The sequence below is a fragment of the Pseudomonas sp. IPO3749 genome (assembly GCF_013386605.1).
Lineage (GTDB): Bacteria > Pseudomonadota > Gammaproteobacteria > Pseudomonadales > Pseudomonadaceae > Aquipseudomonas > Aquipseudomonas azotoformans_A.
Window position 1 is genome coordinate 1 of sequence record NZ_JACARN010000004.1, and the last position, 57,671, is coordinate 57,671.

Annotated in this window: 43 protein-coding genes (1 of these 43 running past the window's edge); 17 read left to right on the top strand and 26 right to left on the bottom strand. The window is 61.5% G+C overall.

Features of this window, described 5'->3' with window-relative positions:
* Positions 1-24: 24 nt before the first annotated feature.
* From HX812_RS01245 to HX812_RS01270, 6 genes are all read right to left on the bottom strand, one after another.
* The gene (locus HX812_RS01245; protein ID WP_038846019.1) at positions 25-1,371 is read right to left on the bottom strand and encodes an HD domain-containing phosphohydrolase; all 1,347 of its coding nucleotides are present in this window, start codon (positions 1,369-1,371) and stop codon (positions 25-27) included.
* A gap of 186 nt (positions 1,372-1,557) precedes the next feature.
* The gene (locus tag HX812_RS01250) at positions 1,558-1,863 is read right to left on the bottom strand and encodes a HigA family addiction module antitoxin (RefSeq protein ID WP_033896386.1); all 306 of its coding nucleotides are present in this window, start codon (positions 1,861-1,863) and stop codon (positions 1,558-1,560) included.
* 8 nt (positions 1,864-1,871) lie between these two features.
* The gene (locus HX812_RS01255) at positions 1,872-2,150 is read right to left on the bottom strand and encodes a type II toxin-antitoxin system RelE/ParE family toxin (protein WP_038846016.1); all 279 of its coding nucleotides are present in this window, start codon (positions 2,148-2,150) and stop codon (positions 1,872-1,874) included.
* A gap of 165 nt (positions 2,151-2,315) precedes the next feature.
* Positions 2,316-2,588 carry a type B 50S ribosomal protein L31 gene (locus HX812_RS01260; RefSeq protein ID WP_033896384.1) on the bottom strand — a complete coding sequence of 91 codons (273 nt, stop codon included), beginning with the start codon at positions 2,586-2,588 and terminating at the stop codon, positions 2,316-2,318.
* Positions 2,589-2,688: 100 nt separating this feature from the next.
* Positions 2,689-4,014, bottom strand: coding sequence for an APC family permease (locus HX812_RS01265; protein WP_038846014.1), 1,326 nt, complete (start codon positions 4,012-4,014; stop codon positions 2,689-2,691).
* A gap of 134 nt (positions 4,015-4,148) precedes the next feature.
* Positions 4,149-4,970, bottom strand: a complete 822-nt coding sequence (locus HX812_RS01270; RefSeq protein ID WP_038846013.1) for a carbon-nitrogen hydrolase family protein — start codon at positions 4,968-4,970, stop codon at positions 4,149-4,151.
* Between the two features lie 93 nt (positions 4,971-5,063).
* Here HX812_RS01270 and HX812_RS01275 point away from each other — a divergent pair, with 93 nt between their 5' ends.
* The 3 genes from HX812_RS01275 (at position 5,064) to HX812_RS01285 (ending at position 8,776) form a co-directional block, all read left to right on the top strand.
* Positions 5,064-5,825 carry a LuxR C-terminal-related transcriptional regulator gene (locus HX812_RS01275; protein WP_033896381.1) on the top strand — a complete coding sequence of 254 codons (762 nt, stop codon included), beginning with the start codon at positions 5,064-5,066 and terminating at the stop codon, positions 5,823-5,825.
* A gap of 28 nt (positions 5,826-5,853) precedes the next feature.
* The gene (locus tag HX812_RS01280; RefSeq protein WP_038846012.1) at positions 5,854-7,473 is read left to right on the top strand and encodes an FMN-binding glutamate synthase family protein; all 1,620 of its coding nucleotides are present in this window, start codon (positions 5,854-5,856) and stop codon (positions 7,471-7,473) included.
* Between the two features lie 172 nt (positions 7,474-7,645).
* The gene (locus tag HX812_RS01285) at positions 7,646-8,776 is read left to right on the top strand and encodes an OpgC family protein (RefSeq protein ID WP_038846011.1); all 1,131 of its coding nucleotides are present in this window, start codon (positions 7,646-7,648) and stop codon (positions 8,774-8,776) included.
* A 39-nt stretch (positions 8,777-8,815) separates the two neighbouring features.
* Here HX812_RS01285 and HX812_RS01290 read toward each other — a convergent pair whose 3' ends face one another.
* Positions 8,816-10,234 (bottom strand): amino acid permease, encoded by a 1,419-nt coding sequence (locus HX812_RS01290; RefSeq protein ID WP_038846010.1) that lies wholly within the window; start codon positions 10,232-10,234, stop codon positions 8,816-8,818.
* Between the two features lie 293 nt (positions 10,235-10,527).
* Between HX812_RS01290 and HX812_RS01295 the strand changes: the two genes are divergently transcribed.
* Positions 10,528-13,659: a transglycosylase domain-containing protein gene (locus HX812_RS01295; RefSeq protein ID WP_038846009.1), complete on the top strand. Its 3,132-nt coding sequence runs from the start codon at positions 10,528-10,530 to the stop codon at positions 13,657-13,659.
* Here the strand turns inward: HX812_RS01295 and HX812_RS01300 are convergent.
* On the bottom strand, positions 13,609-18,144 hold the full coding sequence (locus tag HX812_RS01300) for a hypothetical protein (RefSeq protein ID WP_038846008.1): 4,536 nt from the start codon (positions 18,142-18,144) through the stop codon (positions 13,609-13,611). The two genes, HX812_RS01295 and HX812_RS01300, sit on opposite strands and share 51 nt — an antisense overlap.
* Before the next feature lie 466 nt (positions 18,145-18,610).
* Between HX812_RS01300 and HX812_RS01305 the strand changes: the two genes are divergently transcribed.
* Positions 18,611-19,576: a tyrosinase family protein gene (locus tag HX812_RS01305; protein ID WP_080642385.1), complete on the top strand. Its 966-nt coding sequence runs from the start codon at positions 18,611-18,613 to the stop codon at positions 19,574-19,576.
* A gap of 63 nt (positions 19,577-19,639) precedes the next feature.
* Positions 19,640-24,454, top strand: a complete 4,815-nt coding sequence (locus tag HX812_RS01310) for an NEL-type E3 ubiquitin ligase domain-containing protein (protein WP_038846007.1) — start codon at positions 19,640-19,642, stop codon at positions 24,452-24,454.
* A gap of 197 nt (positions 24,455-24,651) precedes the next feature.
* On the opposite strand, the gene HX812_RS01315 is transcribed toward HX812_RS01310, so the two are convergent.
* From HX812_RS01315 to HX812_RS01335, 5 genes are all read right to left on the bottom strand, one after another.
* Complete coding sequence (locus HX812_RS01315) at positions 24,652-25,134, bottom strand: CS1 type fimbrial major subunit (RefSeq protein WP_038846020.1); 483 nt, start codon at positions 25,132-25,134, stop codon at positions 24,652-24,654.
* A 29-nt stretch (positions 25,135-25,163) separates the two neighbouring features.
* Positions 25,164-25,904: a pilus assembly protein gene (locus HX812_RS01320; RefSeq protein WP_038846006.1), complete on the bottom strand. Its 741-nt coding sequence runs from the start codon at positions 25,902-25,904 to the stop codon at positions 25,164-25,166.
* Positions 25,905-25,929: 25 nt separating this feature from the next.
* A complete protein-coding gene (locus HX812_RS01325; protein WP_235165441.1) occupies positions 25,930-27,165 on the bottom strand; it encodes a hypothetical protein in 1,236 nt (411 codons plus the stop codon).
* A 5-nt stretch (positions 27,166-27,170) separates the two neighbouring features.
* Entirely contained in the window at positions 27,171-29,693 is a 2,523-nt protein-coding gene (locus HX812_RS01330) for a CS1-pili formation C-terminal domain-containing protein (RefSeq protein ID WP_038846004.1), read from the bottom strand.
* A gap of 129 nt (positions 29,694-29,822) precedes the next feature.
* Positions 29,823-30,311: a CS1 type fimbrial major subunit gene (locus HX812_RS01335; protein WP_038846003.1), complete on the bottom strand. Its 489-nt coding sequence runs from the start codon at positions 30,309-30,311 to the stop codon at positions 29,823-29,825.
* A 478-nt stretch (positions 30,312-30,789) separates the two neighbouring features.
* On the opposite strand from HX812_RS01335, the gene HX812_RS01340 reads away from it, so the two are divergent.
* Positions 30,790-31,311, top strand: coding sequence for a PadR family transcriptional regulator (locus HX812_RS01340; RefSeq protein ID WP_038846001.1), 522 nt, complete (start codon positions 30,790-30,792; stop codon positions 31,309-31,311).
* On the top strand, positions 31,308-32,075 hold the full coding sequence (locus HX812_RS01345) for a siderophore-interacting protein (RefSeq protein ID WP_038846000.1): 768 nt from the start codon (positions 31,308-31,310) through the stop codon (positions 32,073-32,075). The genes HX812_RS01340 and HX812_RS01345 overlap by 4 nt, the downstream gene beginning before the upstream one ends.
* Here the strand turns inward: HX812_RS01345 and HX812_RS01350 are convergent, their stop codons facing one another.
* On the bottom strand, positions 32,076-32,699 hold the full coding sequence (locus HX812_RS01350; RefSeq protein WP_038845999.1) for a Pr6Pr family membrane protein: 624 nt from the start codon (positions 32,697-32,699) through the stop codon (positions 32,076-32,078).
* 4 nt (positions 32,700-32,703) lie between these two features.
* Entirely contained in the window at positions 32,704-32,937 is a 234-nt protein-coding gene (locus tag HX812_RS01355) for a VF530 family DNA-binding protein (RefSeq protein WP_016977534.1), read from the bottom strand.
* 141 nt (positions 32,938-33,078) lie between these two features.
* Between HX812_RS01355 and HX812_RS01360 the strand changes: the two genes are divergently transcribed.
* Together HX812_RS01360 and HX812_RS01365 are read left to right on the top strand one after the other, a co-directional pair.
* The gene (locus tag HX812_RS01360) at positions 33,079-35,097 is read left to right on the top strand and encodes a TonB-dependent receptor (protein ID WP_038845997.1); all 2,019 of its coding nucleotides are present in this window, start codon (positions 33,079-33,081) and stop codon (positions 35,095-35,097) included.
* Positions 35,098-35,446: 349 nt separating this feature from the next.
* The gene (locus HX812_RS01365) at positions 35,447-37,864 is read left to right on the top strand and encodes a glucose/quinate/shikimate family membrane-bound PQQ-dependent dehydrogenase (protein WP_038848384.1); all 2,418 of its coding nucleotides are present in this window, start codon (positions 35,447-35,449) and stop codon (positions 37,862-37,864) included.
* Between the two features lie 61 nt (positions 37,865-37,925).
* Here HX812_RS01365 and HX812_RS01370 read toward each other — a convergent pair whose 3' ends face one another.
* From HX812_RS01370 to HX812_RS01410, 9 genes are all read right to left on the bottom strand, one after another.
* The gene (locus tag HX812_RS01370; RefSeq protein WP_038848387.1) at positions 37,926-40,262 is read right to left on the bottom strand and encodes a bifunctional diguanylate cyclase/phosphodiesterase; all 2,337 of its coding nucleotides are present in this window, start codon (positions 40,260-40,262) and stop codon (positions 37,926-37,928) included.
* Positions 40,263-41,130: 868 nt separating this feature from the next.
* Positions 41,131-42,306, bottom strand: a complete 1,176-nt coding sequence (locus HX812_RS01375; RefSeq protein WP_038851299.1) for a PotD/PotF family extracellular solute-binding protein — start codon at positions 42,304-42,306, stop codon at positions 41,131-41,133.
* Positions 42,303-43,277: a GTP-binding protein gene (locus HX812_RS01380; protein WP_038851298.1), complete on the bottom strand. Its 975-nt coding sequence runs from the start codon at positions 43,275-43,277 to the stop codon at positions 42,303-42,305. Before HX812_RS01380 ends, HX812_RS01375 begins: the two co-directional genes overlap by 4 nt.
* A complete protein-coding gene (locus HX812_RS01385; protein WP_038851297.1) occupies positions 43,274-43,573 on the bottom strand; it encodes a hypothetical protein in 300 nt (99 codons plus the stop codon). Before HX812_RS01385 ends, HX812_RS01380 begins: the two co-directional genes overlap by 4 nt.
* A 13-nt stretch (positions 43,574-43,586) precedes the next feature.
* Positions 43,587-44,336 (bottom strand): SDR family NAD(P)-dependent oxidoreductase, encoded by a 750-nt coding sequence (locus HX812_RS01390; RefSeq protein ID WP_038851295.1) that lies wholly within the window; start codon positions 44,334-44,336, stop codon positions 43,587-43,589.
* 13 nt (positions 44,337-44,349) lie between these two features.
* Complete coding sequence (locus HX812_RS01395) at positions 44,350-45,111, bottom strand: SDR family NAD(P)-dependent oxidoreductase (RefSeq protein ID WP_038851294.1); 762 nt, start codon at positions 45,109-45,111, stop codon at positions 44,350-44,352.
* A gap of 10 nt (positions 45,112-45,121) precedes the next feature.
* Positions 45,122-46,462, bottom strand: coding sequence for an MFS transporter (locus HX812_RS01400; RefSeq protein ID WP_038851292.1), 1,341 nt, complete (start codon positions 46,460-46,462; stop codon positions 45,122-45,124).
* 24 nt (positions 46,463-46,486) lie between these two features.
* Positions 46,487-47,365, bottom strand: coding sequence for a polysaccharide deacetylase (locus HX812_RS01405; RefSeq protein ID WP_003234086.1), 879 nt, complete (start codon positions 47,363-47,365; stop codon positions 46,487-46,489).
* An 11-nt stretch (positions 47,366-47,376) separates the two neighbouring features.
* Complete coding sequence (locus HX812_RS01410) at positions 47,377-48,699, bottom strand: amidase (RefSeq protein WP_038851291.1); 1,323 nt, start codon at positions 48,697-48,699, stop codon at positions 47,377-47,379.
* 337 nt (positions 48,700-49,036) lie between these two features.
* Between HX812_RS01410 and HX812_RS01415 the strand changes: the two genes are divergently transcribed.
* The 7 genes from HX812_RS01415 (at position 49,037) to cmoB (ending at position 56,188) form a co-directional block, all read left to right on the top strand.
* The gene (locus HX812_RS01415; RefSeq protein ID WP_038851289.1) at positions 49,037-50,026 is read left to right on the top strand and encodes a GntR family transcriptional regulator; all 990 of its coding nucleotides are present in this window, start codon (positions 49,037-49,039) and stop codon (positions 50,024-50,026) included.
* A 92-nt stretch (positions 50,027-50,118) separates the two neighbouring features.
* Complete coding sequence (gene lon / locus HX812_RS01420) at positions 50,119-52,539, top strand: endopeptidase La (RefSeq protein WP_038851287.1); 2,421 nt, start codon at positions 50,119-50,121, stop codon at positions 52,537-52,539.
* 204 nt (positions 52,540-52,743) lie between these two features.
* The gene (locus HX812_RS01425) at positions 52,744-53,133 is read left to right on the top strand and encodes a protease inhibitor I42 family protein (protein WP_033902441.1); all 390 of its coding nucleotides are present in this window, start codon (positions 52,744-52,746) and stop codon (positions 53,131-53,133) included.
* Position 53,134: 1 nt separating this feature from the next.
* Positions 53,135-53,794, top strand: coding sequence for a lysoplasmalogenase (locus HX812_RS01430; protein WP_038851286.1), 660 nt, complete (start codon positions 53,135-53,137; stop codon positions 53,792-53,794).
* 151 nt (positions 53,795-53,945) lie between these two features.
* Positions 53,946-54,368 (top strand): hypothetical protein, encoded by a 423-nt coding sequence (locus tag HX812_RS01435; RefSeq protein ID WP_038851285.1) that lies wholly within the window; start codon positions 53,946-53,948, stop codon positions 54,366-54,368.
* Between the two features lie 123 nt (positions 54,369-54,491).
* Entirely contained in the window at positions 54,492-55,235 is a 744-nt protein-coding gene (gene cmoA / locus HX812_RS01440; RefSeq protein ID WP_038851283.1) for a carboxy-S-adenosyl-L-methionine synthase CmoA, read from the top strand.
* Positions 55,232-56,188 (top strand): tRNA 5-methoxyuridine(34)/uridine 5-oxyacetic acid(34) synthase CmoB, encoded by a 957-nt coding sequence (gene cmoB / locus HX812_RS01445; RefSeq protein WP_033902445.1) that lies wholly within the window; start codon positions 55,232-55,234, stop codon positions 56,186-56,188. The genes cmoA and cmoB overlap by 4 nt, the downstream gene beginning before the upstream one ends.
* A 3-nt stretch (positions 56,189-56,191) precedes the next feature.
* On the opposite strand, the gene tadA is transcribed toward cmoB, so the two are convergent.
* Together tadA and HX812_RS01455 are read right to left on the bottom strand one after the other, a co-directional pair.
* Positions 56,192-56,689 (bottom strand): tRNA adenosine(34) deaminase TadA, encoded by a 498-nt coding sequence (gene tadA / locus HX812_RS01450; protein ID WP_033902446.1) that lies wholly within the window; start codon positions 56,687-56,689, stop codon positions 56,192-56,194.
* Positions 56,689-57,671, bottom strand: the 3' portion of a protein-coding gene (locus HX812_RS01455) for a multicopper oxidase family protein (RefSeq protein WP_152514769.1). 394 nt of this gene lie beyond the right edge of the window; 983 of the gene's 1,377 nt are visible here — the last part of the coding sequence; its start codon lies beyond the right edge, outside the window; the stop codon is at positions 56,689-56,691. Before HX812_RS01455 ends, tadA begins: the two co-directional genes overlap by 1 nt.

Below are 57,671 nucleotides of genomic sequence, written 5' to 3' on the forward strand. Positions count from 1 at the left end.
CCCCCCCAAGATGTCGTCGCTATGCTATTTCAATAGCGACACTCCATCACTCATCTTGATAAATACGCTGTACCTGGCTCCTTCCATCGTTTCGAACGCGATCAACTTATCCACCAACGGCAAATTCAAGGCTTTGCCGGCATTGAGCAGCAACATGCCATTGTCGGCATTGAGGTTACGCGCCAGCACCATGCCCTCCGCAAGCTCGCGGGTACCGAGGACTTTGACGTTGGGGTCGCCCAAGGTCACGTCATTGAGATAGGTCGCGCAGACCAGCACAAAGTCTTCGACCATCACCGGGTCATACAGCCGGCCCGCGTACTTGCGGATGTACAGCAGCGCTTCGTCGCTGTTCATCTGCCGCTCCAGGATCAAGCCCTTTTGCAACTCGATGAAATCCACCGCCAGTTTCAACAGGCGCGAACCGGCGGGAATCGCTTCGCCTTTGAGGTGATCGGGGAAGCCGCTGCCATCCCAACGTTCTTGGTGATGGCGGATCAGGCGTGCGGCGTCTTTCATCGGTTCCAGGGTCATCAGCAGTGATTCGCTCTGGGTGGCGTAGGCGCGATAGCGTTCGCGGTCGCTGCTGTGCAGCAGGTCCGAGGGCGAGGCCATCATGCTGTCGCTCCAGCTCAGCTTGCCGATGTTGTAGAGCGCGGCGGCCATGGTCAGGTCGCGGTTGCTCGCCTCGTCCACGCCATGAGTCACACACCAGGTGCGCACCAACTCGATAATCTGCCGGTTGGTCTGTTTGGCACGAGGCAGGCGCAGGTTGGCCAACAGCGAGAACACTTCAGTGCCGGTGGCGTAGCTGTGCTTGAGTTCTTCGTAGGCCAGGTCGAGCATGTCGGCGGTCTGCTGCAACTCGCTGGTGCGCGAGGCCACGCGTTTTTCCAGGCTGGCGTTGAGCTGCTTGAGTTCATCGTTCTGCTGCTGGATCAGTTGTTCAAGGCGCAGGCGTTCGCGCTCGGAATGCTGATGGGCCAGGGATTGGCGCAAGGCCAGCAGCAATTCTTCGTCCTTCCAGGGTTTGCTCAGATAGCGGTAGATCTCGCCTTCGTTGATGGCTTTGACGATCAGGGTCAGGTCGGTTTCGCCGGTCAGCAGAATGCGTACGGTGTGAGGGTAGTGTTGGTGGATATGCGCCAGCAGCGAGGCGCCGTCCATGTCCGGCAGGCGCGCGGCGCTCATCACCAGGTCAACGGTTTGGCTGGCGAGAATGGCCAGGGCATCGGCAGCGCAGGTGGCGCTGTGCAGGTCGAAGGGTTCCAGCCGCAATAGTTGGGTGAGGCTATTGAGGACGTCCGGGTGGGCATCGATCAACAGCACCACGGCACGTTCGGCATCGGTAAAAGTGACTGACTCTCCCATGGGACACCTCGGATCGTCGGTGTGCGGTCCTTATGGTCGGGGTCTGCCTCCCTGGCGAATACTGACTTGCCTATTACTGAGTAGCTTAGTCGGTTTTTTGGGAAGTGATGGCCTTTCAGTATCATCCCTTTTCAACCGCCAATAAAAACCCGGCACTCTCGCCGGGTTTGAAGAAGTAGTGGAACATCAGGCGCAATGCGCAACTTTCTCCACTTCCTTGGATATCTGAGCGCCCTTGGCAATTTCCACCGTACGCAAATCATAAGCGGTCTGCAGGTTAAGCCAAAACTGCGCGGATGTTTCCAACGCGGCGGCCAAGCGAAGCGCCACATCAGCACTGATGCTACGGCGCATCAGCACAATGTCATTCACCGTGGGCGCGGAGACATGCAGCGCCCGCGCGAGGGCTGCAGCCGTAAGTCCCAACGGCTCCAAGTACTCTTCCTTGAGAATCTCTCCAGGGTGTACGGGACGCATGCCGTTTTTAAACATGATTCACCTCAGTGGTAATCCACAATTTCAACGTTTTGCGGACCGTTAGGCCCCCAAATGAAACAGATCCGGAATTGACCATTGATTCGGATGCTGTGCTGCCCCTCTCTGTCACCATACAGTGCTTCCAGCCTGTTTCCAGGTGGCGAGCGCAAGTCGGCAAGATCAATGGCCGCATCGAGCATGCTGAGCTTTCGTTCAATCACCGACACGATGGCAGACCAGCGCCGGGTTCGACCGGTTTCAAAAAGGGTTTTGGTATCCGCGCATTTGAAGCTTCTGATCATCGCTTAATGCTTAACGTTATTCGTTAACATCGAACTCTACACGGGTTCCCAGGATATTCAACGGGTCATTGAGCACGCTCAGGGATGTAGCGACAAACGGTCAGCACCGAAGCAAAAAAGCCGCTCCGGATTCCGGAGCGGCCTTCGAGGTGAAACCTGTAAACCTCACGCGTCAGCTTTTTTCGGGCTTGAACCGAACGAAGCGAAACGCTTGTTGAACCCGGCGATGCGGCCTTCGACCTGGGTCTTGCGCTGTTGGCCGGTGTAGATCGGGTGTGAGGCACTGGAAACGTCCAGTGGGATATACGGGTAAGTGTTGCCGTCGCTGTGTTTATGGGTGCGGTCGCTGTCGGCGGTGGAGCCGATCAGGAAGAACACGTCGGCGGCAGTGTCGTGGAACAGCACGGTGCGGTAGTCGGGATGGATACCAGCTTTCATAAGGCCTCCGGGGCGTCTGGGTGCATTTGATGTGTTATACAGTAACACAAATCATGCACCCAAACGAGAACCGATTGCAATAAGAATAGGCCCGTCGCTTCTATGCGGCTTCCTGGAAGTCCATCTCCGGTGGCTGCTGTGAGAACCCGCGAGTCAGCACGCCCAGGTAAACCAGGCCGATCGCCAACCACACCAGGCCCAGGTAGATCGCCAGATGATCGAGGCTGACCATCAACCACAGGTCCGCCAACAGGCCGATGAACGGGAAGACCAGAAACAGGATCAATTCACGCGCCCCCCGCTGCTTGGCGCCGATCCAGTAGTGGAAAATCACCGACAGGTTGACCAGGCTGAACGCCAGGAATGCACCGAAGTTGATGAACGAGGTGGAGGTGGTCACGTCCAGCTTCAACGCCAACAGGGCGACCACTGCACACAGCAGGATACTGTTGACCGGCGTACCGAAGCGCGCATGCAAAGCGCCGAAGAACGACTTGGGCAACACACCGTCGCGGCCCATGGCGAACAGCAAGCGCGAACCACTGGCCTGGGCCGACAGCCCCGAAGCGAACTGCCCGACAATCAGGCCGATCAGGAAGATCGACACGAACAGGTCGCCACCGATATTGCGCGCAATTTCATACGCCGCCGAATCCACATTGGCGAATTCGAACGACGGATGGGCAATCTGCACAAAGTAGGACACCGCCACGAAGATCAGGCCGCCAATCAAAGTGATCAACATGATCGCCCGTGGGATGGTGCGGCGTGGGTCGCGGGTTTCTTCGGTCAGCGTACTCACCGCGTCAAAGCCCAGGAACGAGTAGCAGGCGATGGCCGCGCCGCTCATGATCAACGGCATGTGCATCTGGCCGTTGAAGAAAGGGGCGATGGTCCACAGCGGCTTGCTTGCATCACCACCGATGTAATGAATGCACAGCGCCACAAAGGCAATCAACACCAGAAATTGCACCAGCATCAGCAACGCATTGATGCCATTGGCCAGCTTCAGACCGACGATGTTGATGGCGCTGGTGATGCCGATAAAGGCCAGCACCCAGATCCACTGCGGCACCGCCGGGAACGCCGAATTGAGGTACGCCGCACCGATCAGCCAGATAGCCATGGGCAAGAACAGGTAGTCGAGCAACACCGCCCAACCCGCGATAAAGCCCAGTTTGGGGCTGATGGCCTTGCGCACATAGCTGTAGGCGGAACCGGCCACCGGAAACGCCGAAGCCATGCGCCCGTAACTCATGGCGGTGAAAAACATCGCCACCAGGGCAGCCAGGTAAGCGGCGGGGACCATGCCCGCAGTGGATTGCGCCAGGATGCCGAAGGTGCCGAGCACGATGATCGGCGTCATATAGGCGATGCCAAACAGCACCACCGACCCTAACGACAGGGTGCGTTGCAAACGAGCCATGGGTGATTCTCCGCGCAATTATTAGATTTATGGCAGAACTGAAGTGGGTGAAGCGGAATCTGTTTTTATGGTTGTCACCTGTGGCGCGGGAGCAAGCTCCCTCGCCACAACGGCATCCGTGCCACACGATCGGGTCAGGGTTTTGGGATCAAAAGCTCCCGGGTCCCGTCTGCGCGTTCAATCACCTCACCCGGCAATTTCATGCGCTGGTCATCCAGGTAGCGGTAGTCCTTGCGTGCCGCCGCCAGTCGGTCGAGATCCAGCTCGACCGTGTATTGCCCTTCCTCACGCCCGGCTTCAAACAGCAGCGTGCCAAACGGGTCCACCAACGCACTGCCGCCAGCGAACACCAGGTCGCCATCGCCCGCTTCCACCCGGTTGACCATCAGCGCAAACGCCTGGTTTTCCTGGGCACGGGCCATGATCGCGGTGCGGTGGGTAGGCCCGTAGGGGTCCATGTTGCCGTTGGTGACAATCAGCAACTCGGCGCCCAATTGCGCCAGGGCGCGGGCAGTTTCAGGGAACTCGATGTCGTAGCAGATCAACAGGCCGACGCGCAGACCGTTCCACACACAAGTGGGGTAACGGTCGCCAGGATTGAACACACCGCGCTCCAACGGCCACAGGTGGGTCTTGCGGTACTTCAGGACGATGCCTTCGGGGGTGATCAGCAAGGTCGCGTTGTAGAACTGGCCGCCATCATTTTCAGCGATGCCGATGACCACGGCGACGTTGCGCGCGCGGGCGGCCTGGATAATCGCCTGCACAGTCGGGCCATCCAGCGGCTCGGCGATGGCCGCAACGGTCTCGGCCGTGGGGAAACCGGTCAGGTGGGTTTCCGGGAATACGATCAGTTGCGTATCGTCGGCGCAGGCAGCAATGGCCGCCAAGGCGCGCTCAAGGTTGTAAGCTGTATCGTTATCACGACCGGCCAACTGGGCAAATTCGACCTTCATGGGTATTCCTTGTTCTTTAGCTGTGCCGCAGTATGCGCAGCCTCAACCCACCAGGGAATCACGCGGCGGGGGTAACCCGATAGGGGTAGATCAATGACCATGTCGCTGCAAGACATCGCCTGGCACCGTGCGGTGGGGCAAATGATAGACGCGCTGGACCAGCCCAACTTCTGGACCCAGCTTGTCCGGTTGCTGGACCAATACGTGCCGTCCGACAGCTGGGTAGCCCTGCTGTTCAGCAGCGCGCACCGCCCGCTGGTGTTCGCCGAATGCCCAGGCGCCGACGGCACGCCGGACCACTTGTTCCAGGACTACCTCAACGGCCTGTACCTGCTCGACCCCTTCTACATCGCCAGTCGCGAACACGCGCGCACCGGGCTTTTGCGTCTGGCCGAAGTGGCGCCGGAACACTTTGAACTCACCGAGTACTACCAGCGCTACTTCCGCCTGAACGTGGTGGCCGACGAAATCCAATTCAATTGCCACCTGCCGGATGGGCGTACCCTGTGCCTGTCGCTGGGCTCGAAGCAGCGCTTTGACCCGCAGCAGATCGCCCTGCTATCGCTGATTCAACCCTGGGTCGTGAGCCTGCTGCGCCAACGCCTGCCCCATGAACTCAACCAGGTCAGCACCCCGCAGCCGATCCAGAATGATGACTGGGGCGCGCAACTCACTGCCCGCGAGCTGGATGTGGGCCGCTTGATGCTCAGCGGTTGCTCCAGCAAGGAAATCGCTCGTAAGCTGGAAATCTCTGTTGAAACCGTGAAAGTCCATAAGAAACACATCTACAGCAAGCTAGGGATCAAATCCCAGTCAGAGCTGTTCTCGATCTTTCTACAGGCGCAAAACGCCTAGCCGATGAGTCCGAACCAAGGAAAACCGTATGAGCCTGTCGTTATTAAGCCGTTACGCCTTCTTTGCCGTGTGCGTCATTTTCACCCTCGCCAGCCTCCCCTTTATCGAACATGAATGGCTGTGGCCGATCACCCTGGTCACGGGCGTGTTGAGCCTGATCGGTGTGTTCGACCTGCTGCAAAGCCCCCACGCCGTGCGCCGCAACTACCCGATCCTGGGCAATATCCGTTACCTGGTGGAAGCCATCCGCCCGGAAATCCGCCAGTACCTGCTGGAATCCGACAGCGACGCCCTGCCCTTCTCCCGCGCCCAGCGCTCGCTGGTGTATTCGCGCGCCAAGAATGAAACCGCCGACAAACCGTTCGGCACCCTGATCGACGTGTACCAGTCGGGCTTCGAATTCATCGGCCACTCCATGCGCCCGGCACCGCTCAGCGATCCCAGCGCATTTCGCGTGATGGTCGGCGGCCCGCAATGCACGCAGCCGTACTCGGCATCGGTGTTCAATATCTCGGCAATGAGCTTTGGCTCGTTGAGCGCCAACGCAATTCGCGCCCTCAATCAAGGCGCCAAGCTTGGCAACTTTGCCCATGACACCGGCGAAGGCAGCATCAGCCCCTACCACCGTGAAAACGGCGGCGACCTGACCTGGGAGCTGGGCAGTGGCTACTTCGGCTGCCGCACCAGCGACGGCCGCTTCGACCCGGAACGCTTCGCCGTGCAGGCGCAGAACCCGCAAGTGCGCATGATCGAAATCAAGATGAGCCAGGGCGCCAAGCCCGGCCATGGCGGGATTTTGCCCAAGCACAAAGTCACCCAGGAAATCGCCGACACCCGCGGCATCCTGATGGGCGAAGATTGCATCTCGCCGTCACGCCACAGTGCGTTCTCCACTCCGATTGAACTGATGCAGTTCATCGCGCAACTGCGCGAACTGTCCGGCGGCAAACCGGTGGGCTTCAAGTTTTGCCTGGGCCACCCGTGGGAATTCATGGGCATCGCCAAGGCCATGCTCGAAACCGGCATCCTCCCGGACTTTATCGTGGTGGACGGCAAGGAAGGGGGCACCGGCGCCGCACCGGTGGAGTTCACCGACCATATCGGCGTGCCGCTGCGTGAAGGCTTGCTGTTCGTGCACAACACCCTGGTGGGCCTGAACCTGCGCGACAAGATCAAGCTGGGTGCCAGCGGCAAGATCGTCAGCGCATTCGACATCGCCAGCGTGCTGGCCATCGGCGCCGATTGGGCCAACTCGGCGCGGGGCTTTATGTTTGCCATCGGCTGCATTCAGTCCCAGAGCTGCCACACCAACAAATGCCCGACCGGCGTGGCCACCCAGGATCCACTGCGCCAACGTGCGCTGGTGGTGCCAGACAAAGCCCAGCGCGTGTTCAACTTCCACCGCAACACTCTCAAGGCCCTCGCGGAAATGCTCGCGGCAGCGGGGCTGGATCATCCGTCGCAGTTGTCGGCCAAGCACTTGGTACGGCGCATGTCGGCGACCGAGATCAAGTTGTTCTCGCAGTTGCATGTGTTCCTCAAGCCAGGTGAGTTGCTGACCGGCGAGGTAAATGGCGAGTTCTATTCGCGCATGTGGCAGATGGCACGGGCGGATAGCTTCGAACCCCATGAAGTGGTCGCCGCCTGATACACGCCTTCCGAGCCTGCCTTTACCGGGCAGGCTTTCGAGACATTCAGTAATACCCAACCTTTGCAATTACTTACAAATACCGCCAACCTGCGCCCGCCCGACGTGCGGCGTACGACAACACGCGCATTCGCCTGTCATTACTAAACCTTTTGTTCAAGAGCCCGCTGCCATGCTGAACGGACGCGACCCGCGCATCGATTTTTTTCGGGGCCTGGCGTTGATCTTCATTTTCTGGGATCACGTCCCCCACAACCCCCTCGGCCAGATCACCCTGCGCAACATCGGTTTCAGCGATGCAGCGGAGGTGTTTGTGTTCCTCGCCGGTTACGCCGCCGTATTGGCCTACGGCAAGATCCTGCAACGCGATGGCTACTGGATTGCCACGCTAAAAATCCTGCGTCGCACCTGGGTGTTGTACGTGGTGCATATCTTCTTGCTGGCGATGCTGATGGGCATCGTGTTCTTCGCCAACAGCCATGTGGAAACCCGCGACCTGGTTGAAGAGATGGGCCTGACGCACTTCGTCACCCATCCGCAACAAGCCCTGACCGATGAATTGCTGCTGCGCTTCAAGCCCAATCTGATGGACCCGTTGCCGCTGTATATCGTGCTGCTGGCCGGCTTGCCGCTGGTGCTGCCCCTGATGCTGCGCAAGACCTGGATGGTCGTGCTCGGGTCGGCAACGATTTACCTGCTGGCACCCTGGATGGGCTGGAACCTGAGGGCCATTGCCGATGGCGTGTGGTACTTCAACCCGGTTACCTGGCAATTCTTGTTCGTGCTGGGCGGCGCGGCGGCGATTCATGCGGGGAAGACACGTCCCGTGGACACGCGCCCGCTCACGCGCCAACCCTTGTTCGTGACGGCGGCCCTGTACGCGGTGGCCGCGGGTATCCTGACGCTATCGTGGCGCTGGCCCGAGGTGCATGACGCGTGGATGCCCGCGCCGCTCAGCGACCTGCTCTACCCCATCAGCAAAACTGACCTGTCACCCGTACGCCTGCTGCATTTTCTCGCGTTGGCCTATGTGACGGCAAAGTTGCTGCCAGGCCGCGCATGGACCGAGAACTGGTTGGCGCAGCACACCTGTCGCATGGGCCGTTATTCGCTGGAAGTGTTTTGCCTCGGCGTGGTACTCGCGCCACTCGCGGACATGATCAACGCCTTGGCAGGCGATAGCTTCGCCATGCAAATACTGACGGCGATGGCCGGCGCGGCCTTGATGGTGATGCTGGCGATGTGGCTGGAATTCAACAAGCGACTGGATCAGTCGCTCAAATTGGCGACACGGACGCAATAGACCCAAGGGCCCGTTGCACGCAACGGGCCCTTCCAGGCATCAGGCCGAACGCGCCGAAGGCGAGGCCAGGTTGGTCGGTTGCAGCTTGAAGGCGTAGAACAACACCGTCAGCAATACCAGGAACGCCGGGCCCACATACAGCGCCACACGTGTGTCCGGGAAGTACGCCATCAGGCCCACCACCAGCACCAGGAACGCCAGGGCCAGGTACGAACTGACCGGGTACAGCCACATGCGGTACTTGAGGCCGGCCTGCTCGGCCGGGCTCAGCCCTTTGCGGAACTTGAGCTGGGCCAGCAGGATCATCAGCCAGGTCCAGATCGCACCGAAGGTGGCGATCGAGGTTACCCAGACAAATACCTGATCCGGCACCAGATAGTTGAGCAACACGCCCAGCAGCAACGCGAAGATCGACAGCAGCAGGGCCTTGCGTGGCACGCCGTTGCTGGAGGTGGTGCCGAAGGTGGCCGGGGCCTGGCCGTTCTGCGCCAGGCTGTAGAGCATGCGGCCGGTGCTGAAGATGCCGCCGTTGCAGGAAGACAGCGCCGCAGTGATCACCACGAAGTTGATGATGCCAGCGGCAGTCTTGATGCCCAGACGCTCGAAGGTCATTACGAACGGGCTGCCCTGGGTGCCGATTTCATTCCACGGGTAGATCGACAGGATCACGAACAGCGCGCCAACGTAGAACAGCAGGATGCGCCAGAACACCGAGCCGATCGCACTGGGGATGGTCTTCTGCGGGTTGCGCGCTTCACCGGCGGTGAGGCCGATCATCTCCACGCCCAGGTAGGCGAACATCACCATTTGCAACGACATCAGCACGCCCTGCACACCATTGGGCATGAAGCCGCCGTGGGCCCACAGGTTGGAAATGCCCAGCGCGACGCCGTCGTTGCCAAAGCCGAACGCGATGATGCCGACGCCGCCGATGACCATCGCAATAATCGTGACGATCTTGATCAGCGCAAACCAGAACTCGAATTCACCGAAGGCTTTCACCGCGATGAGGTTGATGGTGCCCATGCTGATCAGGGCGGCCAGGGCCCAGATCCAACGTGGCGTGTCGGGGAACCACACGCCCATGTACACCGCCACGGCGGTAATCTCCGCGACGCAGGTCACCAGCCACAGGAACCAGTAGTTCCAGCCGGTGAGAAAACCCGCCAACGGGCCGAGGTAATCCTGGGCGTAGCGGCTGAACGAACCGGCGACGGGGTTGTGTACCGCCATCTCGCCGAGGGCGCGCATGATCACCAGGATCGCCAGGCCGCCGATGATGTACGACAGCATGATCGCCGGGCCGGCCATTTCGATGGCCTTGGCCGAGCCGAGGAACAGGCCGACACCGATGCAGGCGCCGAGGGCCATGAGGCGAATGTGCCGTTCGCCGAGTTCGCGTTTGAGCGGGCCGCCTTGAGCGGTCTCGCCGTGGGGCAGTGGGTTGCCGACTGGCATAAGGGGTACAACCTCATTTTGTTATTGGAGTGTCCGCCGAGGGGCTGGCTCGACGGGGCATGCAGTATAAAAAGCCCGGCTCAGGGTCTTTCACCATAAAATTGGGTCAATTTAGTGGAAGACTCCGTAAAATATCAATTTTACAGGAGCATCTTACCTACCCAGAGCGACTAAACGTCGCAGCTCACCTCCTACCAACCGCTTGGAGGCGAATCACAATTTCCTCACAACCAGCCCCCAGCGACTAAGCTTCCAACAAGTCCGATCAATCTGCGTGCAGGGATCAATCGACTATGGGCGCACTGTGGCAAACCGACTCGACCCAGGCTGCGAAAGTACAAGGCAGTTCGGACCCAGCGCCTCTATCCAAAAATAAACGTGGGCCTCGCTACGGGCTCCGGTTGTTCGGGTTGATCGTGCTGCTCGCGTTGATTGCCTTGGGTTTTGCCGCCAGCAAAGAGATGCGCACCTCACGTTTGCAGGCGCAAGAACTGAGCCGCCTGGCCCGCGACCTCACCTACCAGGTCCAACCCGGCGCCAGTGATGCCATGGTTTATCCCGGCGCCGGTCCGTTCGACCGCCGCCTGGGCTACAGCGATCTTGATACCTTCCTGCCTCGCCTGCTCAAGCGCGGCTATGTCATCCAGGCCCAGGCGCGCTTCTCACCCGAGCTGATGGACTACACCGCCAAAGGCCTGTTCGTGCCCTATGCGGAAAAAATCCAGGCCGGGTTGTCCATCACCGACTGCCGTGCGGTACCGCTCTACCAGTACAACTACCCGCAACAGCTGTACGCCAGCTTTGGCGCGATCCCGCCGCTGGTGGTCAACAGCCTGTTGTTTATCGAGAACCGCGACCTGCTCGACCCCACCCAACCCCAGGCCAACCCAGCGGTGGACTGGCCGCGCTTTGCCAAGGCGGCCTGGTCACAAGTCGCCAAGCTGCTGCACCTGCCGGGCCAGAGTGCCGGCGGCAGTACCCTGGCCACCCAGCTGGAAAAATACCGTCACTCGCCGGATGGCCTGACCCTGTCGGGCGGGGAAAAACTGCGGCAGATGTTTTCTGCCGGCGTGCGCGCCTATCAAGACGGGCCGGACACACAGGTGGCGCGGCAAAACATCGCCCGTGATTACCTCAACAGCGTGCCACTGTCCGCCGTGCCCGGCCACGGTGAAGTGCATGGGCTGGCCGAAGGCCTGCGGGTGTGGTTCGGGGCCGACTTCAACCAGGTCAACCAGGCGTTGCTCGGCGACAACCTCGCCCACAAAGGCTTGGCCCTGCGCCAGGTGCTGGCGCTGATCATTGCCCAGCGCAGGCCCTCCCATTACCTGGCCAAAGGTCGCGAAGAACTGGCGCAATTGATCGACAGCCACCTGCGCCTGCTCGCGCAGAATGGTGTGTTCGATGCGCCGCTGTTGCAGGCCGCGCTGACGGCCAAGCTCACGTACCGCGACTGGCAGCAGCAACCCACCGTGCAACCGATTGAAACCAACAAGGGCATCAGCGTGGCCCGCAGCCGCCTGGCCGCGCTGCTGCAACGCCCGCTGTACGACCTGGACCGCCTCGATCTGTCGGCCACCACCACCTTGCAAGCCCAGTTACAGGGCCAGGTCAGCGACTACCTCAAGCAGCTCGCCGACCCCGATTACGCCCGCCAGATCGGCCTGCTCGGCGAACGCCTGCTCACCCCCTCCAGCACCGCGCAAGTGCGCTACAGCTTTACCTTGTTCGAACTGACCCCGGACGGCTCGCGGGTGCGCGTGCAAACCGACAACACCGACCAACCCTTCGACATCAACGAAGGCAGCAAACTGGAACTGGGCTCCACCGCCAAGTTGCGGGTGCTCACCACCTACCTGCAAATCATCAGCGAGTTGCACGCCAAGTACGCCGCGCAAGCCCCCGCCGAGTTAAAGAAAATCACCGTGGACGACCAAGACCGCCTGAGCCGCTGGGCCCTCGACTACCTGATCCAGACGCCGGACAAGTCCCTCGCCAGGATGCTCGACGCGGCCCTCGACCGCACCTATTCGGCCAACCCCGGCGAGCGTTTCTTCACCGGCGGCGGGCTACACACCTTTCATAACTTTCGCAGCCAGGACAACGGCCGCAGCCCTACCCTGCGCGATGCCCTGCGCGAGTCGATCAACCTGCCGTTCATTCGTCTGATGCGCGACGTGGTGCGCTATGTCACCTATTCCGGTGAGAACAACAGCGCCGACCTGCTCAAGGACGACAGCGATCCGCGCCGCCAGGAATACCTCGCCAGTTTCGCCGACCGCGAAGGCACGACGTTCCTGCGCAAGTTCTGGAAGAAGTACCAGAAGAAAGACACCCAGGCACGCCTGGAAACCTTCCTCGACAGCCTGCGCCCCACGCCGATTCGTCTGGCTGCCGTACACCGTTATTTGCTGCCGAATGCCAGCCAGGCGAGCTTCAACCTGTTTGTGCGCTCGCACCTCACCGGGGTCAAGACCAACGAAAAACTCACCGACCAGCGCCTGGAAAAACTCTACGCCGCCTACGGCCCCGGCACCTATGACCTGCCCGACCAGGGCTATATCGCCAAGGTCCATCCGCTGGATCTGTGGCTGCTGGGCTTCCTGCTTAACCATCCCGATGCCACCTTCACCGACGCGGTCAAAGCCAGCCAGTTCGAACGCCAGGAGGTCTACAGCTGGTTGTTCAAGAGCCGCCACCAAAGCGCGCGGGACAGCCGCATCCGCACCATGCTGGAGATCGAAGCGTTCCTGGATATACATCAACGCTGGCAGGCCGTGGGGTATCCCTTCGACCATCTGGTACCGTCACTCGCCACCGCCATCGGCAGCTCCGGCGACCGTCCCGCCGCGCTGGCAGAACTGATGGGGATCATCCTCAACGACGGCGTGCGACCCCGGGTGCTGCGAATCGACACCCTGCATTTCGCCGCCGGCACGCCGTATGAAATCCAGCTGAGCAACGACCCGGCGCCGGGCAAGCAGGTGGTTCCGGTGGAAGTGGCCAGGGCCTTGCGCGGCGCCCTGTCCCAGGTGGTGGATGCCGGCACGGCCAAACGTGTGGCCGGCAGTTTCAAGCTGGCTGACGGCACGCCGTTGGCCATGGGTGGCAAGACCGGTACCGGCGACAACCGCATCGAAGCGATTGGTGCCGGCGGGCGGATTCTGAGCTCCAAGTCGATCAACCGTACGGCGACCTTTGTGTTCTACCTGGGCGAACATCACTTCGGCACGTTGACGGCCTTCGTGCCCGGCCAGTCCGCCGAGCACTTCACCTTCACTTCGGCGCTGCCGGTGCAGGTGCTCAAGGGCATGGCGCCGATCCTGTTACCGTACCTGCAACCGGGTGAACATACGCAATGCTTGCCCGACGTTTTAACCGCCGTGGATAAACAATCGCAGCGCCAAGCGACGCTGAATCTCTGAACGGTGAATCTCCAAGGGTTGTACCGCCCGTCCGCCTTGCCCGCTGCGCATACGCTCAAACGCTTGCGTCTCTACCCGGGCTTGTGCCATGCGCCCCAGCCGTGCCTGATCTGGAGTCTTGAGGTGGGCTGCGGAGAAATTGTCATCCACATCGCGGCTGCTTGTGTAATGAAAGTGCGCGTAAGCCATGGCCTTGCCGGTGCGTGCATCATTGACCGCATACTCCTGCAAGAAGTCATTCTTGCGCCCTATGAGCGCCACCCTTGGCCCCTTGCGGACAATGCGCACTTGGTTCTGCGCATGCAGAAACGCAACATCATCCTGGTTCAATACTTTGTTGCGGGTAGCGCTGATTCGCACCGCCAACCCCTTGGCCTCCAAACGCGCCACCGCCGTGCGCAGTGCCGCTTCGGCAGTGCGCGCCTTGTCTTGCTGCGGCGCTGCCAGGCGGATGCGACTGTCGTCATTGAGTTTTTCGCGGATCTTGTTGGCGGTCCACAGGCGGCGACGCGCCTCGGCATCGAGCAAGTCTTGCAGGGAGGCCGGGCTGTGGGTCCGCTTGGCCAGGGCCTCGACGCTGGCAATGGCTTTGTCGACGTCTTGCAACAGCGTGTTGGCGGTTTTCACCAGGGCACCCAGCTCCGGGTCCGGGCGTGAAGGCGCAGGGGCCGGCTCCCAAACGCCATCATCGGCCACGGTAAAGGTGCCAATCACCGCTCCGGTGTCATCATTGACCTGCGCCGTCGTCGTGTCCGCCGTCTCAGTCTGGACGACGAAAAGATCACGGTTGCGGGTGCGAATGATCTTCTTGCGACGCCCGGGAGCGGGCGGTGCGCTGACCTTCGGGGCAGGCTCTGCGCCCGGTGCCGGTTGCAACAACGCTTGCAGGTCATCCTCCACTTGGCGGTGGAGGCCGGCGAGCAACTGCTGGAGTTTTTCCAGGTCGGGCAGGCTGAATCTGTCCGGCTCGACGGCGCGCCAGAACTCAATCTGATCGTCGGTCTGGGCGAACACATTGTCGAGGCTGTCGAGCAATTCAATCTGTTCCGTATTGCTGGCCAGTACCTGCGAGCGTTCGACGAAGGAGCTACAGGCCCAGCGCGTACGCGTAAACGTATGGGAAATAGCGCTCGCCACTTCATCTTCGACCTGCCCTGCCGGCACATCGGTGGCGAGGGTCCATAACATTCTCACTTGCTGGGATTTCAGCGCGAGCAGCGACGGTCTCGCCGGTATCGGCTTAGCCTGGGAACGCTGCGCGCGGTCCATCAACAGTTGCGTCTCCTCGATCAACGCATTCGCCCTGTCGCGCCCAAGCCGGGGGACTTTTCGCAACGCATCTAAGCAGCGGTCTTCCTGGGTGCGCCAGTCGATCTGGCTGTCGTAGATAGCCACCAGTTCACGGGTGAGCTGGTTCAATTCGGTATGGGCCTGCATATCGCGATCGTGCTCGGCGCGCTCCAGTAACGGCAGCATCCGCGCGCCGGTTTGCTTCGCACGCTTGTTGAGTTGGATATCGAGCAAGGTCAGGGCATTGATGATCGACTCCAGCGCGTCGCACTCCGTCGTTTCATAGCGTGGCAGCGGCTTGAGGCTGCGTAATTGGCGCAGGTAGTGCCATTCCGTGAGCGCCTTGCGCGCCATAGTCTCGGTGGCCTTGTAGTAGCTGCTCAGGAGGCGCGCCTGCTGCGGTTCATTGCCCTCACCTTGGGCTTTTTCCGCCAGGGTACGTGCCAGCTCCATCGTATTAAAAGCGCGGCCACGCTCAGTGATCGCTTGCCGGTACTGGTTCTCCACCTGCCGCCAATCGAGCGGCGCGTCCCCGCCAGTATCGGCACCACCGCTCAGGCGCAATTGCAGATCGACGTCCCACTGGCCCCGGCCCACAGACTTGAGCCAAGGCCCGAGCCGCTGGCCATCGGCACTGACCACCCGCACCCGGTCCTGCTCCATGCGCACGCGAAACTGCTGGCCACGCACCAGCGCCTGCCACTGCTGTTGAACCCGCAACAGCCCTTGCCGGGGCCCGCTCGGCTCGGCACCCGGCAATGCCTGGGGCCAGGGCTTGGGGAAGCTTTTGAGGCTCAGCGCTTGCAGCCGTGCCTGCAATTGCGGGGTCAGGGTGTTGCGCGAATTGGCCCACGAGGCGGGAGCGATGAACTGCGCAGGCGCGGCAATCTTGGTCGGCAGCACCGCCGGCGGCTCGACCTTGGGCGCGAACACCGGGTGTTCCAGCTCCAGGTGTCGCTGCACATCATGGGGCGCGGCCTGGTGCGCAACGATCACCATCAGGTTCACCAACATATCCAGCAGCGCCGCGTTGCGCGCCTGCTGGTCAGTGCCTTGCAGCGCGATGATATCCTGCTCGGCACTGTCCAGCAGTTGCACCAACCAACCAGCCAACATCAAGGGGCCGGACAGTAACGGTTGCAGCGTGCCGAACAGCAACCAGCCGAGCTGCTTGAGACCGGCCCAACGCTGCTCGGCATTGGACACCGACTGACGGTCCGCCAGCGTCACCAGCGCCTGGGCCGTGGCAGCGAACAGTTGCTGGGCCGGGTCAGCCTCGGCCACGGTTTTACTCAGTTGCGCCGGGGCAGGTTTTTCGAAACGGGTGAACTCGTCGCCCACCAGAAAATGCCGTACATGGGGCTCGCGAAACCCACCGTTGGCATACACCGCCTGGCGCCGGGAGGGGATCCAGGTCAGGACGCTTTCCTGCACGGCGCCGGGCAGCTTGATGGCCTCGAACAACGCGTCCAGCGTGGCAAATTCCAGCAACGGCGGCTCAAACAAAGGCCGGTACAGCAGATGGCAACCCGCCTCGCCTTGTTGCGGGCCGATGATGAACATATTCGTCACCGTATCCGCCGTCGATGTGGCCGTGGCCTTGAACGCCAGCGGCCACAGCGCCATGCCCTGGCCGGCCACCTTGCGCTCGGCAGCCGTGGCTTGCAGCGCCGCCCGCAGGCGCCGGAAACCTTCGCGGCTGAGGCCGTGCTCACCCTTGAGCTGCCATTCCAGCGCCTGCATCGGCAATTGAATGCGCAACTGCTGGCTGAATCGCAACCCACGACGCGCCACTTCGGTGCTGTCATCGATCAGGTGTTTTTTCAACAACGCCGGGTAGGCCTGGCCGACATCGACTTGGGTCACGCAGGCTTTGAGCGACTCATAACTCAACCAGGCCGGGTGGATCGCCTTGACGGTATAGGGAAAGCCAGCAAGATTTTCCAGGGCCAACTCGGTCAGGCTCACATCGATGCGATGCACCTCGCCCGCCGTAAACCCTCCCGGAACCGGCACCGCCGCAGCGATCACCTGCTCGAAAGTCAAAGAGACGTCTTCGGGAGTCAGGGTGGCCGCCTTGGGCAATTTGCGCAGGCAGGTTTGCAGGTGCTCATTGGCATAGCCTTGCAACGTGGGAATGTCCTCCAGAAAGTTCGCGGTGCCGTGTTGCCGCCGGTCGAGCACCAATGCCTGGAGCAACTGCGCATAGGCGATGCACGCATCCGCATCGGCATGGGCCAGCCATAGCGGCAGCTTGTCCAGCCAGTACTGCTGGCGCTCGCTGACCGGGGGCACAAACCAGCGATGGCTGTCGGTGATCATGCCGAGCAGTTGCTGATACTCCGCCAGCGGCCGCGGCACCTTGGGGTTGAGGCTGGCAATGTCGAGCAACTGGCGCTGCAGGTAGCTGGCGGCCAGGGCGTCGAACGGGTCACCCTGGGCGTCGGCGGTAAACCATTGCGTGAGGTGGGTGTAGCCCGGCAGCAGCACTTGCAGTGCATCGAGGTTGTCCAGCGCCTGTACGCCAGTGGCCGGGTCGAATAACCACAGGCCCGCCACGTTCGGCTGGCTGAACAGCAGCAGCGGCAGCATCTGCGCCGGTTGCCGCACATGCACCGTCTGCACCTTCAGCGCCAGGCTGTGGGCACTCCACATGCGGTTTGGTCGGCGCGCATGCAGCGTGGACCTGGGGAACACCGCGTCAAACCGGGCCTGGGTCATACCTGCCGGAGGGGTTGCGTCATAGAGCAGCTCAAGCAGTTCATCCGACAAGTAGCCCCAACGCGTCATGTTCACCGGTACAGCTTCACGCCACCAGGCTTGCAAACGCTGGGCATACAGCCTCAACAGCTCCGTACCGCAGTGGTTGATCAACAACTCGATGTCGTCAAGGCTCGGGCCACCGGGGACGTAGATTTCGCGCACGCGTTGCATCACCTGGTGATACTGCGCCACGAGCAAGGTCGGGGAGGCAGCCGCCAGGCGCTCCAGCACCTTGTCCGCCAGCGAACGGTAAGGGCCCGTCGGTGCAACCACATACAGGCGCGCGGCCAAATAATTGCGCCCGGCAAAGTGCAGGTCGAGGTAGGCCTGTGCACTGTCGGTAGCCACATCATTCAGCGAAGGCGCCTCGCTGAACAGCGCCTGGACTTTATCAATATGCACTTGGCGCAAGGAGGTTTGGGGAGCGGTCATCAACGTCAGTCTCGGGGTCGTAAACCCCCACCCTAGCGCGGCCCAACGGCCGCCCCGCGCTATCTATCTACCCACTACAGGCATAGGTATCTGGGCCGGTATTCCGGTCCCTCCAAAAGTGAGCCGCTGTAAGAGCGGAACCCTAAGTGGCTGTGACCGCAGCAATGGATATGTACTCCGACCAAAAAGCTCCAGCGCCCGACACATAGCCTTCGCGAGCAAGCCCGCTCCCACACTTGAACCGATTTACACCCGGTAAAAATAGCCCGACTGCCAGGCCGTCACGGGAGCAAGCTCCCTCGCCACAGGTCCAGCAGCCATGCTCAAAGTGGTGTAGATACCGATGCCACTACCGACTTACCGGCGCTGGTGTCGCGCTCCGACACAGCGCGATGCCTTGGACGATGGCGCCCATGCGGTGAGGTTTCTAGATTGAGCGCACACCCACCCTTATGAGGCACCGGCCATGGATATCAGGCTGAACCACCGCAACATGACCCGCGAACAGAAAGCCGCTTTTATCGAAGCGCTCCTGCGCTTGAAGAACGACACGCCCAGCGTGCTGCGCCCAGGCCATCAGAATCGCTATGACGACTTTGTCCAGGTGCATAAAAACGCCATGGGCGGTGTCGACCAGTTCCTCCCCATGCCACACCGCAGTTCATTGTTTTTCCCCTGGCACCGGGTGTTCCTGCGCCAGTTCGAACGCGCCCTGCAAACAGCGGCGAATGACATCAGCATCACCCTGCCGTTCTGGGACTGGAGCATGAACGGCCCCAACGACCCGTTCACACCGAATTTCCTCGGTGGCAATGGTGACCGCGCGCAGAACGATCGCGTGGTCACAGGACCATTCGCGCACCAGGCCGACCGCTTCCCGGTGCGCATCTGGGACCTGGATATCGGCGACCCTGGCTTGCGTCGGGTGTTCGGCACCGAAGAAGGGGCCCACCTGCCCAACACCGACCAGGTGACCACGGCACTGTCCAAGACCCCCTATGCCCCCGGCCCGGACTCTTGGGTAAATTTCTGCGAAGGTATGCTGCACGACCCCGTACATCGCTGGGTCGGCGGCAATATGGGCTTCCCCACCTCGCCGAACGACCCGGTGTTTTTCCTGCACCACTGCTACCTCGACCTGCTGTGGGAACGTTGGAAACGCCAGCACCCGACCCTCCAACCCTACCAGCCGGAGCAGGAGCTGGATGCGACACTGGTCTTCCACGCCCCCGACAAAACCGCGCCCTGGCCCCAGACCTGGACCGTGCGCGACGTGCTGAACAGCGAAGCGCTGGACTACACCTATGGCGTGTTCAGCAACGGCGTGTTCAGCAATGGCTCTGTCGCCTGCCAGGTTCTCCCGCCTTGCCCAACCCCACCGCAGCCCACCGGGCCGATCGTCGACCTCGTCGCTGACGACCTAACTATCTAACCCAGGGCACACAACAGCCAGCCCTAGGCTGATGACCTTGTCCACGACTCAAGGTCATCAGCCATGCCCAAAGGCCCGCATTACTCACTGATCAAATACCGTATGCCCGACTGGCTATACACCAGCGCCTGGCCGCGAGCCCGGGCGTTGGGCCAGGTATCGATGACACACTTGCCGCCCCTGCTGCGCAGCGCAGCCAAAAACCATGGGCCGATCAAAGCCGCCAACGCACGGGCCTGGACCACGCAAAACAGCGTCGACCAACGTCTGAAAGGCCTGCAAGACGTCTACGCGTTCGCCGAGCCCTTGCTCACCCGTGCCCTGCAAGAGCGTCACAAGATCGACCTCGATGTGCGCGCCACCTACCTGTTCCTGGCGCGTGGCAAAGGCACGCTGTTCGAAGGCAGCACCCGCCGTATCCTGTCGCTGCTGGACGCCGCGTTGCAGAACTTTGCCAAGGACGAAATATTTAACGACAGCTCACGCTTTATCACCCGGCCCGACGCACAGGGTCACTTCATGGTCGAGCCGTACAATAAGTACATCAGCATCGCGCAATTGGTCAGCCTGTGCCGTGAGCTGGACCTGGGCGCGCAGTACGCACAACACCTCAAAGAGCACCTGCTACCGACCCAGGCCGCCGACAAGCTGAGCCTGAAAAACCTGGTTATCGACAGCCAGCAAGCTGCGCTGAACAACGCCGCACACCTGGCGCTGCTGCACGGCGACATCCAGGCGGCAACCTTTCACCTGCTGCGACGTACGGTCAAGGGCCAACGGGGGGTGAAGCAGTTTTATCGGTTGCGCATGCAGGGCACCTTGCTCACCGGCATCCTGCTGATTGCCGCGGACCTGGACCGCGCCCGCGGCGTCGTGCCCATCGTGGTGTACTGCCCTCACGACCCCCATGGCGCGATCCAGAATTTCGCCAGTACCCTGGCGTTTCGTAACGCCTTGGCCGAGCGCCTGCAACAACCCGCCTACCGCCAGTTCTTCAGCCAGTTCGTCGATCACGCGCAGCGCGAAGGTTTTTTCGCCAGTGTGCTCAAGCGCCCAACCCTGGCCGCCGAACGTATAGACGGCGACCTGTGGCCGCAGTTGTATGAAGCGGCGTTGAACAAAATCCTTAACGATGGCCGCGACCTGGCCGTGTCCACCGCAGAGGCTGACCGCCGCGCGCGCTGGGCCTGGTGGGACCGCTTCAGCCAAGCCCTGGAAGGCCTGTTCAATGTCGCGCTGCTGGTCATCACCCCGTTCGTGCCGATGCTGGGCGAAGTGATGCTGGCCTACACGGCCTATCAATTGCTCGATGAACTGGTGGAGGGCGTGGTCGACCTGGCCGAAGGTCAAGCGATGGAGGCTGCCGGGCACCTGGTGGGTGTGGTCAGCGATGTGGTGCAACTGGCGGCGTTCGGCGTGGGCGGGCATATGGCGCAGTCAACGTTCGTCAATGGGCTCAAGCCCATCGAGATCAACGGCAAGCAGCGCCTGTGGAACCCCGACCCAAAACCCTATCGGCAAAACCTGCAGCTACCCGCCGACGCGAGCGCCGATGAGTCGGGTTTACACAGCCACCTTGGGCAAAAAATCCTGCGCATCGAGGGTGAGCATTACGCGCTCAGGCAAGACGCTGGCGAGCATCGCGTCGTGCATGCCACGCGAGCGGACGCCTATGCGCCGCCCGCTCGCCACAACAGCAGCCCACGCGCCTGGAGCGATCAACGTCGCCTGGCGGAACTGGGGGCGTTCAACACCGCGCAGCGCGAGCAAATCCTGCGCACCAGCGCCCTCGACCACGCCACGCTACGTGCCGTACAAGCCGACAACCGTGCTGCGCCGCTGCTGGACGACACGCGCAAACGCGTGCGCCTGCACCAACAGGCCAGCGAACTCCCCGCGCAACTGCGCGCCGGCAAACCGGTGGACCAAGACACCTACTGGAGCCCCTACATCGCCTGCGAACTGCCGGGTTGGCCGCAAGACCGGGCGATCCTGGTGTATGAAGACGCCAGCCTGCGCGGCGACCACCTGCGCTATGGCGAGGCCGATGCGCCGCATACCCTGGCTATCAGTCGTGAGGACCTGAACCTGGGCAAACTGCCGGAACGGCTGGTGGATTTTCTCGACGCGCGCCAATTGACCGCGTTGCTCGACGCCCTGCCCGAAGGCCGCGCCGCGCAAATCGATGCGCTGCGCAATCGTATGGCCGACCATCTCAGCCAGCGTCGCGGGCCGATGTTTGCCTACCTGTACCGCCACAGCGAAGACCTCAACAACGCACAGGGCCTGTTGGTGCGCGAGGCCTGCCCCGGCTTGCCCAAGGCCCTGGTGAACAACGTGCTGGCCCAGGCACGGCCACAAGAACTAGCCCTCATGGACAGTGAAAAACGCCTACCCCTGCGCCTGAAAAACATCGCCCGCGAACTGCACTTGCAAGCACGCGGCGCCCATGCGTACCAGGGGTTCTACGACAGCGCGCTGCTGGGCCCCGAGACCGAACAAATGGTGCTCGACACCCTGCGCCTGCACAGCGACAGCCTGGCGGACTGCCACATTGAAATCCGCCAGCACACGCCCATCGCCAACGTGCGCGCCAGCGCCGGGCCAAAGGGTGCTGGCCAACGGCGCCTGCTGCTCAAAACCGATGGGCACTATGAGGTTTACGACGCGCAGCAGACGTTGCTGCACCCAGCTGCGGATTTTTTCGATTCCCTGCTCCACGCCCTGCCCGCAGCCAAACGCCCGGCACCGGAGCACGTGGCCTTCAAAGACTGGGTGATGGACACGTTGCTCACCCCTGAAACCCGGCGTACAACGCTGGCCAGCCCGCACACCCGCGCAACGCCGCCCAGAGACGCCCAGGCACTGGTGCAAAAACCCATGCATTCCGTAAACGCCTGGGTCAGCCAACTCTTCCCCGGCACCCTGCAGCAACGGGTCAAGGCGCTCTACCCCTACGCCGAGCAAGGGCTGATCGACAGCTACGTGCAAACCCTCAACGACCCTGTGCAACGTCAGCGTTTCGAGGCCCGCGAGGAGGAGAAAACCGAGCTGCATCGCGACCTCGCAGACTGGATCAACGACGCCCCCGCCAACGAGACACACAACCAGGGCCTGCACCGCGTGTACCTGGCCAAGGCGCTGCTGCGCGCTTGGGAGGAGAACCTCGGGGCCGATGAAAGCGGCATTCAATTGAGCCTGCAAGGCGTGCGGCTCACCGGCTTGCTGGGGGATTTGCGCCTGCGCGCCCATTTTGAGCATGTGCTGCACCTGGAACTGATCGATGCTCATCTGCTGAACAGCGATACAACCCTGCTGGATCACTTCCCGCACCTGCTCAGCCTCAGCCTGCGCAACAACCAATTGACCGAACTGCCGCAAATCTTGGGCAGCATGCGCTCCCTGATCCACCTGAGCCTGGAGGGCAACCCGATTCAATGGGACCTCGCCAGCCTCGGGCAACTTGGCGAATTGACCCAACTGCGCCAACTGAACCTGACCAGCAACCGCCACATGACCCTCGCCCCCAACCTGAGCCGCCTGCCACACCTGGAGGCGCTGTCATTGCGCAGCACTCCCGTCAATGAGTGGCCTGAGGGGTTGTTCGATCTGCCAAGACCCTGGGGGTTTTACCTGGACCTGCAAAACACGGCAGTCAGCGACATCCCGCAGTTCTTACCCTGGCAACCCGAAGCCGAGTTAGTCGCGCGGGCCCGCCTGGACCGCAACCGCTTGAGCGCGGATGCCGAGCAACGCTTGGTCAGTTATCGCCTGGAACTGGGCCTTGACCCCTATCGCACCTACCCGCCAAAGGGTGACTCCACCTACTGGCTGGAACTGGAAACCGCCGAGGACCAAGCCTGGATGCAGCAGGTATGGCTGGACATCGAACAAGAGCACGGCTCCCAAGGTTTTTTCGAAGTGCTCAAAAGCCTGGAACCCAACGGGCCGTTTGAAGCAGACCACGACGCCGAGTTGTACGAACTCGGGCGCGGTGACTTGAGCGATAAGGTCTGGCGCATGCTGCTGGCCATGGAAGATGATGCTGACTTGCGCACGCGCCTGTTTCAGATGGCCAGCAACCCGGTGACCTGTGCCGATGCGGGCGCGCATATCTTCAATGCGATGGGTTTTGAGGTGCAATTGGTCGAGGCCAATCGCGACCTGCGCGGCACATTGCGCGAAATGAAACTGGCCCACCTGGCCCGTGGCAAGTCGCGCCTGGACCGCCTCAACCGCGTGGCCCAGGACGACATCCGCCAGCGCATCAAGCCCCGCGAAGAAGGCGGCGCAGGCCTGCGCTTCAGCACCGACGTGGTCGACGGCCAACCCGGCACAGTGGACGAGGTAGAGGTGTACCTGGCGTATCACACAGGGTTGAAGACCCGGCTCAAAGTGCCTTGGGTATCGCCGCATATGCGTTACCGCGCCACCGCCGAGGTGGGCCTCACACGCCTGAACCACGCCTTCGACCAAGTGGTGCGCCTGGAGGCCAATGACGGGCTGGTGGATGGGATGTTGCAGCAGCCCTTCTGGGACCGCCACCTGCGCGAAACCCACGCGGCGCAATTCCAGGCCAGCCTGGCGCGGGCCCACGAAATCAGCGGTAACCTCGACGACCTGATGTTTGCCCAGAACCAGTGGGCCAACGCCGACACCCAGGAGCGCCTCGCGTTGAAACCAGAGTTGCTGCGCCAGGCCGACGCCCTTGGCGTACCCCACGACGAGGTACTCAGCGGCCAGCCGATGACGCCCCAGACGTACGAGCGCATCCTCGCCGCCGGTTTTACCGAAGACGTGCCCAGCGAACAAAACCTGGCCCGCCGCCTGACCCGCGAAGTGTTGCAGCAACTGGACACCTACGAGCCCACCCCCTAACCCCTGCGCAACACCGCCTTTGTGGTGGGCGGGTAAAAATTAACCTGTGGCGAGGGAGCTTGCTCCCGTTGGACTGCGCACCAGTCCCATTCTTTTAAACAAAGAGCGGGGCCGCTTCGCGACCCAGCGGGAGCAAGCTCCCTCGCCACAAGTAAGGGTTTGCGCTTAACTGACTGGCATTAGGACAAGCCCGCTCACTACGGGGCAATGGCGTCAAATACCATGTGCACCGTGCCGAAATAGTTCCCCGGGCGATAATCATCGTCCGGCTTGATCGCCGCGATTTCCAACCCCACCCGCTTGCCCGGTCGGGCGTCGGCGGTGGACACCACCTCGCTCTGGGTGAGGCCCAGTTCCACCTCGTTGAACGTGACCCGCAACGCCACGTGGTCGGTACCGTTGGACAGGTACGCCGCCTGGTCCAGCCGAGCACCAATCGCCCCGCCGACGTTTTTCACATCGAACGGCGCACGCAGCGGCGCCAGTTGCGAAGTCACCGGGTTGTACGCCAACTTTTGCTCACGCTGCACCAGTCGCGGGTCCACCGGCAGCACATAGAAGTCGGCGGTGGGGATGGTCACGGAGACCTCGAAGGTTTCGCGCTCGACGGCAGCCTCCAGTTGGCTCACCGACAGCCCGAGGACGATGACCAGAATGACCAGCGCTAGGATCTTGTACATGTGTTCACCTGTCACGAACGGCCCGGGCATCAGCCCTTGACCTCGATTTTTTTGGTCTGGTCGCCTTCGATCAGGCTGAAGCGGTATTCACGCCCGGGCTGTTTGTCGAACCCGTAGGAGCGACCGGCACGGATGTGATGGCGCAGGGTCGGGCGGCACTCTTGCGGCGATGCGGCGGAGCAGTCCTTGAACTCATCGACCACCACCACGCTGTTGCCATTGTTGTTGAGGGTGTAGCGCTTGCCGTCGTCCTGGATCGCCGTGTCGAAGCGGGTGTTTTTCGGCCGCACGAAGAACACCGTGCCGTACCCCGCCAATACCCGTACGCCTGCCGCCAGGCTCTCTTTGTAGTCGGCGCGCTCTTCATCGGTGACGGCAAAGTCATCCTCGGCCTGGGGCACCACCGGCACAAAACGCACGCGGAAGTAGCGCTCCTTGTCGCGGTTGCCCATGAACAACAGGCGCGTGCCCTGGGTGCCATTGGCCGGCACGATCAGCCGCGCCGGGCTGGCCATCAAGCCGTCACGGGCAGCGGCACCGGCCTGGTTTTGCAAAGGCACTTCGCGGTAGCTGCCGTCATCGGAGTAGATCATTTCAAGGATATTGACCTTGACGAATGCAGTGGACGTACCGCCATTGAATACCCGTTTCATGTAGGTACTTTTATCGCCGCTGAGGTAGTCGTACACCACCCCCACATTGATCTGCGGCCCGGCCTGCGCGCCAAGGGATACCAGCGAGAGCGTGCACAGCATCAACAAACGTTTCATTCACTCAACCTCATTTTTAAGCGCTTTAGACTTCCGAATCCCACACCACAGTGACAGTGCCCGTGTAGGTGCTGCCGGGCTGCCCGAGCATCTGCTCGACGGCATCGGCCTTGATTTCGAAATGCAGGGTGGAAGGCTTGCGGTCGACGTACATCGACGGCTGGAACTGTTCGGTGCCGCTGCCATCCAGACGCAAGGGCAGGCGGTTGACCGGGCGACCGGTCGCGTCGCTCAAGCCGGGCGGCAAGCTGACGGCGACGTCGAGCGGCACTTGGTGACCGGCCGCGTTGCGCACGCTGCAGGTGTTGCCCAGAGGCTCGGCGCATTCGAGGGTCATCTTGAATTGGGAGCTGGCCCATAGGTTGACGGTTTGGTCGCGGAACAGCCGGCTCGGCTTGCGCCCGTTTTGCAGCCAGGCTTGCCAGCCGCCCTGGGGCTCAAGCTGGATGCGGTTGCCTCCGGGAGGCACTTCGACCTTGAGGTGGTGGTCAACGTCCAGGATGAAGTTGAAGGTCAGGGTGTCGTCGGTTGGGATCATGATGTCGCCGAAATCAAAATCCGCGCTCGGCCCGATGGTGTAGGTGGTGGTACCAACGTATTGGCCTGCGTCCATTTTCAATGGATTGGGGGTTTTCAGCTCGTACGAATACTCGAACGTTTCGTAAAACAGAGTTGAAATGTCCTTGGCCGCAGGTACTGCGCAGGCACCGATGCCGACCGGCGTAATCCACGACCACAACAAATATCGATCGTTGCCAATCGCGTAGCCTGTGGGCAAGCAAGGCCTAATCGCGTATTGCCACCCACCAGTGCCGTAGAGCCAAAGCCACCGGTCTGAGACTGGCAACACGTACTTACCCCCAATGCCCGCAATTCTGACTTGCAGCGTTTCAGTTTTCGCGGTCACCACATTGGTCACCACTAAGTCCCGCCATTCGGTAGGCACCTTGAACATTGCGCCTTTGCGTGGATCCGTGTGATTGCCCACGATGGGGCCATTGGAGTTGAACTGAACAGCAGTGGTCCGAATACTGAAAATCCCCAACTGCTTGCACCGCTCGGGAATATGCCAAGGGCAAATGCCGCTTTCCGGGGTGGTGTTCTTGAACCGGTTGATCATCGGGTTGGACGGGTCAGGGCGAAATTGCGCAGTTATTTCCTGAACCAACGCCTGGGCGGTTCCAGCCGCCAGGCACGCCCACAAGCCCATGACATACAGTGCGGTTTTTCCAGCGCCCCGCGATAGCTTGACTACAGTCATCCGGCTCACCCTGCTGTTGCCAGGCTGGAACTGTTTTCCGCCAGGGTGTCCGGCGTACAACGCAAATCCCCAATCATCAACACATCACTCTCCTGTCGCGTATTACTCGGGTCGAGCCGGAATTGGCACAACAACTGGTTGGCATAGCGCACTTCCAGGGTCGGCGCGCCGGCGGTCATTTCCATCGAGAAGAAACCGTCCACTTCGCTTACTGCACGGCTGGCGTGGTTGATCACCTGATGGCCCCGCAGCGGCTGGCCGGTTTCATCCACCAGGCGCCCGAGCACGGTCACGGTCTTCATGACGCTGACCTTGCGGTACTCCACGCCGCCCTTGTTCAGGTGGTAGTTGCTGCGTGGCGGCTGAATGTTGGCGGCCGGGGGGTGGTTGCCTTCGAAGTCGAACGCGAGGGTGCTGTTCTTGTAAGCGGTGATCGGCACAAAGTTGCGCCCTGGCCGCAAGCGCGTGCTGCCGCCGGTCAAGTCATCGGCGCGCAGAGTGATGTCGTCGACGTCGGTTTCGACGTCCACGATCATCCCTGCCCCGCCGCCCTGGGGCTGGCTGCTCAGCACCACCGCGCCGCCGCCCACTGCCACGGTGCTGCTGAGGTTCAGGCCACCGGACAGGCGACCGTTGAAGGACGACCGCTGTGCGTAGGTGTCACCGTAGAGCGCATCATTCTGAAAGCTGGCGCGACCGGACAAACCTACGCCATAGGTATCGGCCAGTACCGTGCCGGAGACGCTTTGCAGCAAGTGGTCTTCAAGGGTCTTGGTGTAAGTGAGCGAACCGTTATGGTCGCGGGTACCATCGCGCGCGGTGCGGGTGCCGATGCTGGCCGACCACTGCTCGCCCGGTGAGCCGAGGGCCACGCTGACACTGAGATCGACGCCACGGTTGCGGTTGTCACCGGTGCTGGCAGTAGCGGGCCGGTCGAATACCGAGAGGCGCCAGTTGGCATCGCTGCCAAAGAACGTGCCGCGCTCGGTCCAGCCCACATCCAGGCCCACCCCCTCGATGTTGCCTTGGCTGTAGGACAACCGCGAGTTGATCGAACTCGTGTTGCTCAAGCGATGGTTAAGGGACAACGACGTATTACTGGTCTGGCCGATGAACACGTTGCGCTGACGCACGCGCGTGCCGTCCGGCAGCACTTCATAGGTATTGGTGGTGTCGAGCCAGCTGCGGTTGTGGCTGAACACCACGCTGCCGGCGCCATAGCTATACAGGGTTTGCAGGTCCAGGCCGGTGCCGTGGTCCTGGGTCTGGTAGACGTTGGCGTAGAGACTGAGGCTATTGCCCAGGGTCCAGTCGATGGACGTGCCGTATTGCATGGCTTCGCGCACTTTGCGCGTCGACAGGCCAAGGATCACCCGTGGGTGCGCCAAGTAATTGAGGCCGGCGCCGTAGGTCAGGAACCCGCTGGACTGCTCGTCCCAGTTGCTCAGCAGTTTGCTTTCGCGCCCGACAAAAGTGTTATAGCGCCAGCGCTCGTCGAGGTTGCGCCAGTTGTTGGGCTTGTAGATCAGCTCCTGGGTGGTGGATGTGGTGAGGCCATCTTCGATCAGGCGCACTTCCACTTCGTAGATACCGCCGGGCAAGGGCCGCGTATCCAGGGTTTGCAGGCCGGCGGCGACCGGCTGCGTATTGATCAGCAGGCCGGCACGGTAGATCTCCACCGAGGCCTGGCGGCTGGCGGTGACATACACCGGGTACACGCTGGGCTTGGGGTTGTTGACCACCAGGCTGTCGGAACTGCCGTACATCAGCCCCATGGCGGTGTCGGGGTTGGCGCCGAACGAGCGGATCTGCCGGGTGAGGCCGTTGGAGCCGGGAGTGAAATAGCCCAGGCGCACGAAGTTGCCTTCGAGTTCGCGCTGGGTGTAGAGCTCGTGCATGGCGTGATACAGCGTGGTGTCGTTGCCGCCGATACGCGACAACTGCAGGTTCATGGCCTGGGTCCAGTTGCCCATGCTGGAGCTGGCGACAAGGCCATAACGGCCGCCGACGGCTTCGTTCTCGCCACCGGTAACGTTCAATTGGTTATTGACGATCAGGCCAAGACTGCCGGTGTCCGGTTGATCATAAAACTGTTTGATCTGGGCATTGCGCTCAACGTTCTCGGTGAGAATCGACACCAGAGAGTTTTCCAGGCTGTAGTGCACGGCCAACAGTTGCGACGGGCAACTTTGTTGGCAACTTCCCAGCCGCAGGCCTTGTTGCAGAAGTTGCTCCCAAGTTGCACGAGTGGTGGCAGAGACGGGGCTATCGCCGATATCATTGAATTGCAGCAGCGTAATACGATCATCGCGCCCTAATACAATCATGGCTTCGCCCAGGAACTGTTGATCCAGTTCCACGCGCACTGCCAATGGCACATCGAAAAAGTGTTGTTCAAAATCTTCTGGCAGTCCCTTGGACTGAGATAACAGACTGCCGGGCGTGGTGCCGGGGGTCGCTGGCGCGGCCAGCGCACTGGCGCACAGCAAGAGCGCAAGCGCGCCCGCAATTGGCGTCATCGAAAACATGGACGGAATACTCGTCGGTACGGACAGTCGGGACGGTTGAACCAGGCCGGCGTTCGGGGAGGAAGGCGCCGGCCGGTCTTTTCATACCCCCATGGCCAGGGCGGCCTGGGGGTTACACACCCGCTGGAATCAACGTGGTACTGCGTCGAAGATCACGGTGTAGCTGGCGGTGTACAGGCCGTTCTGGGTGTCTGCCGGGCGAGCCGGAGCGATCACCAGGTCAGCCTGGGTGCCTGGGGTAGATTGTGGATCATCGACCACTTCCTGCGAGGTGCCCGTCAGAACCACGCCGTTGAAGGTGTTGGTCAGGGCAATGCTGTCCGAACCGTTGTACAGCGCAGCGGCGGTTGGGCCGCCTTCGATGTAGGCATTGACCGAACCGTCGGTGTTTTTCACATCGAAGGTTGCCCGCAGGGAACTGAGTTCACCGCTGACAGGGTTGTAGTTCATGGTCTCGTCTTTACCGAAGTTCGGGTCACGAGGCTGCGCGTGGAACTGCTTGGTTGGAATATCGGCCGTGATGCTGATGGACGAGCGTGCGTCATCGGCAGCGATGGCGATGGAGGAACTCAGGGCGGCCGCAACGAATGGGACAGCTACGGCGAGTGTCTTGAACATGGTGATTACCTGTCATCTAAAGAGGGGTTCTTAGAAGCAGTTGAAAAACGACACGCTTTCCAACTATTTGCATTGCAAGTCGGTGACTTGTTCAACGCCAGGCAAGTATCCAGCTCACGGTCCTTAAAGTAAGCAGGCGAATTCACTTAGTTGCGTAGCTTTGTAACACTACAACCGATAGGAAACTTATGGCTTTTTGCCAAAACTTAAAAATTGACTGTAAGACATAGACTACGCGAGACTTAATGAGAACTCTTTAGTTGCGCGCTTATCCGTAAGAATAGGATTACACCCAATAAAAAACAACCGAATTTATTAGACTTAATCCACTCAACGCTTAACTTGAGTAGTTGCTCTAGCTTATCTCGCCGTCACGCGCGAGCGACCTGAGTGACGGAATGCCGTCCGTCGGACGCTCTTGCCAGCCAATTAAGATATATCTTACGTTATATCTAGACACACACAGAGGCGCCTATCCATGCGAGACCATCCTCATCCACGCGACGGTTTTGACCCGCGCTCCGGCCGCGGTCGCGGCCCCCGGGTATTTGCACCCGGCGATTTGAAATTGCTGCTGCCGGCGCTGATCGCCGAGCAGCCGTGCCACGGCTATGACCTGATCCGCCGCATCGAAAGCCTGTTCGACGGCGCCTACACCCCCAGCCCCGGCGTGATCTACCCGACCCTGACCTTCCTGGAAGAAAGCGATTTGATCCAGGGCGACGCCGATGGCGGAAAAAAACGCTACACAATCACCGACGCCGGTCGTCTCTTCTTAAGCGAGCAAGCGGTCGCCCTGGACGGCGTGCGCATGCGCATCGACGTGAGCAAACGCTCACTGCGCGGCCATGACCGCCCGCCCGAGATCCACGAGGCTGTGCACAACCTGCGCCACGCCTTGCACTCGCACCACGGGCGCTGGAGCCCGGAAGAAATCGTTCGTGTCGCGGCGCTGCTCAATCGCACCGCTCAAGCCATTGCCGACGGGAAAGACCAATGAATACTCAAGTCATCCACCGCGTTACCCACGAAATCAAACGCCGCCGCCTGCAAGTGTTGCGGGTGGTCGATATCACGCCACGCATGCGTCGTATCACCCTGGGCGGGCCTGAGCTGGCGGGGTTTGTCAGCCTGGGGGCCGACGATCACATCAAGCTGCTGTTCCCACAGAACGCCGCTGAACAGGCTGCACTGGAAAGCCCGACCTTCACCATCAAGGGCGACGGCCCGCAGCCGGCCATGCGCGACTACACGCCACGTCGCTTTGACCTGAGCATCGGCGAACTGGATATCGACTTCGTGCTGCACGGCGATGGCCCCGCGTCCACTTGGGCCGAGCAGGTGCAGGTCGGCCAGCACCTGTACATCGGTGGGCCACGGGGCTCTTTGATCGTGCCGGATATCTTCGACAGCTACTTGCTGATCGGTGATGAAACCGCCCTGCCCGCCATCGCGCGGCGCCTGGAAGAATTGTCGGCGGGGCGTAAGGTGCTGGCGGTGATTGAGATCGCCAATGCGCAAGAACAGCAGCCGCTGCAAAGCGCCGCCGATGTTGAAGTGATCTGGGTGATCCGTGGCCAGGCTGACCTGCTCGAAACCGTTCAAAACCTCACGTTGCCGAGCGGTTCGCTGTACAGCTTCGTGGCGACTGAAACCAAGTTGTCACGCCGTGTGCGCCGCGTGCTGCTGGACACGCACAAGGTCAATGAGGACTACCTCAAGGCCGTGGGTTACTGGCGTGCCGATGGCAGCGAAGAGGAATGATCAGCGCCGGGGCTTGATCAGCTTATCCAGCCCCACCACCGCCAACGCGATCAGCACAAAGCCCAGCAAAATCCCCCCGGCATTCACAAACACCTGTGGATAGCCGAGGGTGCTCACGTCAATGAACGGGTACTGATACTGCCCGAGCAGATCCCCCCGCAACAGTGCGTAAGCGAAGTACACCAGCGGGTAAATCACCCAACCGCCGATGTGCTTCAAGCGTAAATCGCCCTTGGGCACACACCGCCACCAGTAGATGAAAAACAGCACCGGCATCACGTCGTGCAGCAACTCATCGGCGATGAACTGGAAGCCTTCGGGCTGCCACAGATGGCGCAGCAGCAGGTTGTACGCCAGGCCTACCACCAGGATGCTCACGGCGATGCCACTGCAGATTACCGGCGCAAGGAAAAACCGCTTCGCAGGGGAATCACGTTTCACCAGCGCATAGCTCAACACCACCACCGCCAGGGTGTTGGTGAGCACGGTGAAGAAGCTGAAAAAGTTGATCAACCCGCCCAACAGGCTGGCACCGGATTCCCAGCGCGAATAGAAAATCAGGTATTGCTGGATCGCCAACCCCGCCCAACCGGCCAGCGCCGCTGCCGCCACGAACCGCTTCATCGAATCAATCCAGCGGGCGTTTGGTGCGCATCAGTTTTACGTACAAGCCTTCGACTTTCTCCCGTGCCCAGGGAGTTTTGCGCAGGAACGTCAGGCTCGACTTGATGCTGGGGTCGCTCTTGAAACAGCGGACATCAATGCGCTCGGCCAGGCCTTCCCATTCGTAGTGTTCCACCAGGGTGGTGAGGACGTGCTGCAAGGTCACGCCGTGGAGTGGGTCGTTGCTTGTCGCGGTCATGCCGGGCCTTTTACAAAAAAGTAGAAATACAGCCGATCACTTTAGCACGAACCAAAAAGTTCCCGTTCACAGCCAAAAAGAGATGTTATATTGTAACTATTGTTATCAACTCTTTAGTCGTTTTGCCAAGGAATGTGTCCGATGTCCTTCTCTTCTCTATGGCGCTTGTCCCCGCTTGCCGCCGCCCTGTTGATAGGCTCCGAAGCCCACGCGCTTGAACTGCAACCCCAAGTCATCACCGGCAACCCGTTGGGCAGCGAACAGCTCGCCTCGCCCACCACCGTGCTGGAAGGCGATGACCTGACCCTGCAACAAAAAGGCAGCCTCGGCGAGACCCTCAACAAGCAGCCGGGTGTGTCCTCGTCGTACTTCGGCCCCGGCGCCAGCCGGCCGATCATCCGTGGCCAGGACGGCGACCGCATTCGTATTCTGCGCAATGGCGTGGGCGCGCTGGATGCTTCGTCGCTGTCCTACGACCACGCGGTGCCGCTGGACCCGGTCAACGTCGACCGCATTGAAATCGTGCGCGGCCCGGCGGCGCTTTTGTATGGCGGCAGCGCCATTGGCGGCGTGGTCAACACCTTCGACAACCGCATCCCCACGGAAGCCATCGAAGGCATCCACGGCGCTGGCGAATTGCGCTACGGCGGCGCCGACACCACCCGCAGCAGCGCGGGCAGGTTGGAAGCGGGTAACGGCACCTTCGCCCTGCACCTGGATGCGAATGCGCGGGAATTCAACGACCTGAAAATCCCCGGCCAGGCCCGCAGCCGTCACGCACCGGAAAGCGACGACGCACCGGGTAAAAACGGCCGCCTGGGCAACAGCGATGGGCGCCAGGACGGCGGTGCCGTGGGCGGTTCCTACACCTGGGACGACGGTTATGCTGGTTTGTCCTACAGCAATTACGACGCGAACTACGGCTCCCCGGCCGAGCAGGACGTGCGCATCCGCATGAAGCAGGATCACTACGCGTTCGCGTCGGAGATTCGCAACCTGCAAGGCCCGTTTACCTCGGTAAAACTCGACGCGGGTTACACCGACTACGAACACCGCGAAATCGAAGGCGGCGAAACCGGCACGATCTTCAAGAACAAAGGCTACGAAGCGCGCGTTGAAGCCCGACATCAGCCGATTGGCCCGTTCGATGGCGTCGTCGGTGCCCAAGTCACCCGCAATGAATTTTCGGCCCTCGGTGAAGAAGCCTTCGTGCCGCAGACCGACACCAATGCCGGCGCGCTGTTCATCCTCGAAGAAATGCAGGCCACCGAACGCCTGAAACTCAGCCTCGGCAGCCGCCTGGAACACACCAGCGTCGACCCGGACGCCAAGGGTAACGCGCGTTTTGCCGGGGCCGACAAATCCAACGATTTCACTGCAGGCAGCCTGTCGTCCGGCGCGGTCTACACCCTCACGCCAGTCTGGTCCCTGGCCGCAACCCTGGGCTACACCGAACGCGCGCCGACCTTCTACGAGCTGTATGCCAACGGCGCCCACGTCGCCACCGGCACGTACGAACTGGGCGATGCCAACCTGAAGAAAGAAAAAGCCGTGTCCAGCGACCTGGCGCTGCGCTTTGACAACGGCACTCACAAGGGCAGCTTCGGCGTTTTCTACAGCCGCTTCTCCAATTACATCGGCCTGTTGGGCAGCGGTCGCACGCTTAACGATGAAGGTGAAGAAGACGCCGGCGGCATCCCCGAGTACAAATACTCCGGCGTGCGCGCCCGTTTCGCCGGCTTTGAAGCCCAGGATCACTGGAAACTTGGCGAAAGCGCCTACGGCAAGTTCGCCTTGGAGCTGTCGGGCGACTACACCCGCGCCACCAACCTGGACACCGGCGAAGCCTTGCCGCGTATTGCACCGCTGCGCTTGAACAGCGGCTTGCTGTGGGAACTGGACCGCTGGCAGGCGCGCATCGACGTGGAACATGCGGCAGGCCAAGGCCGTGTGCCGGATAACGAGAGTGGCACCGATGGCTACACCACCTTGGGGGCGAGCGCGGGTTATCGCTTCAACATGGGTGGCAGCCAGTGGTTGGCGTTTGTGAACGGTGAAAACCTGACCAACCAGACTGTGCGCTATGCCAGCTCGATCCTGCGGGATATTGCGCCGGCGCCGGGGCGGAGTGTGCAGTTCGGCGTGCGAACCACTTTCTAAAGCTCCACCCATTCAAAGGAAGCCCGCTCACCACAATCACTGTTACCAATTCAGAAAAGATGCATATCGCGATTCGTCCTTTCTCTCCAAGACAACTCCCTTTATCCTTGCCCGCAACAAACTGAAACGTTTCACTTCCGCGGTCGACCCCATCTTGCCGAAACCCCCACTCTTTCAAGACAGCGCTGTCTTACATCGACCTGCGCCTGGGGATAAATCGCCCGTCTGTGGATAACCCCACTTATCCCCAGAAAAACCGAATTTACGCTGAACCAAGCCCGTGTCGAATCGTCATCTACAGTGAAGAAACACGGGGATACATAATTCCAACGTCACGGAGAAACACACTATGAGCACTGATGGTGCTTCGAGCCCTAGCCGCCTGCTGCCCAGGCTGCTCGGCGTCTTGCTGCTAATCATGGGCCTGGCCTTGCTGGCCGGGGGTATCAAGCTGACGATGCTTGGCGGGTCGCTGTATTACCTGCTGGCCGGTATCGGCATCACCTTGACCGGCATCCTGCTGCTGGCCACCCGTCGCGCCGCGCTGGGCCTGTACGCACTGGTGCTGTTCGCCAGCACGGTGTGGGCCCTGTGGGAAGTCGGCCTGGATTGGTGGCAGTTGGTGCCGCGCCTGGCGCTGCTGTTTGCCCTGGGCATCGTCATGTTGCTCCCGTGGTTTCGCCGTCCGTTGCTGCGTGGCCAACCTGCCCCGCTGGGCACTGGCGCGCTGAGCGTGGCCGTGGTGCTGGCGGGTGCTACCGCCCTGGCCAGCCAATTCACCAACCCCGGTGAAATGGTCAAGACCGGCCAACTCGACCGCGATGCAGTCCCTGGCATGGCCAGCGCTGCACCGACACAGGCGGATGGCGACTGGAACTCCTACGGCCGTTCGGCCTACGGCGATCGCTACTCGCCACTGGCGCAGATCACTCCGGAAAACGCCCATAAGCTGGTGCCGGCGTGGACGTATCGCACCGGCGACATCCCTGGCCCGAACGATCCAGGCGAGACCACCGCAGAAAACACCCCGCTGAAAGTCAACGGCATGCTCTACGTGTGCACGCCGCACAGCCAGGTGATTGCGCTGGACCCGGACACCGGCAAGGAAATCTGGCGCTTCGATCCGAAGATCAGCAGCATGGGTGCCGAGAACTTCAAGGGCTGGGCGCACATGACCTGCCGGGGCGTGTCGTATCACGATGACGCCGCCTACGCTTCCGAGCAGAGTCCGACTGGCAGCGCCAGCCCGGCTGCCGCACCGAATGCCTGCCCGAAACGCATCTTCGTGCCGACCGCCGACACCCGTCTGATCGCCCTCAACGCCGACACCGGCAAGATGTGCGAAGACTTCGGTGACAAAGGCCAGGTCGACCTGCGAGCCAACATTGGTGGTTTCGCCCCCGGCGGTTACTACTCCACCTCGCCACCGGCCGTGACCAAGAACCTGGTCGTGATCGGCGGTCACGTCACCGACAACGTCTCCACCGACGAGCCGAGCGGCGTGATCCGCGCGTTCGACGTGCACACCGGCAAGCTGGTGTGGAACTGGGACAGCGGCAACCCGGACGACACCACCCCGTTGGCCGAAGGCAAGACCTACACCCGCAACTCGCCGAACATGTGGTCCATGTTCGCCGTGGATGAAAAACTCGGCATGCTCTACCTGCCGATGGGCAACCAGATGCCCGACCAATACGGCGGCGACCGTACCGAAGATTCGGAAAAATACAGCGCCGGCCTGACCGCCCTGGACATCGACAGCGGCCACGTGAAGTGGACCTTCCAGTTCACTCACCATGACCTGTGGGACATGGACGTGGGCGGCCAGCCGTCGCTGATCGACATCAAGACCGAAGCCGGCGTGAAGCAGGCGGTGATGGCGTCGACCAAGCAAGGCAGCATCTACGTGCTGGACCGTGCGACCGGCCAGCCGGTAGTGCCGATCCACGAAGTTGCTGTACCGCAAGGCGCAGTGGCTGGCGATCACACTTCGCCGACCCAACCGAAGTCCGACCTTAACTTCATGCCACCGCCGCTCAAAGAGCGTGACATGTGGGGCGTGACGCCGTTCGACCAACTGCTGTGCCGCATCGATTTCAAATCCATGCGCTACGACGGGGCCTTCACGCCACCTTCGCTGCAAGGTTCGATCGTTTACCCAGGTAACTTCGGCGTGTTCGACTGGGGTGGCATTTCCGTCGACCCGGTGCGCCAGATCGCGTTCGTGAACCCGAGCTACATGGCATTCAAATCCAAGCTGATCCCAGCCGCCGACATTGCCAAGCAAGGTCCACGCGTCAGCGAAACCGAAGGCGTGCAGCCGAACAAAGGCGCGCCGTACGGTGTGATCCTCGAAGCGATGCTGTCGCCAATGGGCCTGCCGTGCCAGGCACCGGCGTGGGGTTACGTGGCAGCGGTCGACCTGACCACCCACAAGACCATTTGGATGCACAAGAACGGCACCGTGCGTGACAGCGCGCCGGTTCCGATCCCACTGACCATGGGCGTACCTAGCCTGGGCGGCACGTTCACCACCGCCGGTGGCGTGGCGTTCCTCAGCGGTACGCTCGACCAGTACCTGCGTGCCTATGACGTGAAAAACGGCAAGCAACTGTGGGAAGGCCGCCTGCCAGCGGGCGCGCAAACCACTCCGATGACCTACACCGGTAAAGACGGCAAGCAGTACGTGCTGGTCATGGCCGGCGGTCACGGCTCCCTGGGCACCAAGCAGGGTGACTACGTGATGGCGTTCAAACTGCCGGAGTAAGCTTCACTGGCAGTAAAACAAAGGCGGCTACCGGTCAAGGTAGCCGCCTTTTTTGTGCCGGTTAAATCGGCACACGCTCGCGACGCATCCACATCTCGAACGCCATGGCATTCAACGGCCGGCTGATCAGGTAACCCTGGGCAGTGTCGCAATTCCACTGTTTGAGCAGCTTGAGGCTGGGGGCGAATTCCACGCCTTCGGCCACTACCTTGAGACCGAGGTTGTGGCTCATCTCGATGGTGGAACGCACGATCACCCCGTCGCCACTGGTGCTGTCGAGGTTGCGTATGAAGGATTGGTCGATCTTCAACTCCTGCACCGGCAGGCGCTGCAATTGCGCGAGCGATGAATAGCCGGTGCCAAAGTCATCCACCGACAAACTGATGCCACAGCCGCGCAGCTGCTCCAGCACACTGAGGGCCTGTTGCGGGTTGTGCATGATCGCGCTTTCGGTGATCTCGAAAATCAGCTGCTCGGCCTCCACCTGATACTGCATCAACAGCGCAGTGACCCGAATTGCCAGGTCATCATCGGCCAAATCGTCCACCGAGATATTCACCGACAGCTGGATCAGCATGCCGCGTTGCGCCCACTCGGCGACCTGGCGGATGGCTTCTTCGATCACCCACAGGGTCAGGCTGCTCATGCTGCCGGTGCGTTCGGCCAAGGGGATGAACTCTGCCGGAGACACCTGGCCGAGGGTCGGGTGCTGCCAGCGCAACAAGGCCTCGGCCTGGCGTACATGGCCGTGCTTGAGATCGAGTTTGGGCTGGTAGCACAGGAACAACTCGCCCTCGATGGCGGCGCGGCGCAGGTCGCGGATCAAGGTGATCTGGCGTTGGTGGGCCAGGTCGCGGTCCTGCTGATAAATCTGCAAATGCCCCGGCAGGCTGGCCGCGTCATGCCTGGCGATGGCGGCGCGGCCGATCAGCTCCTCCACCTGCTGGCCGTCAGCCGGGTAGGCGGCGATGCCGATGCTCACCTCGTGGCGCAACTCGTCATTGCCGATGCGCTGGGGTTCGGTGAGCAGTGCGTAGAGACGGTCGGCGCGGGCCACGGCGCGGTCGACCTCGGTGTTTTCCAGCAACAGCAGAAACTCACTGCCGGCGATACGCGCCGCCGTATCGCTGGCCAACAGGCTCATGGACAGGCAGCGACTGGCCTCGCGAAGCATTTCCTCCACGCCTTCAGGGCCGAAGCCTTCGTTGATCACCCGATAATTTTCGATGCCGACGTACAACAACACCACGGGCCGCCGCGCACTGATCGCACTGCCCAGGCGTTCCATGGCCAGGGCGCGGTTGGGCAAACCGGTGAGCGGGTCATGCAAGGCGTTGTGCGCCAACTGCCGCTCGCGCACGGCGATACCGCTTTGCATCGCGTTGAAGGCGCGGGCCAGCAAGCCGAATTCATCATGGCTACGCACCCGCACTGGCGTGCGGTAATCACCGGCACCGATACGCTCGGCCGCCTGCACCAAGGCGTTGAGCGGGCGCGATACCCGTCGCGCCAGAAACAACGCACCGGCCAACGACACCAGCAGCACTGCCAGGGCAATCCCGAGGAACTGCCGGTCCAGCGGCGCAAAGGATTCCAGGGCGTGGTCCAGCGGACTCTGCAGCAGCACCCGCACGTCATCGCCGTCGCCGGTGTTGGCCAGCGGCAACACCTGGCTGAGTACACGCTGACCATAGAACACGTGGATCTTCGGCTCGGGGTCGACATGCCCTTCGCGCAACAGGCTGAGCGTGCCGGCCTGGTAAGCATCCGGCTGGGTGCTGTACAGCGGGCCCGGCGTGCCGTTTTGCACACTGAGGAACGACACCTCCAGGTTGCTCATGGAGCGCAGTTCATTGGCGAACAGCTTGTCCATGGGGAAGCCCATGACGATGCGCGCGATAGGCAACTCTTCGATCACTTCATCCTGCACCAGCAGGTACGGCCGTCCATCCAGGGCCACGATCAGCATCTGCAGGCCTGAGCGTCGTGCATGGCGCAGGGCGTCGTCATAGGGGAACGGTTGGCCGCGCGTGAGGATGGGCAAGGTGCTGACCATGACCTTACCGTCCAGGCCCAGCACAAACACTTCGCTGGAACGGATGCCCGTGCCGTGGCGACGCAGGGCGGCAAGAATCGGCACAGTCTTGCCTTCGGCCACGGCTTGTTTGAACGGGAGGTCGACGGTCAACCAGTCGAGACCGTATTGCAGGCGACGCCCGCGCAGGTCGATCAGGCGCTCGAACACCTGGCTGCCGGTTTGCAGTTGGACTTGCGCCTGGTTTTCCACAGCGCGGGTGGTGGCGGTCTTGACGGCGAAATAGGTGGCGGCGACCACCACCAGCAGTAACAGCGCCAGCACCCCGGCGATGCGGGTTTGGAACGTATGGCGCCACCTCATTGCAGTGCCCTCTGGCAGCGTTCGCCTCTCTCTGCCACTACGTCCCTTTGTCATGTGCATTCCTTGCGACTGCTGACCTGGCGTCAAAAAAATATCCATTTGGATTAAATATTAGGTCTTAGGAGATTAGCTGGGACTTGGGTTAAGTGCACCCAATAAAAGCGGGGAGTTTGGTGGCGGTTTTTTGGCGACAATGGGTTGGCTAGGGGGCATATCCGTTATTTGGGTAATGGCTGATAGGGGTTCCGCCCTTACGGCGGGTCACTTTTGAAAAGAGCCGGAATGCCGGCCCAGCCAAAAGTAACCAAAAGGCTCTTGCCCCAACACTCGGCACCTCGCCTAGGCTCGGTGTGCCCTCACTCCGGCCAGCGTGTTTAACGGGGCGCCTAAGATCAAAATCAAAATCAAAAGCGCGGCGGCCTGGTAGCCGACCGGTTTCTGGAAGCCGCTCTCGGTCCAAATGTGGGCTTGCTCGCGAAGGCGGTGTGTCAGCGATTACATCTCTGACTGATCCACCGCTTTCGCGAGCAAGCCCGCTCCCACAGTTTTGATCTCCTATATCAGGTAGATATCAATCTGCTCTGGCTCTGGCTCTGGCTTTGTTTTTGATTTTGATCTTAGGCGCCCCGTCAAACACGCTGGCCGGAATTCGATAGGGATTTGGGGGGTAAACCGGCAGGGATGCCGGTTTAGCCGCCCCGCGCCATGGATGGCGCGTGGCGGCGGCCCCCAAATACCTNNTGGGGCCAAGGCCTTTTGCTTACTTTTGGCTGGGCCGGCATTCCGGCCTTTCCAAAAGTGAGCCGCTGTAAGAGCGGAACCCATATCAGCCGTTACCGAAGAAATGGATATGTACTCAATCAATCAATCAAACACACCGAGCCCGCATAAAATCCCCCCACCTGCGCACCAGATAATTATGCTCATCCATCACCGAATTCCACACCGCAATATGCCCCATGCGCGCCTCATAAGACCCCCCATCCCGCACCTCACCCACATCAATCAACGGCAACCCATCACTCCCAAGCAACTCCTCCCGAGCAGGCTTGCCGGCATACCAGTAATCCCACTCCGCACTGCTCAAGTGATCCCGACTGCGCGCCGGGTTGCCAATGTAATACCCCTGGCGCGCCATCACTGCCCCAGGCCACCCCGACAACCACCAATTCAAATACGCATAGGCCGCATCCAACACCGCCCCCTTCGCATGCCGCGACAACGACAACCCACCAAACCACGCGCGATAGCCTTCACGCGGCACCGCCAGGCGGTACTTCACCCCCGCACGATGCAGGCGCATCAAGGTCGGCGACCACAGGCTCTGGATATCGATGCTCGGGCTGAGCATCAATTGCGCCGCCTCTTCATCATCAGACCAGAACGCCGCAAAGTGCCCCTCCTTCTGCTTGCGCACCAGGATATCGGCGAGCACGTCGATCTCCTCGATGCTCATATTGCCGATGTCCCTGAAGCTGGCCAGCCCCGCGCCCTGCACCGCCAATGCAGCATCCAGCGCGCCAATGGCCGCGTCACTCTGCAAGGCCGTGCGCGCACGCCAGGCGGGGTCCAACAGCCAGCCCCAGCTTTCGTTACCGTGGCAAAAACCTTCGGGCAACCGTTCGGGGCGGTAGGCGAAACTGTCGGCGTTATGGGTCAGGGGCAACATGCTGATGCGCTCGGTGACCGTGCTGCCGAGGCTGCCATCGTGCTGCACGAACAATCGTTCGCTGGGCACGCTGCCGCTGCCCAGTCGGTCGTCCGGTGATAGGCGACCGCGCTTGGGCAAATCATTGATTTCGTGCCACAGCGCGATGCGTCGGGTGTCGATAGGCTGGATCGCACGGGCCGGCCACACGAAGTCGACGTTGTGGAACCATTGGTCGTAGAGGTCGTAGCTGTCGGGTTGCATCACCGCGATGCGCTGGGCCTGCTCGACATCGTGCACTTGGTAGACCAGGCGAATGCCCAGCTCCTGTTCCGCACGGACGCGCAGGCATTCGAGCAGGGTGACGGATGTGCCGAGGACGCGCAGAGTGATCATGCCGCGAACCGCCGCGAGAACACGTTGAAGGAACGTCGCAACAGTTCGGGGTCTAGGCCACGCAGGATAAACACCAGGCGCGACTGCCGATCGGTGCCCGGCCATGCAGGCAAATGAACCGGCGCATGCAGGCAATGCTGCACACCATGAATGACGATAGGGGCGTTACTGGCGTTCACGTTGAGCAGCCCTTTGACACGAAGGATTTGTTCGCCGTGGCATCTTAACAGCATCGACAACCACACCCCGAAACCCACCCAGTCCAGCGGCTGGTCGAAGGTCAGGCAGCACACTTGGGCGGCGCCGTGGGTAGCGGTGGTAGTGCGATGCAGTTGCCAGCGACTGACTTCCACGGCGGGTTCGGCGCTGCGCAGGCCCTCACCGAGCAGCAGTTGATCGCCGCTGTGGATGTCGTGGGTATCGAGGATCGGCGTACCGGCATTCAGCGCCTGCAAGTGAGCGCGCAACGCCGTGCAATCGCCGGCCAGGTCGGTCTTGCTCAACAGCAGGCGATCCGCCGCCGCTACCTGCGCCAGCCATTCCGGGTGCAGGCGTTCTTGCAGGTCGGCGTGGCTGGCATCGACCAGGGTGATCACCAGGCCAATATGGAAACGCCCGCGCAGTTGCGCGTCGTTGTTCAGGGTGGCGAGGATCGGTGCCGGGTCGGCCAAGCCGGTAGTCTCCAGAATGACGCGCTTGAACGCCGGGATTTCACCGCGCTCGCGGCGTTGCAGCAGACCGAGCAGCGCGTCTTTCAACTCGCCTCGGATCGAACAACACACGCACCCGCTGGGCAGCAGTACGGTGTCCGGTGCCACCTCTTCCACCAGCAGATGGTCGATGCCGACATCGCCGAATTCGTTGATCAGCAGCGCGGTGTCGCCCAGGCTCTCGCCTTGCAGCAGACGCTTGAGCAAGGTGGTCTTGCCGCTGCCAAGGAAGCCGGTGATGACATTAAGGGCGACGCTCATACGGATGACTCCAGATGATCCAGCAAGCGCGGATCGAGGGGATCCAGCGAGCGGCCGAGCATCGTCTCGGCCGCCTGCCAGAGTTGATCCAGACCGCTGGCCAGTGCCTGTTTGCCGGTAGCGCCCAGCAGCAGATACGACGCGCCCTGGAAATCTTCGACCTTGAGCCGGAACACCGCCAGCACCTGATTGATGGCGGCGATTCGGCGCAGGCGTTCGCGGCGTCGGGGCAGTTCGTCGCCCAAAGGATCGCTCCAGTGCAAGTCTTCGCCGAGCAAGCCGCAGAGTCCGCACATGGCTATACCTCACTCATGGCATGACATCGCCGGAGTTCGGGCCCAGGGTCTGGCCGACGAACAGGTTGCCACCGGGCTCGCTGGCCAGCAGCACCGCGGTGGGCGCCACTTCATCCGCCAGGCCGAAGCGCCCCAGAGGCAATTCCTTGGCCTTGGCGCGTTTCCAGTCGTCGCTGATACCGCCCACCAGCGGCGTCTCGATCGGGCCGGGCGCGATGGCGTTGACCAGCACATTGTCCTTGGCCACTTCCAGGGCCAGGGACTTGGTGAAACCGATCACCCCGGCCTTGGCCGCCGCGTAATGGGTCAGCTCGGCGCCGCCCTTGATGCCCAGTTGCGAGGCGACGTTGATGATCCGCCCCCAACGCTGCGCGAGCATGTGCGGCAAGGCGTGCTGGCTGGCGACGAACACGCTGGTGAGGTCGACGCGCAGCATGTCATTCCACATCTCGATGGACAGGTCGACGCAGCGCGCCTGGGTGAGCATGCCGGCGTTGTTGACCAGGATATCGATGCCGCCGAAGTGTTCGACGCAACGGTCAACACTCGCCTGGGCTCCTTCGACGGTGCCGACATCGGCCAGGCATTCGAACACCTCGGCACCGAGGTTGCGGCAGGTGATCGCCGTTTCCGCGAGGCTGGCGGCGTTGCGGTCGGCCAGCACCAGGCGCGCGCCTTCAGCGGCGTAGGCACGGGCGATGGCGGCTCCGATGCCGCTGCCAGCGCCGGTGATCACCGCGCGGCGGTTTTCCAATTGTCTCATGTTCATTCCTCAATCAGTCCGGCCAGCGCACGGTAAGGCCACCGTCGATGACAATGCTTTGCCCGGTCAGATAGCTCGACGCGTCACTGGTCAAAAACTGCACCAGCGACGCCACTTCATCCGCCCGCCCTACCCGGCCCAACGGAATCGCGCGCGCCGCTTTGGCCAAGCCTTCCGGCCCGAGCGAGTTCTTGGCATCCAGCGACTGCGGCGTCTCGATCAACCCTGGAATCACCGCATTGCAACGAATGCCCTTGGCCGCCAATTCCACCGCCAGCGACCGGCACAACCCCGGCACGCCAGCCTTGGCCGCCGCGTAGTGGCTGTGTTCCTGCCAGCCATACACGCCGCCGGCAATCGACGAAATCGCCACCAGCGCGCCGCCTGCATGCATATGCCGGGTTGCCGCGCGGAAGGTGCGCATCACCCCCGTGAGGTCGACATTGAGCATCTCGTCCCACAGCGCGTCGGTCATCTCCAGCAAGGGTGCGCGGCGTAGCAGGCCGGCATTGGCCACGGCATAATCGAGTCGGCCGAAATGCTGGACGGCTTGCGCGGCCAGCGCATCGACAGAAGCGGTGTCACCCACGTCCAACGGCAGCATCAGGCACTCGCCGCCCGCCTCTGCCACAAGGCTGACGGTGGTCTGCGGGTCATGGGGATCGGCCGGGTAATACCCGCCGACCACCGCCACGCCGTTGCGCGCATAGGCCACGGCGAGGGCTTGGCCGATGCCGCTGGCGGCACCGGTAATCAAGGCAACTTTACGGCTCATCGAACACTCCTTACTGAACGGTTTCCGGACGCACATGACGTGCGGCAAACATCAAGGCGCCAGACAGGAAGCACGGCAGCGCACCGAACCACAGCGCGGCGGTCTGCCAGTCGCTGCCCGCGGACAACACCTGGGTCGCGCCAAAACCTGCGACTACCGCACCAATCGGGCCCATGGCATGGATGATTGCGCCACCGGTGGCGCGGATGCTGGTGGGGAAACTCTCGCTGATAAAGAACAGCGCCGCCGAGTACGGCCCGATCAGGAAGAACAGGCCCAGGCTGTACAGCCCGACCACCATCGGCATATTGCTTGGGCCAAACAGCATCCCGGCAAACGACAGGCCGCCGAGCATCCAGCCCAGGCCGATCACGTTGCGACGGCCGATCTTGTCGCCCATCCAGCCGTGGCTGAGGTAACCGCAATAGCCGACCAGGTTCGACAGCACCAGGATGATCAGCGAGTTCTCGAACGAGATGTGGTGCACGCTGATGATCACCGAGGTACCGAGCACGCTGAACACCTGGATCGCCGCCCAGTTGAGCAACAGTGCCGCGCCAATCACTAAGGTGGCGCGACGCGCCGGGCCACGGAACGCGGCTTTAAGGCCCGCCTTGCTGTGTTCGTCGTAGTCCACGCCGTAGGTGGCGGCGACGTTTTTCGCTTCTGTGACGGCGCCGCTTTTACGCAATTGGCTGATGCGCTGGTGGATCTGGAACTGCGGGCTCTCCTTGAGTTTGCGCGCCATGATCGCGATGACGATGGCCGGGATCGCGGCGAAGATAAAGCAGCCCTGCCAGCCAATGACCGGCAGCAACAGCGCGGTCAAACCGGCGGCAATCAAAGCACCCACCGGCCAGCCGCCCTGCACCAGGCTGTAGATAAAACCGCGGCGCTTGGTCAGGCGCGGATCCTCAGAGGCGCCATACAACTCACTCAAATACGTGGCGTTGACGGTTTCCTCGGCATAACCCAAACCGCCCAAGGAACGGATCAAGATCAGCGGCGATTTGCCCCACGCTCCGCCAATCGCCGTCAGCGCCGAGCACAGCGCGGAACCGGCCACGGTGAAGATAATCCCGGTGCGCCGCCCCAATTTGTCCACCACCGGGCCGATGGCAAACGCGACCACCGCCGTGCCCACCGCCACCCACGTCGCGATTTCAGCTTGCTCCACTTCACCCCAGCCAAAATGCCGACCGATCTCCGGCAACAAGGTGCCGAACAGGATGAAGTCATACACCGCAAACACCCAGGCGAAAAACGCGATCCAGGTGGCGAAACGCACCTCCTTGGACGTCAGTTGCCGGGGTTTCCAGCCAGTCAGGTCAAGCTTGTTGTAGATGGACATGGGTCGCGCCTCAGGAATAAGGGGTCAGGTACGGGGTTGGCGGCGGATGAAGTCGTCGGCGATTTCGTCAAAGGTGACGAAGCGCACGCCGGCATGGCTCTGGATGTGTTCGATCAGGCGCTCCAGCATCAGCAGCACTTGCGGGCGGCCGGAGACGTCGGGGTGGATGGTCATGGTGAACACCGCGTGTTCGTGTTCGCGGTAGACCCAGTCGAACTGGTCGCGCCACATTTCTTCCAGGTGACGCGGGTTGACGAAGCCGTGGCTGTTGGGGGCTTTTTTGATGAACATCATCGGCGGCAGGTCGTCCAGGTACCAGTTGGCCGGGATCTCCACCAGGTCGGTTTCTTCGCCGCGCACCAGGGGTTTCATCCAGGTGTCGGGGTGCTGGCTGTAGTCGATCTTGGTCCAGCTGTCGCCCTTGCGCACGTAGTAGGGGTGGAAGTCGTTGTGCATCAGGCTGTGGTCGTACTTGATGCCTTTTTTCAGCAGCAGTTCGTTGGTGACCTTGCTGAATTCCCACCACGGCGCCACGTAGCCGGTTGGGCGTTTACCGGTGACCTGGGTGATCAGCTCGATGGATTTATCCAGGACGATTTCTTCCTGCTCGGCGGTCATGGCGATGGGGTTTTCGTGGCTGTAGCCGTGCACGCCGATTTCGTGACCGGCGTCGGCCACGGCTTTCATTTGCTCGGGGAAGGTTTCCATCGAGTGGCCTGGGATAAACCAGGTGGTGCGCAGGCCGTAGCGTTCGAACAGCTTGAGCAGGCGCGGCGCGCCGATTTCCCCGGCGAACAGGCCACGGGAGATGTCGTCCGGCGAATCTTCGCCGCCATAGGAACCGAGCCAGCCGGCGACGGCGTCAACGTCGACGCCGAATGCACAGAGAATGTCTTTAGCCATGATGTGTCTCCTTAAACGTTGAGTACGGATTCGACGGACAACGCTGCGCGCAGCAGGCGAGCGTCTTCCCCCGTCGGGGCGCTGAGCAGCAGCCCGGTGGGCAGGCCCTGGGCATCGCGGCCGCTGGGCAGGGTCACGCCCGGCATGTCGAGCAAACTGCCGGGCATGGTCAGGCGCAGGGTGGCGAGGTTGGTGTTCACAAACAGGTCGTCGTCGGCTTCCAGCGGTGCCAATGCGGGTGCGACGTGGGCGACGGTGGGGGTGATCAGGATGGCGCCGTCGAGGTCGTCGACCAGTTGCTGTTGCAGGCGACGGCGGGCATCGACCAGATGCAGCAGTTGGCTGGCCGGCAGCGTGCGCGCGGCTTCGAGGCGGCGGCGTACGCGCGGGTCGAGTTGTTCGGCGTCAGGGCTGTCGAGCAAGGCTTCGTGCAGGGCGAAGGCTTCGAAGGAACCGAGCCAGCCGTGGTGTTTGATCAGGTCCAGGGTGGCCTGGAAGGTCGGGCATTCGCGTTCTTCGATCAGTGCGCCGTGGGCCTTGAGTTGCTCCACGGCGCGCAGCAGGTTGTTGCGCACGGCGGCTTCGACGTCTTGTTGCGCCAGCACAAAACGCTGGCCCTTGAGGCTACGAGCGGTGTGGGTTTGAGTGCGGCCATGCAGCAGATCGTCGATGGCCAGGGCATCACGCACACTGCGGGTCAGCGGGCCCTGGCTGTCGAGGGTATGGGCCAACGGGAACACGCTGTCGCGGCTGTAGCGTCGGCTGCTGCTGCGGTAACCCACCAGGCCGTTGAAGGCCGAGGGGATGCGGATCGAACCGGCGGTGTCGGTGCCCATGGCGATCGGCACGATGCCAGCGGCGACGGCCACCGCAGAACCGGACGACGAACCGCCGGGAATGCGCGGTTGGTCAGTGCCATGGGGGTTGTGCGGCGTGCCGAAATGCGGGTTCAGGCCCAGGCCGGAATAGGCCAGCTCGCTGAGGTTGGTCTTGCCCACGCTGACCATCCCGGCGCGGCACAGCAGGCCCACGGTCGGTGCGTCGAGCAACGCAGCGGGCGCGTTGCGGCGGTAAGCGGCGCCCGCAGTGGTGACGCTGCCGGCCACGTCGAACAGATCTTTCCAGGCCAGAGGCACGCCGTCGAATACGCTCAATGGCTGGCCGGCGCGCCAGCGGGCGGCAGAGGCTTCGGCTTCGCGACGCGCACGCTCGGCGGTCAGGCTGATAAACACCGCCGGGACCTCACTCGCCTTTTCGAGTGCCTGTTCGAGGATTTGCACCGGATCGCTGCGACCGCTGGCGAAATCCTCGGCCATTGAAGTGGCGTCTGACATCAAGGTGACCCTCAGAAAACGTACATATTAATAAAATGTACATTTTACAAAGGCAGCTTTCGTGCCAGTCTTTCTCAGGCAGCATTTACACAATCAGGGGATTTCGCCCAGAGCTACGGGATAGATGGTATTAACCAGCCGGAAAAAATCTTGCCAGGCCGCTGGAAAGCGCCTTCAATGAAATAATGTATCTTTTATTAATAAGTACATTTTGGTGCAGAAAAGTAACATTCCCCGATTCCGAGCCCCACAAAGGTGCCACCGCTGTGGCGCAGGGTGACAGGCGTAACTTATGAGAGAATCCCCGGCCACCGTCCTACAAGCCTCAGAGAAAGCGATGAAAGCAGCGTCCGCCTCGGCCTCCCGTTACGCGATGATTCACCAGGTATTGCGTGATGCGATCGTCAACGGCACCGCGCGCCACGGCTTGGTCTTGCTGGAGGCGCCACTGGCTGAATTGTTCGGCACCAGTCGTGTGCCGGTGCGTCGGGCACTGGACCTGCTGCATGAGGAAGGCCTGATCTGCCGCTTCAACGGCCGGGGTTACCTGATCAATCCCGAAGGCCTGGCGATGGAGCCGCTACGCCTGCCCCTGAGCCACGCGCACCTGGGCCTCAACGGCGAAGATGAGTTGGTGGACACGCGGCCACTGGGCGAGCGCATCGTCGAAGAGATCGGCGCGGCGTTATCCACCTGCATTGCCTTCGGCCATTACCGCCTCGATGAGCAAGCCGCCGCCGACCACTACGGCGTCAGCCGCGCAGTGGTGCGTGAAGCGCTGATGCGCCTGCGCGACCGGGGGCTGGTGGAAAAAGAGCCCTACTCCCAATGGTTGGCCGGACCGCTGACCGCCCGTGAAGTCACCGAAGACTACGAGCTGCGCGCCTGCCTGGAACCCGAAGCTTTGCGCCAAAGTGCGCCGGGGCTGGACCGCGAGATGCTGGAAGCGATGTTGCAACGCGTGCTGGACGCCCAGGACAGCGCCCACTGCAGCCTGGAGGCCATCGAACAGATCGAGGAGGACTTGCACCAGCGCTGCCTCGCCGGCCTGCAGAATCGCAAGATCGCGGCGTTGATCCGCCAAGGCCAAAGCCCGATGATCATCAGCCGGATTTTCTACCGTTTGCTGGGGATCGGCGCCGATCCGGCCATGCTGGCCGAACATCGGTTGATTCTGGAGTTGTTGCTGCACGGTGCATTTGATGCAGCGGCGTTGAATCTGCGTGAGCACCTGCAACGCGCACGGCAGCGCATGCTGCAACGGTTGAAAGTGTTGTCAGTGCTGCCGGAGCAGCCATTGCCGAGCTATCTGCATAAGATCAGCTGAATTCATGCAATTTGTTGCTAACTTCACGCGACCATTGAAACCACCGCTACCCCGCCCCATCTAACCTGCATACTTCCTTATGCAGGTGCCCCATGAGCGACCAGCAAGAATTCCCTGATTACGACCTCAACGACTACGCCGACCCCGAAAACGCTGAATCCGCCTCGTCCAATACCGGCCTAGCCCTGCCAGGGCAAAACCTGCCGGACAAGGTCTACATCATCCCGATCCACAACCGGCCCTTCTTCCCGGCGCAAGTGCTGCCGGTGATCGTCAACGAAGAGCCGTGGGCCGAAACCCTGCAGTTGGTGAGCAAATCCGACCACCATTCCCTGGCCCTGTTCTTCATGGACACGCCACCGGAAGACCCGCGCCACTTCGACACCTCCAGCCTGCCGCTGTACGGCACCCTGGTGAAGGTGCACCACGCCAGCCGCGAAAACGGCAAGCTGCAATTCGTCGCCCAGGGCCTGACGCGCGTGCGCATCAAGACCTGGCTCAAGCACCACCGCCCACCGTACCAGGTGGAAGTCGAATACCCGCACCAGCCGAGCGAGCCGACCGATGAGGTCAAGGCTTACGGCATGGCGCTGATCAATGCGATCAAGGAACTGCTGCCCCTCAACCCGCTGTACAGCGAAGAGTTGAAGAACTACCTCAACCGCTTCAGCCCCAACGACCCGTCGCCACTCACCGACTTCGCCGCCGCGCTGACGTCGGCCACCGGTAACGAGTTGCAGGAAGTGCTGGACTGCGTGCCCATGCTCAAGCGCATGGAAAAAGTGCTGCCGATGCTGCGCAAAGAGGTTGAAGTCGCGCGCCTGCAAAAAGAACTCTCCGCCGAGGTCAACCGCAAGATCGGCGAGCACCAGCGCGAGTTCTTCCTCAAGGAACAACTCAAGGTCATCCAGCAAGAGCTGGGCCTGACCAAGGACGACCGCAGCGCGGACGTCGAACAGTTCGAGCAACGCCTGGAAGGCAAAGTGCTGCCGCCCCAGGCGAAAAAACGCATCGATGAAGAATTGAACAAACTGTCGATCCTCGAAACCGGTTCACCGGAATACGCGGTGACACGCAACTACCTGGACTGGGCCACTTCGGTGCCGTGGGGCGTGTTTGGCGAGGACAAACTCGACCTGAAACATGCGCGAAAAGTGCTGGATAAACACCATGCGGGCCTGGATGACATCAAGAGCCGCATCCTCGAATTCCTTGCGGTGGGCGCCTACAAAGGCGAAGTCGCCGGCTCCATCGTACTGCTGGTCGGCCCGCCGGGCGTGGGCAAGACCAGCGTGGGTAAATCCATCGCCGAGTCCCTGGGCCGGCCGTTCTACCGCTTCAGCGTCGGCGGCATGCGCGACGAGGCCGAGATCAAGGGCCATCGCCGTACCTACATCGGCGCCCTGCCGGGCAAGCTGGTGCAGGCGCTTAAAGATGTGGAAGTGATGAACCCGGTGATCATGCTCGACGAGATCGACAAGATGGGCCAAAGCTTCCAGGGCGACCCGGCGTCGGCCTTGCTGGAAACCCTTGACCCTGAGCAGAACGTCGAATTCCTCGACCATTACCTGGACCTGCGCCTGGACCTGTCCAAAGTGCTGTTCGTGTGCACCGCCAACACCCTGGATTCCATCCCCGGCCCACTGCTGGACCGTATGGAAGTGATTCGCCTGTCGGGCTATATCACCGAAGAAAAAGTCGCCATCGCCAAGCGCCACCTGTGGCCGAAACAGCTGGAAAAAGCCGGCGTGTCGAAAAACAGCCTGACCATCAGTGATGGCGCCTTGCGTGCGTTGATCGACGGTTACGCTCGCGAAGCCGGGGTGCGTCAGCTGGAGAAACAGCTGGGCAAACTGGTGCGCAAGGCGGTGGTCAAGTTGCTGGACGAGCCGGATTCGGTGATCAAGATCGGCAACAAGGACCTGGAAAGCTCACTGGGCATCCCGGTATTCCGCAACGAGCAAGTACTGTCCGGCACCGGCGTGATCACAGGCCTGGCCTGGACCAGCATGGGCGGCGCGACGCTGCCGATCGAGGCGACGCGTATCCACACGCTCAATCGCGGTTTCAAACTCACCGGGCAATTGGGCGAAGTGATGAAGGAGTCTGCGGAAATCGCCTACAGCTACATCAGCTCGAACCTGAAGTCGTTTGGTGGTGATCCGAAGTTTTTCGACGAAGCCTTCGTGCACTTGCACGTGCCGGAAGGCGCCACGCCGAAAGACGGCCCGAGCGCCGGGGTGACCATGGCCAGTGCGTTGTTGTCCCTGGCGCGCAACCAACCGCCGAAGAAAGGCGTGGCAATGACCGGTGAGCTGACGTTGACCGGGCATGTACTGCCGATTGGCGGCGTGCGCGAAAAGGTGATTGCGGCGCGGCGCCAGAAGATCCATGAGCTGATCCTGCCGGAGCCGAACCGTGGCAGCTATGAAGAGTTGCCGGAATACCTGAAGGAAGGCATGACGGTGCACTTTGCCAAGCGCTTTGCGGATGTGGCCAAAGTGCTGTTCTGACAGATCTCTATCGGCTTTAATGCCCTCTTGGCGAGCAAGCCCGCTCCCACATTTTGACCGCATTCCAAAGGATGTACCTGGTCAAAATGTGGGAGCGGGCTTGCTCGCGAAAGCGCCCGCCCAGTCACCACAAAATCCCCTCCTGTCACACCTTGTCTCATCTTCGGTTATGCTCGCCCTTCGTCGTGAATCAACGGAGCCCCCATGACCGCTGCCCGCCTGCTTCTCCCCTTGAGCCTTGCCCTGCTGGCCGCGTGCGCCAGTGCACCGAAGCAAAACGTCACCGTGGACAACCAGAGCGCCTGCCCGCTCCAGCTCAAAAGCGGACAAAACCTGATCCTCACGCTGCCAAGCAACCCCACCACCGGTTACCGCTGGGCCATCCAGGACTCCGCTGGCGGCGTGCTGCGCGCGCTGAGCCCGGAGGTCTACAGCAGCTCGGAATCCGGCGTGATCGGCGGCGGTGGCCAGTCGACCTGGCGTTTCCAGGCTTTCGCAGCCGGCCAGGGCCGTTTGCGCCTGACCTCCCAGCAACCCTGGGAACCGGAAGCCGAACCCGTCGAAACCTTTGACTGCGCCATCACGGTGAACTGATATGCCATGGCTGATTCTTGCGTTGATGGGCGCCGGCACCTTTATCTACGGCCTGACCACCCATGCCACCTTGCTGTGCCTGCTGGTCAAACCGCTGCCGGTGCTGGCGCTGTTGGGTTGGCTGCATGATGCACCGCCCACCGACTATCGACGCTGGATCAGCCTGGGGCTGATTTTTTCCCTGGTGGGTGACGTATTGCTCGCCTGGCCGGGCGACCTGTTTATCTTTGGCCTGGGTGCCTTCCTGTTTGCACATTTGGCGTATCTGAAAGCCTACTTCAGCGATTGCCGCCGCCTGGCGCTGCTGCCGCTGATATTGGCGCTGGGCGTAAGCGCAATCCTGTTGAACATCCTGATCTCCCATGGCCTGGGCGACCTGCTGGTTCCGGTGGTGGTTTACGCGCTGGTGATCAGCGCCATGCTCTGGCGTGCGTTGGCGCGGCTGGGCAGCGACGTGCCGAAACGCTCGGCATGGCTGGCGGCGGCGGGTGCGGCGTCGTTTGTGTTTTCTGACACGCTGATCGGTATCAATCGGTTTGTGGTGGCGTTCGATGCGGCGCCGTATTTGCTGATCACCACGTATTGGCTGGGACAGTGGGGTATCACTGCATCTGCGTTTGCACTCGGTACACAGACAGAACACCCCAGCGACAATCCTTGAAAAAACCAAGTCCTCTTTCCTACGCCCTGCCTAGAATCAAAACGTCTAAACGACTGGTAGTTTTAACAGTTACGTAAAGTAGGCGTCTGCCGATAACGTCATGGGACAACGCGCATAATCATGTGGGCGAATGGGTCAGAAGGATTCAATCATGGCCACCCGTAGAACACTCAAGAAAGCCAAGGGAACATTGACCGCATCCATCAACGGTAAAGCGAATTTCGTTGCAAACGCGGTTTATCTGACGCACGAGAATGAACTGACAAGGATCGTAGGCGTGGATGAGGATTCAGCCAGCCTTCTGCGCATCATCCAGATTGATATGGTGGCGCACATACCCTACGGCGAACATGATTTTCCAGGCGATCACATTCGCGCACTCATAGGCGGTGGAAACACTGCTCCCTCGCACTATTTAACCAGCAGCGGTCGTGTGACCGTTGATTTTGACCATAAAACTGGCCGCTACGAGGGCCAGTTCAAGCTCACTGCACAAAACATCTTTCCACCAAAAAACATCATTGAGGTTGAGGGTGCTTTTGCTATTCACACGGGCCCTACCGCCAAAAAGTGACGGAGATCGCCGGGGAGGTGAAGCCAGTACCGAAAGCTCCATCACGGTTTATCAGACAACCCGCGCACACCAAGGCCAACTTGGCTAAAATGCCGGCCTTTCCCCATCGTCGCCGGAACAACCGTGAGCAAAGAACCCGATCGCCTATTCGCCCAGCCCCTGCCCCAGGTGCCGGACTTCGCCTTTAACGAGGACGTGGTGCGGGTGTTCCCGGACATGATCAAGCGCTCGGTGCCCGGTTACCCGACCATCGTCGAGAACCTCGGCGTCCTCGCCGCGCAGTTTGCCCAACCTAACAGCGTGCTATATGACCTGGGATCCTCGCTGGGCGCGGTGACCCAGGCCCTGCGCCGCCACGTGCGCACCGACGGTTGCCGGGTGATCGCGGTGGATAACTCGGCCGCGATGGTCGAGCGTTGCCGTGAATACCTCAATGGCCAAGACTCGATGTTCCAGGAGCTGCTGCCGGTCGAGGTTATCGAGGGCGATATCCTCGCGCTGCAGTTCCAGCCGGCCTCGGTGGTGGCGCTGAATTTCACCCTGCAATTCATCGCGCCCGATGAGCGCCTGGCCTTGCTCGCGCGCATCCGCCAGTCGCTGTTGCCGGGTGGCGCGCTGATCCTCTCGGAAAAGCTGCGTTTCAACGATGCAGAAGAACACGCGCTGCTCACCGATCTGCACATCGCGTTCAAACGCGCCAACGGCTACAGCGAACTGGAAATCGCCCAGAAGCGCAGCGCCATCGAAAACGTCATGAAGCCCGACAGCCTCGAAGAACACCGCGAGCGCCTGCTGGCGGCCGGTTTTTCGACAGTCGTGCCGTGGTTCCAGTGTCTTAACTTTGCCTCGTTGATTGCCTTGCCATGATTGATCTGTCTCCCCTCGCCCGCCATCTGGTCGGCACTCCCCTGGCCGTGTGGGCCCAGGGCCTGCAAGCGCAACTCGATAGCAAGATGGAAAAGGGTCATGGCGACCTGGAGCGCTGGCAGAGTGCGCTGGATGCATTGCCAAAAATCCAGCCCAGCGAAGTGGATTTACTCAACGGACTGACGCTCGATACCGATTGCGACGACGACACCCGCGAGCAGATGCATGCCGCGCTGATGGGCCTGAGCCCGTGGCGCAAAGGTCCATTCAACCTGTTCGGCGTGCATGTGGACACCGAATGGCGCTCGGACTGGAAGTGGTCCCGCGTGGCACCGCACCTGAACCTGAAGGGCAAGCGCATCCTCGACGTGGGCTGCGGCAACGGTTACTACATGTGGCGCATGCTCGGCGCCGGGGCCGACAGCGTGATTGGCGTGGACCCGAACTGGTTGTTCTTCTGTCAGTTCCAGGCGGTGCAGCGTTACCTGTCAGAACCCAAGGCGTGGCACCTGCCGTTCCCGTTCGAAGACCTGCCAGCGAACCTGGAAGGGTTCGACACGGTGTTTTCCATGGGCGTGTTCTATCACCGGCGTTCGCCCATCGAGCATTTGCTCGCGCTGAAGGACACCCTGGTCAAGGGCGGCGAATTGGTGCTGGAAACCCTGGTGGTCGAAGGCGATCAGCAGCAGGTGCTGGTGCCGGAAGATCGCTACGCGCAGATGCGCAACGTGTGGTTCCTGCCGTCGGTGCCGGCGTTGATGCTGTGGCTACGCCGCGCGGGCTTCAGCGACGTGCGCTGCGTGGATGTAAGCGTGACCACCGTCGAGGAACAGCGTGGGACAGAGTGGATGAAGTACCAGTCGCTGAGTGATTTCCTCGATCCGCACGATCACAGCAAGACGATTGAAGGGCTGCCGGCACCGATGCGGGCGGTGATCATCGCCCGCAAATAAATCTCAAAGGGACGGCTTGGCTCTTCGCGCCTTGAAGAACTCACTCAAGACCGTCCCGCACTCCTCGGCCAGCACCCCTCCTTCAAACAGCACCTTATGATTGAGAAAGCCCTGGGTAAAAAACTGCCCCTGGCTTTGCACGATCCCCGCTTTGGGTTCCAGCGCGCCGTACACCACGCGCGCAATCCGCGAATGCACGATCAGCCCCGCGCACATGCTGCACGGCTCCAGGGTCACATAGAGCGTGCTGCCCACCAGGCGATAGTTGCTGATGGCTTGCGCGGCGGCGCGGATGGCGACCATTTCGGCGTGGGCGCTGGGGTCGTTGCCGCTGATGGGGCAGTTGAAGCCACGGCCGATGATTTCGCCGTCTTGCACCAGCACCGCACCGACGGGCACTTCACCCAATGCCGCGCCTTGGGCAGCCAGGGCCAGGGCTTCGCGCATGAAGTCCTGGTCGCGGCTGCGGTCGATGATTGCGGTGGGGCGGAACTGGCGCATCACGCCACCTCGATGGCGGCCATCAGGCCGGTTTCCATGTGGTCGATCACGTGGCAGTGGAACATCCACACCCCTGGATTATCCGCCACCAACGCCACGCGAGCGCGCTCGTTTTTACCCAGCAGGTAGGTGTCGGTGAAGTACGGGATCACCTTGTGGCGGTTCGAGGCGATCACCTTGAAGCTCATGCCGTGCAGGTGAATCGGGTGCTGGTACTGGGTCATGTTCTTCAATTCGAAAATGTAGCTCTTGCCCTTTTCCAGCTTGGCAATCGGGCGGTCGGCGCAGGTCTTGTCGGTGATGTCCCAGGCCTTGCCGTTGATCTGCCACAGGCTCGGTGGTTTCCCGTCATCCACGGACACCGTGCCGACCCACTCGAAATTGAAGTTGAGTTTCTCCGCATTGGCCAGGTCTGGCTCGGCAATCGGGTTGGCGGGCAATGCAGGCGGCCACTCAGTCGGCGCATCGGCGTTGGCCACCGAACGGAAGGTGCCCAGGCGTACCGGGCCATTGCGGATCGACAGTTCTTCCCCCGCCGGCGGTGCCTTGATCGCCAGGCAGATGCGCATGCCGGGGCCCAACCAGTATTCCTTGCCCAGCGGGCGCGGCTCGATGGGGTTGCCGTCCAGCGCGTAGATCTGCGCCTCGACATCCGGAATGTTGATGCGATAGGTCAGGGTGTTGTCGAGGTTGAGCAGACGCACGCGAGTAATCTGCCCGGCGGGCAAATCGACGACTGCCTGGGACACGCCATTGATCGTCGACAACCGCCCGGCCGTGCCGCCGCGTGCCGCTTCACGGGGAATGCTGAAGGCCACGAAAGCGCCCTCTTCGTCCACGTGCCAGCTCTTCAGGCTAAGCGTGCACTCGTACTTGAAACCGGTGGGTTCGCGCTCTTCGATGATCAGCGGGCCGACCAAGCCACGGCCGAGTTCTTCGCTGCTGTTCACGTGGGGGTGATACCAGTAGCTGCCGGCGTCGG

Coding starts and splice junctions, on each gene's coding strand:
- HX812_RS01245 (WP_038846019.1), bottom strand. CDS start 1,371: ATGGGAGAGTCAGTCACTTTTACCGATGCCGAACGTGCCGTGGTGCTG.
- HX812_RS01250 (WP_033896386.1), bottom strand. CDS start 1,863: ATGTTTAAAAACGGCATGCGTCCCGTACACCCTGGAGAGATTCTCAAG.
- HX812_RS01255 (WP_038846016.1), bottom strand. CDS start 2,150: ATGATCAGAAGCTTCAAATGCGCGGATACCAAAACCCTTTTTGAAACC.
- HX812_RS01260 (WP_033896384.1), bottom strand. CDS start 2,588: ATGAAAGCTGGTATCCATCCCGACTACCGCACCGTGCTGTTCCACGAC.
- HX812_RS01265 (WP_038846014.1), bottom strand. CDS start 4,014: ATGGCTCGTTTGCAACGCACCCTGTCGTTAGGGTCGGTGGTGCTGTTT.
- HX812_RS01270 (WP_038846013.1), bottom strand. CDS start 4,970: ATGAAGGTCGAATTTGCCCAGTTGGCCGGTCGTGATAACGATACAGCT.
- HX812_RS01275 (WP_033896381.1), top strand. CDS start 5,064: ATGACCATGTCGCTGCAAGACATCGCCTGGCACCGTGCGGTGGGGCAA.
- HX812_RS01280 (WP_038846012.1), top strand. CDS start 5,854: ATGAGCCTGTCGTTATTAAGCCGTTACGCCTTCTTTGCCGTGTGCGTC.
- HX812_RS01285 (WP_038846011.1), top strand. CDS start 7,646: ATGCTGAACGGACGCGACCCGCGCATCGATTTTTTTCGGGGCCTGGCG.
- HX812_RS01290 (WP_038846010.1), bottom strand. CDS start 10,234: ATGCCAGTCGGCAACCCACTGCCCCACGGCGAGACCGCTCAAGGCGGC.
- HX812_RS01295 (WP_038846009.1), top strand. CDS start 10,528: ATGGGCGCACTGTGGCAAACCGACTCGACCCAGGCTGCGAAAGTACAA.
- HX812_RS01300 (WP_038846008.1), bottom strand. CDS start 18,144: ATGACCGCTCCCCAAACCTCCTTGCGCCAAGTGCATATTGATAAAGTC.
- HX812_RS01305 (WP_080642385.1), top strand. CDS start 18,611: ATGGATATCAGGCTGAACCACCGCAACATGACCCGCGAACAGAAAGCC.
- HX812_RS01310 (WP_038846007.1), top strand. CDS start 19,640: ATGCCCAAAGGCCCGCATTACTCACTGATCAAATACCGTATGCCCGAC.
- HX812_RS01315 (WP_038846020.1), bottom strand. CDS start 25,134: ATGTACAAGATCCTAGCGCTGGTCATTCTGGTCATCGTCCTCGGGCTG.
- HX812_RS01320 (WP_038846006.1), bottom strand. CDS start 25,904: ATGAAACGTTTGTTGATGCTGTGCACGCTCTCGCTGGTATCCCTTGGC.
- HX812_RS01325 (WP_235165441.1), bottom strand. CDS start 27,165: ATGACTGTAGTCAAGCTATCGCGGGGCGCTGGAAAAACCGCACTGTAT.
- HX812_RS01330 (WP_038846004.1), bottom strand. CDS start 29,693: ATGTTTTCGATGACGCCAATTGCGGGCGCGCTTGCGCTCTTGCTGTGC.
- HX812_RS01335 (WP_038846003.1), bottom strand. CDS start 30,311: ATGTTCAAGACACTCGCCGTAGCTGTCCCATTCGTTGCGGCCGCCCTG.
- HX812_RS01340 (WP_038846001.1), top strand. CDS start 30,790: ATGCGAGACCATCCTCATCCACGCGACGGTTTTGACCCGCGCTCCGGC.
- HX812_RS01345 (WP_038846000.1), top strand. CDS start 31,308: ATGAATACTCAAGTCATCCACCGCGTTACCCACGAAATCAAACGCCGC.
- HX812_RS01350 (WP_038845999.1), bottom strand. CDS start 32,699: ATGAAGCGGTTCGTGGCGGCAGCGGCGCTGGCCGGTTGGGCGGGGTTG.
- HX812_RS01355 (WP_016977534.1), bottom strand. CDS start 32,937: ATGACCGCGACAAGCAACGACCCACTCCACGGCGTGACCTTGCAGCAC.
- HX812_RS01360 (WP_038845997.1), top strand. CDS start 33,079: ATGTCCTTCTCTTCTCTATGGCGCTTGTCCCCGCTTGCCGCCGCCCTG.
- HX812_RS01365 (WP_038848384.1), top strand. CDS start 35,447: ATGAGCACTGATGGTGCTTCGAGCCCTAGCCGCCTGCTGCCCAGGCTG.
- HX812_RS01370 (WP_038848387.1), bottom strand. CDS start 40,262: ATGAGGTGGCGCCATACGTTCCAAACCCGCATCGCCGGGGTGCTGGCG.
- HX812_RS01375 (WP_038851299.1), bottom strand. CDS start 42,306: ATGATCACTCTGCGCGTCCTCGGCACATCCGTCACCCTGCTCGAATGC.
- HX812_RS01380 (WP_038851298.1), bottom strand. CDS start 43,277: ATGAGCGTCGCCCTTAATGTCATCACCGGCTTCCTTGGCAGCGGCAAG.
- HX812_RS01385 (WP_038851297.1), bottom strand. CDS start 43,573: ATGTGCGGACTCTGCGGCTTGCTCGGCGAAGACTTGCACTGGAGCGAT.
- HX812_RS01390 (WP_038851295.1), bottom strand. CDS start 44,336: ATGAGACAATTGGAAAACCGCCGCGCGGTGATCACCGGCGCTGGCAGC.
- HX812_RS01395 (WP_038851294.1), bottom strand. CDS start 45,111: ATGAGCCGTAAAGTTGCCTTGATTACCGGTGCCGCCAGCGGCATCGGC.
- HX812_RS01400 (WP_038851292.1), bottom strand. CDS start 46,462: ATGTCCATCTACAACAAGCTTGACCTGACTGGCTGGAAACCCCGGCAA.
- HX812_RS01405 (WP_003234086.1), bottom strand. CDS start 47,365: ATGGCTAAAGACATTCTCTGTGCATTCGGCGTCGACGTTGACGCCGTC.
- HX812_RS01410 (WP_038851291.1), bottom strand. CDS start 48,699: ATGTCAGACGCCACTTCAATGGCCGAGGATTTCGCCAGCGGTCGCAGC.
- HX812_RS01415 (WP_038851289.1), top strand. CDS start 49,037: ATGAAAGCAGCGTCCGCCTCGGCCTCCCGTTACGCGATGATTCACCAG.
- lon (WP_038851287.1), top strand. CDS start 50,119: ATGAGCGACCAGCAAGAATTCCCTGATTACGACCTCAACGACTACGCC.
- HX812_RS01425 (WP_033902441.1), top strand. CDS start 52,744: ATGACCGCTGCCCGCCTGCTTCTCCCCTTGAGCCTTGCCCTGCTGGCC.
- HX812_RS01430 (WP_038851286.1), top strand. CDS start 53,135: ATGCCATGGCTGATTCTTGCGTTGATGGGCGCCGGCACCTTTATCTAC.
- HX812_RS01435 (WP_038851285.1), top strand. CDS start 53,946: ATGGCCACCCGTAGAACACTCAAGAAAGCCAAGGGAACATTGACCGCA.
- cmoB (WP_033902445.1), top strand. CDS start 55,232: ATGATTGATCTGTCTCCCCTCGCCCGCCATCTGGTCGGCACTCCCCTG.
- tadA (WP_033902446.1), bottom strand. CDS start 56,689: ATGCGCCAGTTCCGCCCCACCGCAATCATCGACCGCAGCCGCGACCAG.